Annotated in this window: 56 protein-coding genes (1 of these 56 cut by a window edge); 8 read left to right on the top strand and 48 right to left on the bottom strand. The window is 71.3% G+C overall.

The genetic code is table 11. From position 1 onward, the window contains the following. The 12 genes from QM626_RS08475 to QM626_RS08530 all read right to left on the bottom strand — a co-directional run. Positions 1-387, bottom strand: a 387-nt coding sequence (locus QM626_RS08475) for a DNA-3-methyladenine glycosylase (protein ID WP_415075967.1), incomplete at its 3' end; no start/stop codon positions are given. Continuing rightward, positions 384-1,808, bottom strand: coding sequence for a hypothetical protein (locus QM626_RS08480; protein WP_415075969.1), 1,425 nt, complete (start codon positions 1,806-1,808; stop codon positions 384-386). The genes QM626_RS08480 and QM626_RS08475, both read right to left, overlap by 4 nt. Next, entirely contained in the window at positions 1,798-2,628 is an 831-nt protein-coding gene (locus tag QM626_RS08485; protein WP_415075971.1) for a TIGR03943 family putative permease subunit, read from the bottom strand. The genes QM626_RS08480 and QM626_RS08485 overlap by 11 nt, the downstream gene beginning before the upstream one ends. Further along, positions 2,621-3,565: a permease gene (locus QM626_RS08490; protein WP_415076103.1), complete on the bottom strand. Its 945-nt coding sequence runs from the start codon at positions 3,563-3,565 to the stop codon at positions 2,621-2,623. Before QM626_RS08490 ends, QM626_RS08485 begins: the two co-directional genes overlap by 8 nt. Before the next feature lie 90 nt (positions 3,566-3,655). Continuing rightward, complete coding sequence (locus tag QM626_RS08495; RefSeq protein WP_415075973.1) at positions 3,656-4,051, bottom strand: Fur family transcriptional regulator; 396 nt, start codon at positions 4,049-4,051, stop codon at positions 3,656-3,658. 46 nt (positions 4,052-4,097) lie between these two features. Further along, the gene (locus QM626_RS08500; RefSeq protein ID WP_415075975.1) at positions 4,098-4,958 is read right to left on the bottom strand and encodes a metal ABC transporter permease; all 861 of its coding nucleotides are present in this window, start codon (positions 4,956-4,958) and stop codon (positions 4,098-4,100) included. Next, positions 4,955-5,782, bottom strand: a complete 828-nt coding sequence (locus QM626_RS08505; protein WP_415075977.1) for a metal ABC transporter ATP-binding protein — start codon at positions 5,780-5,782, stop codon at positions 4,955-4,957. Before QM626_RS08505 ends, QM626_RS08500 begins: the two co-directional genes overlap by 4 nt. Beyond that, positions 5,779-6,765, bottom strand: coding sequence for a metal ABC transporter solute-binding protein, Zn/Mn family (locus tag QM626_RS08510; RefSeq protein WP_415075979.1), 987 nt, complete (start codon positions 6,763-6,765; stop codon positions 5,779-5,781). Before QM626_RS08510 ends, QM626_RS08505 begins: the two co-directional genes overlap by 4 nt. Positions 6,766-6,841: 76 nt before the next feature. Next, entirely contained in the window at positions 6,842-8,230 is a 1,389-nt protein-coding gene (locus QM626_RS08515) for a dihydrolipoamide acetyltransferase family protein (RefSeq protein ID WP_415075981.1), read from the bottom strand. A gap of 114 nt (positions 8,231-8,344) precedes the next feature. Next, positions 8,345-9,328: an alpha-ketoacid dehydrogenase subunit beta gene (locus QM626_RS08520; protein ID WP_415075983.1), complete on the bottom strand. Its 984-nt coding sequence runs from the start codon at positions 9,326-9,328 to the stop codon at positions 8,345-8,347. Between the two features lie 97 nt (positions 9,329-9,425). Then, the gene (locus QM626_RS08525; protein WP_415076105.1) at positions 9,426-10,556 is read right to left on the bottom strand and encodes a thiamine pyrophosphate-dependent dehydrogenase E1 component subunit alpha; all 1,131 of its coding nucleotides are present in this window, start codon (positions 10,554-10,556) and stop codon (positions 9,426-9,428) included. A gap of 35 nt (positions 10,557-10,591) precedes the next feature. After that, positions 10,592-11,695 carry a histidinol-phosphate transaminase gene (locus QM626_RS08530; protein ID WP_415075985.1) on the bottom strand — a complete coding sequence of 368 codons (1,104 nt, stop codon included), beginning with the start codon at positions 11,693-11,695 and terminating at the stop codon, positions 10,592-10,594. Positions 11,696-11,776: 81 nt separating this feature from the next. On the opposite strand from QM626_RS08530, the gene QM626_RS08535 reads away from it, so the two are divergent. After that, a complete protein-coding gene (locus tag QM626_RS08535; RefSeq protein WP_415075987.1) occupies positions 11,777-12,178 on the top strand; it encodes a phage holin family protein in 402 nt (133 codons plus the stop codon). On the opposite strand, the gene QM626_RS08540 is transcribed toward QM626_RS08535, so the two are convergent. Both QM626_RS08540 and QM626_RS08545 read right to left on the bottom strand, forming a co-directional pair. Next, positions 12,141-13,514, bottom strand: coding sequence for a hypothetical protein (locus QM626_RS08540; RefSeq protein ID WP_415075989.1), 1,374 nt, complete (start codon positions 13,512-13,514; stop codon positions 12,141-12,143). The genes QM626_RS08535 and QM626_RS08540 overlap by 38 nt on opposite strands. After that, a complete protein-coding gene (locus QM626_RS08545) occupies positions 13,511-13,777 on the bottom strand; it encodes a hypothetical protein (RefSeq protein ID WP_415075991.1) in 267 nt (88 codons plus the stop codon). Before QM626_RS08545 ends, QM626_RS08540 begins: the two co-directional genes overlap by 4 nt. 176 nt (positions 13,778-13,953) lie before the next feature. Here QM626_RS08545 and QM626_RS08550 point away from each other — a divergent pair, with 176 nt between their 5' ends. Both QM626_RS08550 and purB read left to right on the top strand, forming a co-directional pair. Beyond that, entirely contained in the window at positions 13,954-14,394 is a 441-nt protein-coding gene (locus QM626_RS08550; RefSeq protein WP_415076107.1) for a low molecular weight protein-tyrosine-phosphatase, read from the top strand. A gap of 30 nt (positions 14,395-14,424) precedes the next feature. Further along, positions 14,425-15,804, top strand: a complete 1,380-nt coding sequence (purB, locus tag QM626_RS08555; RefSeq protein ID WP_415075993.1) for an adenylosuccinate lyase — start codon at positions 14,425-14,427, stop codon at positions 15,802-15,804. Positions 15,805-15,986: 182 nt separating this feature from the next. On the opposite strand, the gene QM626_RS08560 is transcribed toward purB, so the two are convergent. Next, a complete protein-coding gene (locus QM626_RS08560; RefSeq protein WP_415075995.1) occupies positions 15,987-16,391 on the bottom strand; it encodes an amino acid transporter in 405 nt (134 codons plus the stop codon). Continuing rightward, a complete protein-coding gene (locus tag QM626_RS08565) occupies positions 16,388-17,035 on the bottom strand; it encodes an acyl-CoA synthetase (protein WP_415075997.1) in 648 nt (215 codons plus the stop codon). The genes QM626_RS08560 and QM626_RS08565 overlap by 4 nt, the downstream gene beginning before the upstream one ends. Positions 17,036-17,141: 106 nt before the next feature. Between QM626_RS08565 and QM626_RS08570 the strand changes: the two genes are divergently transcribed. Then, entirely contained in the window at positions 17,142-17,471 is a 330-nt protein-coding gene (locus QM626_RS08570) for a heavy-metal-associated domain-containing protein (RefSeq protein ID WP_415075999.1), read from the top strand. 25 nt (positions 17,472-17,496) lie between these two features. Here QM626_RS08570 and QM626_RS08575 read toward each other — a convergent pair whose 3' ends face one another. The 4 genes from QM626_RS08575 to QM626_RS08590 form a co-directional block, all read right to left on the bottom strand. Beyond that, the gene (locus QM626_RS08575) at positions 17,497-17,892 is read right to left on the bottom strand and encodes an SRPBCC family protein (protein WP_415076001.1); all 396 of its coding nucleotides are present in this window, start codon (positions 17,890-17,892) and stop codon (positions 17,497-17,499) included. Positions 17,893-18,036: 144 nt separating this feature from the next. Continuing rightward, entirely contained in the window at positions 18,037-19,371 is a 1,335-nt protein-coding gene (locus QM626_RS08580) for a HupE/UreJ family protein (RefSeq protein ID WP_415076003.1), read from the bottom strand. Position 19,372: 1 nt separating this feature from the next. Further along, entirely contained in the window at positions 19,373-20,518 is a 1,146-nt protein-coding gene (locus QM626_RS08585; RefSeq protein ID WP_415076005.1) for a DUF3500 domain-containing protein, read from the bottom strand. A gap of 66 nt (positions 20,519-20,584) precedes the next feature. Beyond that, the gene (locus tag QM626_RS08590; RefSeq protein ID WP_415076007.1) at positions 20,585-21,652 is read right to left on the bottom strand and encodes a hypothetical protein; all 1,068 of its coding nucleotides are present in this window, start codon (positions 21,650-21,652) and stop codon (positions 20,585-20,587) included. 47 nt (positions 21,653-21,699) lie between these two features. Here QM626_RS08590 and QM626_RS08595 point away from each other — a divergent pair, with 47 nt between their 5' ends. Continuing rightward, the gene (locus tag QM626_RS08595) at positions 21,700-22,290 is read left to right on the top strand and encodes a TetR/AcrR family transcriptional regulator (RefSeq protein WP_415076009.1); all 591 of its coding nucleotides are present in this window, start codon (positions 21,700-21,702) and stop codon (positions 22,288-22,290) included. A 142-nt stretch (positions 22,291-22,432) separates the two neighbouring features. On the opposite strand, the gene QM626_RS08600 is transcribed toward QM626_RS08595, so the two are convergent. Next, positions 22,433-23,299, bottom strand: a complete 867-nt coding sequence (locus tag QM626_RS08600) for an endonuclease domain-containing protein (protein ID WP_415076011.1) — start codon at positions 23,297-23,299, stop codon at positions 22,433-22,435. Between the two features lie 269 nt (positions 23,300-23,568). Between QM626_RS08600 and QM626_RS08605 the strand changes: the two genes are divergently transcribed. Next, on the top strand, positions 23,569-23,841 hold the full coding sequence (locus QM626_RS08605) for a hypothetical protein (RefSeq protein ID WP_415076013.1): 273 nt from the start codon (positions 23,569-23,571) through the stop codon (positions 23,839-23,841). A 46-nt stretch (positions 23,842-23,887) separates the two neighbouring features. Here QM626_RS08605 and QM626_RS08610 read toward each other — a convergent pair whose 3' ends face one another. Beyond that, complete coding sequence (locus tag QM626_RS08610; RefSeq protein ID WP_415076015.1) at positions 23,888-25,105, bottom strand: amidohydrolase family protein; 1,218 nt, start codon at positions 25,103-25,105, stop codon at positions 23,888-23,890. Then, positions 25,102-25,752: a GntR family transcriptional regulator gene (locus tag QM626_RS08615; RefSeq protein ID WP_415076017.1), complete on the bottom strand. Its 651-nt coding sequence runs from the start codon at positions 25,750-25,752 to the stop codon at positions 25,102-25,104. The genes QM626_RS08610 and QM626_RS08615 overlap by 4 nt, the downstream gene beginning before the upstream one ends. Before the next feature lie 198 nt (positions 25,753-25,950). Here QM626_RS08615 and QM626_RS08620 point away from each other — a divergent pair, with 198 nt between their 5' ends. Then, positions 25,951-26,937: an isopenicillin N synthase family dioxygenase gene (locus QM626_RS08620; protein WP_415076019.1), complete on the top strand. Its 987-nt coding sequence runs from the start codon at positions 25,951-25,953 to the stop codon at positions 26,935-26,937. Here QM626_RS08620 and QM626_RS08625 read toward each other — a convergent pair. Further along, positions 26,934-27,239 (bottom strand): DUF2316 family protein, encoded by a 306-nt coding sequence (locus QM626_RS08625; protein WP_415076021.1) that lies wholly within the window; start codon positions 27,237-27,239, stop codon positions 26,934-26,936. The genes QM626_RS08620 and QM626_RS08625 overlap by 4 nt on opposite strands. Before the next feature lie 17 nt (positions 27,240-27,256). Then, entirely contained in the window at positions 27,257-27,661 is a 405-nt protein-coding gene (locus QM626_RS08630; RefSeq protein WP_415076023.1) for a VOC family protein, read from the bottom strand. Between the two features lie 108 nt (positions 27,662-27,769). On the opposite strand from QM626_RS08630, the gene QM626_RS08635 reads away from it, so the two are divergent. Further along, the gene (locus tag QM626_RS08635) at positions 27,770-28,075 is read left to right on the top strand and encodes a hypothetical protein (protein WP_415076025.1); all 306 of its coding nucleotides are present in this window, start codon (positions 27,770-27,772) and stop codon (positions 28,073-28,075) included. Between the two features lie 26 nt (positions 28,076-28,101). Here the strand turns inward: QM626_RS08635 and QM626_RS08640 are convergent, their stop codons facing one another. The 23 genes from QM626_RS08640 to proC form a co-directional block, all read right to left on the bottom strand. Next, on the bottom strand, positions 28,102-28,410 hold the full coding sequence (locus tag QM626_RS08640; protein ID WP_415076027.1) for a hypothetical protein: 309 nt from the start codon (positions 28,408-28,410) through the stop codon (positions 28,102-28,104). Positions 28,411-28,439: 29 nt separating this feature from the next. Next, positions 28,440-29,384 (bottom strand): aldo/keto reductase, encoded by a 945-nt coding sequence (locus tag QM626_RS08645; RefSeq protein WP_415076029.1) that lies wholly within the window; start codon positions 29,382-29,384, stop codon positions 28,440-28,442. A gap of 38 nt (positions 29,385-29,422) precedes the next feature. Further along, positions 29,423-30,571, bottom strand: coding sequence for an NAD(P)/FAD-dependent oxidoreductase (locus QM626_RS08650; RefSeq protein WP_415076031.1), 1,149 nt, complete (start codon positions 30,569-30,571; stop codon positions 29,423-29,425). Between the two features lie 119 nt (positions 30,572-30,690). Further along, positions 30,691-31,365 carry a GntR family transcriptional regulator gene (locus QM626_RS08655; RefSeq protein WP_415076033.1) on the bottom strand — a complete coding sequence of 225 codons (675 nt, stop codon included), beginning with the start codon at positions 31,363-31,365 and terminating at the stop codon, positions 30,691-30,693. Positions 31,366-31,480: 115 nt separating this feature from the next. After that, the gene (locus QM626_RS08660; RefSeq protein ID WP_415076035.1) at positions 31,481-32,362 is read right to left on the bottom strand and encodes an NAD(P)-dependent oxidoreductase; all 882 of its coding nucleotides are present in this window, start codon (positions 32,360-32,362) and stop codon (positions 31,481-31,483) included. A 13-nt stretch (positions 32,363-32,375) separates the two neighbouring features. Continuing rightward, entirely contained in the window at positions 32,376-33,830 is a 1,455-nt protein-coding gene (locus tag QM626_RS08665; RefSeq protein WP_415076037.1) for a four-carbon acid sugar kinase family protein, read from the bottom strand. Further along, the gene (locus QM626_RS08670; RefSeq protein ID WP_415076039.1) at positions 33,827-35,560 is read right to left on the bottom strand and encodes a PucR family transcriptional regulator; all 1,734 of its coding nucleotides are present in this window, start codon (positions 35,558-35,560) and stop codon (positions 33,827-33,829) included. The genes QM626_RS08665 and QM626_RS08670 overlap by 4 nt, the downstream gene beginning before the upstream one ends. Before the next feature lie 59 nt (positions 35,561-35,619). Beyond that, a complete protein-coding gene (locus tag QM626_RS08675; RefSeq protein WP_415076041.1) occupies positions 35,620-36,084 on the bottom strand; it encodes a flavin reductase family protein in 465 nt (154 codons plus the stop codon). Positions 36,085-36,134: 50 nt separating this feature from the next. Further along, on the bottom strand, positions 36,135-37,358 hold the full coding sequence (locus QM626_RS08680; RefSeq protein WP_415076043.1) for an acyl-CoA dehydrogenase family protein: 1,224 nt from the start codon (positions 37,356-37,358) through the stop codon (positions 36,135-36,137). 101 nt (positions 37,359-37,459) lie between these two features. Further along, positions 37,460-38,701, bottom strand: coding sequence for an MFS transporter (locus tag QM626_RS08685; protein WP_415076045.1), 1,242 nt, complete (start codon positions 38,699-38,701; stop codon positions 37,460-37,462). Between the two features lie 88 nt (positions 38,702-38,789). Next, the gene (locus tag QM626_RS08690) at positions 38,790-40,343 is read right to left on the bottom strand and encodes an ABC transporter substrate-binding protein (RefSeq protein WP_415076047.1); all 1,554 of its coding nucleotides are present in this window, start codon (positions 40,341-40,343) and stop codon (positions 38,790-38,792) included. Further along, positions 40,337-41,245: an ATP-binding cassette domain-containing protein gene (locus tag QM626_RS08695; protein ID WP_415076049.1), complete on the bottom strand. Its 909-nt coding sequence runs from the start codon at positions 41,243-41,245 to the stop codon at positions 40,337-40,339. The genes QM626_RS08690 and QM626_RS08695 overlap by 7 nt, the downstream gene beginning before the upstream one ends. Beyond that, positions 41,245-42,060: an ATP-binding cassette domain-containing protein gene (locus QM626_RS08700; protein WP_415076051.1), complete on the bottom strand. Its 816-nt coding sequence runs from the start codon at positions 42,058-42,060 to the stop codon at positions 41,245-41,247. The genes QM626_RS08695 and QM626_RS08700 overlap by 1 nt, the downstream gene beginning before the upstream one ends. 10 nt (positions 42,061-42,070) lie before the next feature. Next, positions 42,071-42,949, bottom strand: coding sequence for an ABC transporter permease (locus QM626_RS08705; RefSeq protein ID WP_415076053.1), 879 nt, complete (start codon positions 42,947-42,949; stop codon positions 42,071-42,073). Between the two features lie 13 nt (positions 42,950-42,962). Continuing rightward, positions 42,963-43,871, bottom strand: a complete 909-nt coding sequence (locus tag QM626_RS08710) for an ABC transporter permease (RefSeq protein ID WP_415076055.1) — start codon at positions 43,869-43,871, stop codon at positions 42,963-42,965. Positions 43,872-43,984: 113 nt separating this feature from the next. Next, the gene (locus QM626_RS08715) at positions 43,985-45,100 is read right to left on the bottom strand and encodes an NAD(P)/FAD-dependent oxidoreductase (protein WP_415076057.1); all 1,116 of its coding nucleotides are present in this window, start codon (positions 45,098-45,100) and stop codon (positions 43,985-43,987) included. Then, on the bottom strand, positions 45,093-47,084 hold the full coding sequence (locus tag QM626_RS08720; RefSeq protein ID WP_415076059.1) for a hydantoinase B/oxoprolinase family protein: 1,992 nt from the start codon (positions 47,082-47,084) through the stop codon (positions 45,093-45,095). Before QM626_RS08720 ends, QM626_RS08715 begins: the two co-directional genes overlap by 8 nt. Beyond that, positions 47,081-49,126: a hydantoinase/oxoprolinase family protein gene (locus tag QM626_RS08725; protein ID WP_415076061.1), complete on the bottom strand. Its 2,046-nt coding sequence runs from the start codon at positions 49,124-49,126 to the stop codon at positions 47,081-47,083. Before QM626_RS08725 ends, QM626_RS08720 begins: the two co-directional genes overlap by 4 nt. 36 nt (positions 49,127-49,162) lie before the next feature. Further along, positions 49,163-49,750, bottom strand: coding sequence for a hypothetical protein (locus QM626_RS08730; protein ID WP_415076063.1), 588 nt, complete (start codon positions 49,748-49,750; stop codon positions 49,163-49,165). Positions 49,751-49,825: 75 nt separating this feature from the next. Next, positions 49,826-51,589 (bottom strand): thiamine pyrophosphate-binding protein, encoded by a 1,764-nt coding sequence (locus QM626_RS08735; RefSeq protein WP_415076065.1) that lies wholly within the window; start codon positions 51,587-51,589, stop codon positions 49,826-49,828. A 141-nt stretch (positions 51,590-51,730) separates the two neighbouring features. Further along, on the bottom strand, positions 51,731-52,531 hold the full coding sequence (locus tag QM626_RS08740) for a sugar phosphate isomerase/epimerase family protein (protein WP_415076067.1): 801 nt from the start codon (positions 52,529-52,531) through the stop codon (positions 51,731-51,733). Positions 52,532-52,687: 156 nt separating this feature from the next. After that, on the bottom strand, positions 52,688-55,876 hold the full coding sequence (locus QM626_RS08745; protein WP_415076069.1) for an NAD-glutamate dehydrogenase domain-containing protein: 3,189 nt from the start codon (positions 55,874-55,876) through the stop codon (positions 52,688-52,690). Between the two features lie 49 nt (positions 55,877-55,925). Next, on the bottom strand, positions 55,926-56,482 hold the 3' portion of the coding sequence (gene proC / locus QM626_RS08750; RefSeq protein ID WP_415076071.1) for a pyrroline-5-carboxylate reductase. It continues 304 nt past the right edge of the window; the window shows 557 of its 861 coding nt (coding positions 305-861); its start codon lies off the right edge, out of view; the stop codon is at positions 55,926-55,928.

A 56,482-nucleotide genomic window follows, 5' to 3' on the forward strand; every position in this document is an offset into this window, starting at 1 on the left:
GACGCCCCGGCGCGCGCGGCGTCGCGCGGTCGCGGCGTCCACGCCCTCGACCACCTCCCCGGCGCGCAGCAGCACACCGCCGGCGACGCCGACCGGGCCGCACACGACGTTCACGCACGAGTGGATGCCGTGGCTGAGGTACACGTACAGGTGCCCGGGCTCGCCCCACATCGTGGCGTTGCGGGCGGTGGGCCCCATCCGCGCGTGCGATCCGGGGTCGGGCACCTCGCCGGTGCCCGCACCGTGATAGGCCTCGACCTCCGTGATCCGCAGCACGACCCGGTCTCCCGCGAGCTCGGTGATCAGGTGGCCGCCGAGCAGGCGGGGCGCGACCTCGAGGGGCAGCCCGGCGAGGTCGGCGCGCGTGGCGGGCACGAGCGCGATCATTGCAGCGGCACCTGACACCACGAGATCGCGAACGCGCCGAGCGCGGACACCTCGCTGCCGTCGTCGAGGTCGACGACATGGGTCTCGACCGTGGTCGGCACCGGCAGGTCGTACCCGGTCACGTAGGGGTTGCCGGCGGCATCCGGTTGCACGAGGAACGCGGCATACCGTCCCGACGGCGACACGCACGTCTGCAGCAGCGCGTCGGTGGCGGCCGTCTCGAAGACGTGCGTCGGGGTGCCGTCGGCGGCGACGAGGTACACGTCCGCGCCGCTCATGCCGTCGGCGGCGCTGATCTCGCGCAGCGTCGTGCCGCCCGGCAGCGGCAGGATGGCGCCGATGCTCCCCTCGACGCCGGTCGCGCCCACGAGCGGCGTGGTCGCGCCGTCGGAGAGGTCGACGGTGTAGTACCCGTCGGTGCGCAGCACGACGGCGGTCGCCGACCCGCGCGCGATGCCCTCGATCTGCGCCGCGTCGCCGAGGTCGACGACGTTCGAGCCGTCGGGCGGCGTCAGCAGCAGCCGTCCCCCGAAGCTCAGCACGAGGATGCTGTCGGTGTCGGGCACGAAGCGCCAATCCGCCGCCTCGACCGTCGCGCCCGCCGCCTGGATCGCGGTGGGCGCGGCGTCGGCGTCCGCCGGCTTCAGGGATGCGGTGAACAGCGCGCTGGTCAGCGCCCCCGCGGCGGCCGGGTCGGCGTCCGTGTAGGTGTAGCCGATGACGTCGCCGGTGTCGGCGCTGCCGAGCTCCTGCACGGTGCCGGTGCCGTCGCCCGGCAGCGGCAGCTCGCGGGCGTCCTGCCCGTCCAGGTCGGTCACGACCAGCGCGGGCCTGTCGTCGTCGGTGCGGATCGACATCACCAGGTACGACGTGGTCGCCCGGAAGTCCTCGATGTGGGAGGCCGTGTACACGGGCACCGCCGCGGCACCGTCGAGGCCGGTGCGATAGACGGTGTCCCCCTCGTCCGACCGCTGCAGCATGTAGACGGTCAGCGACGGCGTGGTGATCGTCTCCGTGATCGTCGAGACGGGACCGCCCCCCGTCCCGGTCACGCCGGCGATCGTCACGGTGTACGTCATCGCGTCGTACAGCGGCAGCGCGAATCGGATGCCGATCTGCCGTCCGCTGGTGGAGACGGTCATGTCCACGGCGGGAGTGATGGTGACCTGCGAGGGGTCGATCTCCTGCAGCGACTGGCTCGTCGTGAGGATGAGGCGGGAGCCGGATGCCGACACCGCCGCGTCGGCGTCGAACTGCACGTCGGTGACCCGCGGGCCCTGCAGCGTCCCGACCGCGCCGCCGGCGAGCCCGATCACGACGAGCAGCGCGACGATGCCCGCGAAGGCGCCGACATAGGCGCGCAGCCGCCGTCGGCGCGACCGGGCGCGGCGGCTGCCGGTCGCGGTGCCGTCAGTACTCATACGGGTCCGACGGCTCGTCGATCGGCGTGACGAGCGAGGCGAGGATCTCGAGCGTGCCGTCGTCGCCCGTACGCACGGTTCCCGAGATGGTCACCCATTGGCCGGCGCCGAGGCCCGCGGCGTCGGCGGCGACCGTGACGGTGGCGGGCTGCGCGTCGATCACGCAGTGCGTGATCACGAGCCGCGTGAGCGAGAAGTCGCCCGACCCGGCCTGGCTGACGAAGCCGGTGAGGGTCACCGCGTCCCCCTCGAACGCGTCCGGGTTGGTGGCCGTGGCGAACACGCTGGCCCAGTCGCCGACGCCGAACGACGCGGTGTCGCCGGTCGTCGCCAGCGTGATCGCGTCGGAGCCGGAGAACAGCGGCGCGGCGCCGGTGTCGCGGGACGCCGCGAGCTGCGCCGACAGCGACGCCGCGGGCAGCACGAGCATGCCAAGCACGATGCCCGAGGCGAGCACGCCGCCGGTGGCGACGGCCACGCGGGCGACGGCGCTCGGCGCGTGTCCGTCTCCGTGAAGATGCCCGGCATCATGCCCTGTTGCGACATCCTGACGGAGACGAACCTGTTCGTCGCGGTGCGGCGCGTGCGGCACCGGAGCGTGGTCGTGGCCGTGATCCGCCTCGGCGCCCAGCGGCAGCGCGAAGCTCAGCAGCGTGCCCACGAGCGCGACGACCGCCATCAGCACGGCGAACCATGCGGCATCCGGGTTGATGTACAGGCCGATCCGGCCGGTGACGGCGAGCGCGACCGTGACGGCGGCGAGGCAGGCGGCCAGGCCCACGCCCAGCCAGCGGGTGAGGAGGCTCTGCGATCTAGACAAGCAGGTTCACCGCCGTCCCGAGCGCGAACGAGAACAGCAGCACCACCACGACCATGCCGGCGATGGTGCGGGCGGTGAACGTGGTGCGCAGCAGGGCGATCATCTTGACGTCGACCAGGGGCCCCGTCACCAGGAACGCGGCGATCGACCCGGACGTGAACGTCGAGGCGAACGAGAGCGCGAAGAAGGCGTCGACGTTGGAGCAGATCGAGACGACCATCGCGAGCGCCATCATCGCGACGATCGACAGCACCGGGTTCGATCCGATGGCCAGCAGCGCATCGCGGGGCACGACCACCTGCACCGCTCCGGCCAGCGCCGCGCCGATCACGAGCGCCGGCATCACCGCCCGGAACTCGACGACGAGCTGGGCGAGGCTGCGCCGCCATCTGCCGCCGCGCTCCGGGGCGACCAGTTCGCAGGCGTCCCGGAACCGCTCGGTGAGCAGGCCGTCGGGGTCGGGATGCCGGCTGTACAGCCAGCCGAGCAGGTTGGCGACCGCGTAGCCGCCGAGCAGGCGCGCGACGAGGATGCCGTCGGAGAACCCGAACGCCTGATGGGTCGTGATGATGACGATCGGGTTCACGATCGGCGCGGCGATGAGGAACGTGAGCGTCTCGGGCACCGTGAAACCGCGCATCAGCAGGCCGCGGGCGAACGGCACGTTGCCGCATTCGCAGACGGGCACGATCATGCCGAGCAGGGACAGCACGGCCCGGCGGGCCCAGGCGCGGCGCGGCATCCATCGTTCGATCGTCCCGGCCGGCACCCACACCTGCACGACGATGGAGAGGACCACGCCGAGCACGACGAACGGCAGCGACTCGATCAGGACGCTGAGGGCGAGGGTGATGCCGTCCTGGAGCTGGTCGGGCAGCGAGCCCGGCACGAGCTGCGGGACGAGGGCTGCGACCCCGAGCAGCACGACGAGCGCCAGGACGCCGAGGCCGAGGCCGGCGGCGGCTCCCGCGCCCCGGACCGGCACCTTCGCGGTCTTGGGGACGTAGCGGGTCGGGGCGGACACGCCTCAGGCCTGCGCCTTCGCGCACGGCGTGCACAGCCCGAAGATGTCGACGACGTGCTCGGCCTGCGTGAAGCCGTGGCGTGTGGCGGTGCGCTGCGCCCACGCCTCGACCTCGGAGGCCTCGATCTCGACCGTGAGCCCGCAGTTGCGGCAGATCAGATGGTGATGGTGATGCGCGCTCTCGCATGCGCGGAAGAGGTTCTCCCCGTCGGGGCTCTGCAGCGAGTCGGCCGAGCCGTCCGTGGTGAGGGAGGACAGCGCGCGGTAGACGGTCGCGAGGCCGATGCCGGTGTCGGCCTCGCGCAGCCGGGCGTAGAGCGTCTGCGCGCTCACGAAGCCGCGAGCCGAGGCGAGCTCCTCGCGGACGCGCTCGCGCTGCCAGGTGTTGCGCTGAGCCATGGCCGGAAGTTTACCGGCGCGGCGCTGGGCGCGGCCCGGACGCCGGCTATGCGTCGCGGGCGGCGCGGTCGCGACGGGCGCCCACGAAACGGCACACGACGTAGATCAGGAACGAGATGGTCGTGATGTAGGGGCTCACCGGCAGGGTGCCGGCGACGGCGAGCAGGATGCCGCCGACCGCGGACACGACGCCGAACAGCGCCGCGAGCAGCGGCACGGCCAGCGGCCCGGTCGACACGCGCATCGCGGCGGCGGCGGGCGTCACCAGCAGCGCCATCACCAGCAGCGCGCCGATGATGTGCACGGCGACGGCGACGACGAGGCCGAGCAGCAGCATGAACGCGAACGAGACGGCGCGGGTCGGCACGCCGCGCGCGGCAGCCGACTGCGGGTCGAGGGAGTCGAACCGCAACGGCCGCCAGATGAGCAGCAGCCCCACGAGCACGAGCACGCCGATGACGATCAGCACGCCCAGCTGGCTGCTCTGCACCGACACGATCTGCCCCGTCAGCAGGCTGAAGCGGTTCGCGCTGCGACCGTTGTACAACGAGAGGAACAGGATGCCGAGGCCGAGCCCGAACGGCATGAGCACGCCGATGATCGAGTTCCGGTCACGGGCGCGGGCGCCCAGCCAGCCGATGAGGCCCGCCGCGATCAACGAGCCGACGAGCGAGCCGGTGACCACATCCACCCCGAACAGCAGCGCCGCGGCCGCGCCCGCGAAGGACATCTCGCTGATCCCGTGCACGGCGAACGCCATGTCCCGCTGCATGACGAACACGCCGATGAGGCCGCCGACGATGCCGAGAACGGCGCCGGCCCACACCGAGTTCTGCACGAGGGCCAGCACCGCCCCGTACTGCGAGGCCCCGCCGAAGAGCGCGTCGCCGATGTCCGACCAGTTCACAGCCGAGGCTCCCTCGGCGGCCGGTCGTGGTGGTGGTGGCTCTCCTCGGCATCCGGAGCGCCGACCACCACCAGGCGATCGCCCGCGCGCAGCACGAACACCGGCGCGCCGTACAGGTCGGTCAGGGTACGCGAGTCGAGCACCTCGTCGGGAGTGCCGAGGGTGAACCTGCCCCCCGCCAGGTACAGGATGCGGTCGACCGCCCCGAGGACCGGGTTGATGTCATGCGTCACCAGCAGCACGCCCGCCCCGCGCTCACGACGGTGACGATCGATGAGCCCGACGACGGCCTGCTGGTTGGCCAGGTCCAGGCTGGTCAGCGGCTCGTCGCACAGCAGCAGCCGGGGGTCGTCGGCGAGCGCCTGGCCGACGCGCAGCCGCTGCTGCTCGCCGCCGGAGAGCACGCCCACCGGCCGGTCGGCGAAGTCGCGCGCGCCGACCGCGTCGATCAGCGCGTCGACGCGGTCCCGCTCCCCCCGCCGCGGGAGCGGGAGGCCGAAGCGGTGCCCGTCGACGCCGAGCGTCACGAGGTCGCGGCCCCGCAGCGCGGCGTAGCGGGGCATCGGCCGCTGCTGCGGGATGTAGCCGATGCGACGGTTGCCGGCCCTGCGCACGGGCTCGCCGAGCGCCTCGATGCTGCCGGAGCTCAGCCGCTCCAGGCCCAGGATGGCCCGCAGCAGCGTGGTCTTGCCCGCGCCGCTGGGGCCGAGCACGGCGATCAGCTCGCCGGGCGCGACCTCCAGGTCCAGGCCGCTCCACAGCTCGTGCCCGTTGCGACGAAGCGCGGCGGACGTGATGCGCAGCGGCGGCCCGCCCGCGCTCACGAATCGAGCGCGGCGGCGAGCGCGGATACGTTCTGCTGCATCCACTCAATGTAGGTCAATCCGTCCGGAAGCGTCTCCGACACCTCCAGCACGGGCACACCGGCCGCGTCGGCCGTGTCGATGAGCTGCGTCGTCTCGGCGCCGCCGGTCTGCGAGTTCGCGAACAGCACGCTCACCTCGCCCGACTGCAGCAGGGTCGTCGCCTCCAGCAGCGTCGCCGCCGGCACGTCGTTGCCCTCCTCGACCGCCTCGCTGAAGTCCTCGGGCATGACGTTGACGAGACCCGCCGCTTCCACGAGGTAGCCGGGGACCGGCTCGGTGTACATGACCTCCTCGCCCTGGTGCGCGGCCGCGATCTCGTCCGTGCTCGCGGTCAGGGAGTCGAGCTGGGAGGTGAACGCGTCGAGGTTCGCCGAGAACGTCGACGCGTCGTCGGGCAGGAGGGCGCTCAGCTCGTCCGCGATGGCCTGCGCGACGCTGGCGATAGTGTCGAAGGAGTACCAGACGTGCTCGTTGAAGCCCTCGAGCTCGTCCTCGTCGTGGTCGAGCTCGGCGTGCGGATCGGACTGCAGCTCGGCGGTGGTGTCCTCGTCGGCCTGCTCGCCCTGCCACGCCGACGAGTACTCGGCGGCGACGATCACGGGGGCCTCGGATCCGCTCGCGTCGATGAGCGAGTCGATGAACGGGTCGTAGCCGCCGCCGTTCGCGACGATCAGGTCGGCGCTCTGCACGGTGAGCTGGTCGGCTGCGGTCGCCTCGAACTCGTGCGGGTCCTGCGACGCCGAGTCGATGATCGACGTCACGGTGACGTCGTCGCCGGCGATCTCCTGCGCGATCTGGCCGTAGACGTTCGTCGAGGTGACGAGCGTGAACGTGCCGTCGGAGGCGTCGTCGGAGGCGGAGGATGCGGCGCAGCCGGCGAGGGCGAGCACGGCAGCGGCGGACACGGCGGGCAGGGCGAGAGTCATCCGGATTCGGGGCATGCTCCTACCGTAACGCTATTGAGAATCGTTCTCAAACTGAGGACCGGTCGCTGCCACCGAGCCCCCTCACGCCGCCTCAGTCCAGCAGCAGCGCCGGCTCCTCCAGCACGGATGCGACGTCCGCCACGAACCGGCTCACGCCGTCGCCGTCGATCACGCGGTGGTCGAACGAGCCCGACACCGTCGTGACCCAGCGGGGCCGCACCTCGCCGTCGACCACCCACGGCTTCTGCCGGATCGCGCCCATCGCGATGATCCCGGACTCGCCGGGATTGATGATCGGGGTCCCGGCATCCATCCCGAACACGCCGATGTTGGTGATCGTGATGGTGCCGCCCTGCTGGTCGGCCGGCGAGGTCTTGCCGGCCCGCGCGGTGAGGGTGAGGTTCTCCAGCGCCCTGGCGAGCTCGCGCGTGTTGAGGCTCTGCGCCTCCTTGATGTTCGGCACGAGCAGGCCCCGCGGGGTGGCGGCCGCGATGCCGAGGTTCACGAAGTGGCGCACGCGGATCTCGGCACTGCCGTCCTCCTTGTCGACCCACGCCGAGTTGATCATCGGCGTGCGCCGCACCGCCCAGATCACGGCGCGGGCCATGATCAGCAGCGGCGAGACCTTGACGTCGGCGAAGTCCGGCGAGGCCTTCAGGCGCTTGACGAGCTCCATGGTGCGGGTGGCGTCGACATCCGTCCACACCGACACGTGCGGGGCGCTGTAGGCCGAGCCGACCATCGCGCTCGCGGTGGCCTTGCGCACGCCCTTGACCGGGATGGTCTCCTCCCGCTCGCCGGCGGGGGCCGGTGCCGCTCGCGGCGGCGTGGGCGCCTGCGCGGGTGGCGGAGCGACGGACGCCGCGACCGGGATGGTCTCCTCGCGCACCTCGGGCCACTCCGGCGTCTGCAGGTTGCGGAACACCTGCGCCTGAGACGCGTGGGTGACCACGTCCTCGCGGGTGACCTCGCCGTTCGCACCGGTGGGGGTGACCTCGGCCAGGTCGACGCCGAGGTCGCGGGCGAGCTTGCGGATCGGGGGCTTGGCGACCACGACCCCGGACGCCGCGGGCTTCGCCGGGGCGTGGGCGCCTCGGCCGGGCTTGCGGCGCGAGCTGACGTGGCCGGCGGCACCGTAGCCGACCAGCACCGAGCCGGAGCCCTCGTCCGCGGTCTCCTCGGGCACGGCGTGCTCGGCGGCCGGATGGTCGGCGGGAAGCGGGGCGTCGGCGGTGGCGCCGGCATCCGCGATCGTGACGATCGCCGCCCCTACGTCGACGGTCGTGCCCTCGGCGACGAGCAGCTCGCCGACGGTGCCGGCGAACGGGGACGGCAGCTCGACGAGGGACTTGGCGGTCTCGATCTCGACGATGACGTCGTTGACGGCGACCGTGTCGCCGGGCGCGACGCGCCACTGCACGATCTCGGCCTCGGTGAGGCCCTCGCCGACGTCCGGCAGGTGGAAGGTCTGGCTCGTCATGCGGGCTTCCTTTCAGCGGCGGACTGTCCACGACTCAGGCGATTCCGGCCTGCCACGCCGTCGACGGCGGCCATCGGACCGATTCTGCCTGAGTTATGCGCAGCCATGGCGGGTTCAGTAGGCCAGGGCCCGGTCGACGGCCTCGAGGATGCGGTCGGCATCCGGCAGGTAGAGGCCCTCGAGCTTCGCGGGCGGGAAGGGCACGTCGAAGCCGGAGACGCGGAGCACGGGCGCCTCGAGCGCGTAGAACGCCTGCTCGGCGACGGTCGCGGCGATCTCGGAGCCCAACGAGGTGAACCCCGGCGCCTCCTGCGCGTAGACCATGCGGCCGGTACGGCGCACCGACTCGAGGATCGGACCGTAGTCGACCGGCGAGAGCGAGCGCAGGTCGACGACCTCGGCCGAGACGCCCTCCCCCTCGGCGAGGGCGGCCGCCTGCAGCAGCGTCGCGACCATGGCGCCGTGACCGACGAGGGTCACGTCGGTGCCGCGACGCACGACCCGTGAGGCGTGCAGCGGCAGCGCCCGCTGGGCCAGGTCGACCTCGCCCTTGGGCCAGTAGCGGCTCTTCGGCTCGAAGAAGATCACCGGATCGTCGCTGGCGATCGCGTCCTGGATCATCCAGTACGCGTCGTTCGGCGTCGAGGGGCTGACCACGCGCAGCCCCGGCGTGTGGGTGAAGTACGCCTCCGGACTCTCCTGGTGGTGTTCGATCGCCCCGATGTGGCCGCCGTAGGGGATGCGGATGACGACCGGCATCCGCAGGGCGCCCTCGTGCCGGTTGGTGATCTTGGCCAGCTGCGAGGTGATCTGGTCGAATCCCGGGTAGACGAAGCCGTCGAACTGGATCTCGCACACCGGCCGGAAGCCGGCCATGGCGAGACCGATCGCGGTGCCGATGATGCCCGACTCCGCCAGGGGGGTGTCGATCACGCGGCGCGGGCCGAACTCGGCCTGCAGGTCCTCGGTGATGCGGAACACGCCGCCGAGCGGCCCGATGTCCTCGCCCATCAGCACGACGTGGTCGTCGTCGGTCATGGCCTGCCGCAGCCCGGCGTTCAGCGCCTTGCTCAGCGGCATCGTCTCGAGTTCGCTCATTCGGCGCCCCTCCCCCGAGCATGTCCCAGTTCGGCGCGGTATAGGAGGCTCATACCGCGCCGAACTGGGACATCAACCGCGCCGAACTGGGACATGGTCATGCCTGGTCCTCCTCGTACGAGGCCTCGTAGGCGGCGAGCCACTCGCGCTGGGCGTCCATCAGCGGATGCGGCTCGCTGTACACGTGCGCGAACATGCTGTCGGGCTCGATGCCGCCCAGCGCCACCGTGCGGATGCGGGTGTCCTCCGCGACCGCGTCGGCCTCGGCGGCCACGTCGGCGAAGAACGCCTCGCTCGCACCGCGGGAGAGGAGGTACGCCCTCATGCGCGCGATCGGGTCGCGGCGCGACCACGCCTCCTCCTCGTCGCCGGTGCGATACTTCGTGGGGTCGTCGCTGGTGGTGTGAGCGCCCATGCGGTAGGTTATCGCCTCGATCGCGCGGGGGCCGAGGCCCGCCCGCGCCTCGTCGAGCGCCCGCCGCGTGACAGCGTAGCTGGCCAGCACGTCGTTGCCGTCGACCTGCACGCTCGGCATCCCGTACCCCTCCCCCCGGCGGTAGAGCGGAGCGGGGGACTGGGTGCGCACCGGCACCGAGATGGCCCACTGGTTGTTCTGCAGGAAGAACACCTCGGGGGTCTGGAAGCTCGCGGCGAACACCATCGACTCGTGCACGTCGCCCTGGCTGGAGGCGCCGTCGCCGTAGTAGACGATGACGGCCTCGTCGCGCTGCGGGTCGCCCTGCCCGCTCTTGCCGTCGAAGGCGAGACCCATCGCGAACCCGGTGGCGTGCAGCGTCTGCGAGCCCAGCACGAGCGTGTAGATGTGCACGTTGCCGTTCTCGGGGTCGAAGGGGTTCCACCCGCCGTGGGTGAGGCCCTTCATCACCCGGATGATGTCGACCGGATCGACGCCGCGGATCGTGCAGACGACGTGCTCGCGATAGGACGGGAAGATGTGGTCCTGCGGGCGCGCCGCCCGGGCGGATCCGACCTGCGCCGCCTCCTGCCCGAGGCTCGGCGGCCAGAGCGCGAGCTGACCCTGGCGCTGCAGGTTGGTCGCCTGCCGGTCGAAGGCCCGGATGACGATCATGTCGCGGTAGAACGTCTCGAGGTCGGCGTCGCCGAGCGCCGCGATCGCCTCCAGATAGGGCTCGGCGGCCGGCGTCGGGGCGAACGTGCCGTCGGCGGCGAGCACCCTCGCCACGCTCGGATCGTCGGCGGGCACCAGGTCGCAGGGAACCGAGTCGTCGGTGGTCACGGGTTCTACCGTAGCCGCCGCCCCCGGTGCCCCTCTGGAAGGGTGTCGACAATGGATGCCGCGATCCGTAGGACCTCATCCACAGATTCCGCTTCGCCGACCGTGACGCGGATGCCGTCTCCCGCGAACGCGCGGACAATGACGTTCCCCGCCTCGAAGGCGGCCGCGGCCTCGAGCGTCTGCGCGCCCGTCGCCAGCCAGACGAAGTTGCCCTGGGCCTCCGGCACGTCCCATCCCGCCTCCCGCAGGCCGGCCGCGAGGCGGTCACGCCGGTCGGCGATCACGCGCACGCGCGCGCGCAGCTCGTCCTCGGCGTCCAGGCTCGCCAGCGCCGCTTCCTCCGCCTGCGCGGTCACCGACAGCGGGATGGCGGTGGCCCGGGCGGCGTCCAGCACGCGCCGATGCCCGATCGCATAGCCGACGCGGAGACCTGCGAGCCCGTACGCCTTCGAGAAGGTGCGCAGCGCCACGACGTTCGGGCGGACGATGCCGAGCTCGCGCAGCCCGTCCACCGCATCCGGAGCGGTGACGAACTCGGCGTAGGCCTCGTCCAGGATGATCAGGACGTCGCCGGGCACCGCCTGGACGAAGTCGTCGAACTCCCGCTGCGTGACCACCGGACCCGTCGGGTTGTTCGGGCTGCAGACGACGATCACCCGGGTGCGGTCGGTGACGGCGGCCGCCATCGCCGGCAGGTCGTGCCGGCCGTCCGCGGTCAGCGGCACCTCGACCCGCTCGGCGCCCGAGACCACCACCATGCTGGGGTAGGCCTCGAACGAGCGCCAGGCGTAGATCACCTCGTCGCCGGCACCGGCCGCCGCCTGCACCAGCTGATAGAGCAGGGCGACGCTGCCGGCACCGATGTGCACCTCGTCAGGCGCGACCCCGTAGCGCGCGGCGAGGCGATCGCGCAGCCTGGCAGCTGTCGCGTCCGGGTACCTGTTGACGTCGACGCGGGAGCGCAGCACCTCCGCGACGTGCGGCAGCGGGTCGAACGGGTTCTCGTTGCTCGACAGCTTGAAGGCGTCGGCCGCGGCCTGCTTCCCCTGCCGATACGGCGGGAGCCCCGCGATCTCGGGACGGATGCGGACGGGGGTCGGCTCGGTCACCCGACGAGTCTACGAGCAGGTCGTTCTCCCGGGCCGGCGGTCCCGAGTGACATCCGCGCCCAGACGCGAGAGAGTTGCCGCATGGGCTTCCTCATCCGTGTCGTGGTCAACGCGTTCGCCATCTGGGTCGTCACGCTCCTCCCGGCCCTCGGCGTCAGCGTGATCGCGTTCCCCCCGGGCGGCGATCTGCAGCTGGTGATCTCGCTGCTCGTGATCGCCGCGATCTTCGCGATCGTGAACACCATCGTCGGCACCGTGCTGAAGGTGCTGACCTTCCTGCTGTACGTCCTCACGCTGGGGCTGTTCTCGCTCGTGGTCAACGGGTTCCTGCTGTGGCTGACCGCGTGGATCACCGGGTTCTGGAGCTGGGGCCTGCGCGTCGAGGACTTCTGGTGGGGCGTGCTCGCGGCCCTGCTGATCACGATCATCAACTGGGTCTTCGGGCTCATCCTGCGCCCTCGTCGCGCGGATCGGGAACGCTGAGCAGCTCCGGCACGGGCGACGCCTGCGGCGACGGGGAGGGCGTCGGCACCGGGTCGGGCGCGAACTGGTAGACGGTCGCCGCCCCGGCCGCCTGCAGCGCCGCGAGCCGGGCGACCAGCGCGGCGGCACGCGGGTCGCCGGACCCGTCGACGAGGGATGCCGTGGCCAGGTACGCCTCGGCATGGTGCGCCTCGAGCGTGAGGTCGCCGAGACCGGGCAGTGTCGAGACCGTGCGCTCGGCGACGAAGCCGCCCTCCGCGCCGATCGGCTGCGCGAAGCCGCCGCCGGCGAGCGACGCGACCGGGTCGTCCCGGTGGCGCAGCTCGACGACGAACGTGCCCTCGCCGGGGTCGAACGAGGTGGGCGACCCGGCCGTGACGAGCACCTGGGTGTCGTACGTGCCGTCGGCGGCGAGCGCGTCGACGATCATCCCGCCCTGCGAGTAGCCGAACGCGTAGAGGTCGTCGCCGGGCTCGGCGCCGGCCGCCGCGAGCGCGGCACGCACGGCGTCGAGCGAGGCGGCGTCCTCACCGGTGAACAGGTGCGCGTTCGAGGTCATGTTCCAGGCCTCCGCCGGGTCCGTCAGCGACTTCGTGCCGGTCACGTACACCGCGAACGCCCGGCCGCCGCCGGGAAGGTCGTACCGTTCGACGCGCACCCTCGACGAGCCCTCCGACGGGATGCGTCCCAGGGCGTCGACGAGCGTCGAGGGCGCCGTCGCCGCCGCGGTCGGCGCCACCTGGCGCACCCTGACGGCGGTCGATGTCGTGGCCGCCGTCGCCGCGCTCGCCCAGCCGCGTCCGAGTCCGCTGCCGGCGAGCTGTGCGAGGCCGCCGCCCGCCGCGATCGCGAACGGCACGAGCAGCAGCGGGGAGACCGTCGCGAGCGCGAACAGTCTGGCCGGCACCAGCTCGTCCCTTCGGTCTCGGCCGGCCAGCGCCGTCGCCGCCGGCCCGCTCGCCTCGGGATGCCGCTGCCGCAGCCGCGCGATCTGCGCATCGATCGCGGCCGCGTCGACGCCGCCGGCGATCGCGGCGTCACGGGCGACCAGCAGCTCGACCAGGTCGTATGCCGCGGCAGCGGTGCGCAGACGCTGAGCCATCGCCTGTGCGTCGACCGCGAGCGCCTCGACATCGGCGGACAGGCGCGCCGCTCGCACGCCGGTCCCGAGCCCGACCGCGGCGAGGCACGCCAGTCCGGCACGGACGCGGTCGAGGTCGGAGCCGGCCTGCACGAAGCGGTGGCTCACCCGATCAAGTGCGGTCGCGACCTCGCGCAGGGCGTCGGCGTCCACCGCGATCGCGCCGCCGGACGAGATCGTGAACCCGTCGCTCATCCGGCCGGTCCGGTCGCCGCGCTGCGCGCCGCCGCGACCTCGGCGCGCAGCAGCGCGGCCTGCGCCCGGCACAGGTCCAGACGTGCATGCCACTCCGCGAGGGCCAGCCGGAACGCCGTGGCCGCAGGCGAGACCCACGCGGTCTGCTCATCCAGCTCCGTCGCGGCCACGCGGGCCAGGTCGAGGTGGGCGACGACGTCCCCCACGGCCGTCTCGGCCGGCGCCAGGGCGGCGAGCGCCGCCGCATCCGTCATCCACCGCATCCGCCGATCATGCGTGGACGGCGCGCTCCGCGCGGCGCGCCGCCCGCGTCGGTGCACAACGCGCTTCCCGATTGCGGCTGTGCAGAACCGGACGATGCGGACACAATGGGGGAGTGTCCGAGCTCGCACCGTTCCGTGTCGTGTTCGTGTGCACCGGCAACATCTGCCGCTCCCCGATGGCCGAGATCGTGTTCCGCCGTGTCGCCGAGTCGCGGCGGATGGGGGACCGCGTCGTCGCGACCAGCGCCGGCACCGGCGACTGGCATGTCGGCGAGCACGCCGACGCCCGCACCGTGAGCGCGCTCGCCGCGCACGGCTACGACGGGACCGCCCATCGCGCACGCCAGTTCGAGCAGAGCGAGTTCTCCCGCAGCGACCTCGTGGTCGCGCTCGACCGGTCGCACGAGCGGATCCTGCGGCAATGGGCGCCGACCGAGGCGGATGCCGACAAGGTCGTGCTGCTGCGCTCCTTCGACCCGGCCGCGGCCGATCAGCTCGATGTCCCCGACCCCTACTACGCCGGTCCCGAGATGTTCGACGAGGTGCTCGGTATGATCGAAGACGCGAGCCGGGCGCTCTTCCGGCAACTCGAACCCGCCATCCGCTCCGCGGTGTAGCAAGCGCTTGGCCGCATCCGACGGAGTACCGTGACGTCCTTCCCCGCGCAGCCGCTCAGCCCTCTCGACGGACGCTACCGCGCCGCGGTCGCCGGTCTCGGCGACTACCTCTCCGAGGCGGGCCTGAACCGCGCCCGCGTGGAGGTCGAGGTCGAGTGGCTCATCGCCCTCACCGATCGTCGCGTGTTCGGCGCCGAGGCGCTGACGGAAGCCGACAAGCAACGCCTGCGCGCGCTGTACCTCGACTTCGGCCAGGCCGAGATCGACTGGCTCGCCGAACGCGAGGCCGTCACCCGGCACGACGTGAAGGCCGTCGAGTACCTGGTGCGCGACCGCCTGTCGCAGCTCGGACTCGACACCGTCGCCGAGCTCACCCACTTCGCGTGCACGAGCGAGGACATCAACTCCACCGCGTACGCGCTGACCGTCAAGCGCGCGGTGCTCGACGTGTGGCTGCCGAAGCTGCTCGACGTCATCGCGAAGCTGCGCGGGCTCGCCGCCGAGCACAGCGACGCCCCGATGCTCGCCCGCACCCACGGGCAGCCCGCGACGCCCACGACCATGGGCAAGGAGATCGCCGTCTTCGCCTGGCGGCTGGAGCGCGTCGCGGCGCAGGTCGCGGCATCCGACTTCCTCGCGAAGTTCTCCGGCGCGACGGGCACCTGGTCGGCGCATCTGGCCGCCGACCCCGACCTGGACTGGATCGAGATCTCGCAGACGTTCATCGAAGGGCTGGGCCTGGGCTTCAACGAGCTGACCACCCAGATCGAGTCGCACGACTGGCAGGTCGAGCTCTACGACCGGGCACGGCACGCCGGCGGCATCCTGCACAACCTCGCCACCGACATCTGGACCTACATCTCGCTCGGCTACTTCTCGCAGATCCCCGTCGCGGGCGCGACCGGGTCGTCGACCATGCCGCACAAGATCAACCCGATCCGCTTCGAGAACGCCGAGGCCAACCTCGAGATCGCGGGCGGCCTGTTCACGACCCTGGCCTCGACGCTGGTCACCTCCCGCCTGCAGCGCGACCTCACCGACTCGACGACCCAGCGCAACATCGGCGTCGCGTTCGGGCACTCGCTGCTGGCGCTGGACAACCTGCTGCGGGGCCTGAGCGAGATCTCGCTGGCACGCGAGGTGCTGCTGGGCGACCTCGACCGCAACTGGGAGGTGCTCGCCGAGGCGATCCAGACGGTGGTGCGGGCCGAGGTCGTCGCGGGCCGATCGACGATCACCGATCCTTATGCCTTGCTGAAGGATCTCACCCGCGGGCGCCGCGTGGGAGCGCCCGAGCTCGCCGAGTTCGTCTCCGGGCTCGACATCGGGGATGCCGCGAAGCAGCGCCTGCTGGCGCTGACCCCCGCGACGTACACGGGCCTGGCCGAGGACCTGGTCGCCGAGGCCTGAGGCGCCCCGTCGGCGGCGCGCCTCGGCGCCCCGGTCCGGCGTGGATCCGCGGGCCGCGGCTCGTGCCCGGCGCGAAAGACAGGACGAGCGCCGCGACACGCCGCGAACGGGGCGAGTTCGGCGGTGATCGGTCGAGACGTCCTGAGTTCTGCGCCCCGGTGGGGCCGGTGGGGCAGCCGGTCTCAGGATGCCGCGGGGGCGTCGCCCTCGGCGGGGTCGTCACCGTCGGCAGGGTCGTCCCCCTCGGCGGGGTCGGGCGCCGCGGGGAGATCACCGGATGCCTCGGCCCCGGCGTCCGGTGCGGGCTTCGTCTCGGGGATCAGGACCGGGTGGTCGTGCCGCTCCACGACCTGAGCCGGATCGATCGCCAGCACGAGCAGGGCGATCACCACGACCACCACGATGAAGGTGATGCCCGCGATCACCAGCGCCATGGTCAGCGCCTGCTGGATCTCGTCGGCGGGGAGCCGCTCGAAACCGCCCATCGACAGGAAGGTCACGGCGCCGGCGAAGACCGCGGCGATGAAGGCGAGCCCGAGCAGCTGCGCCGGGCGCATCAGATCGCGCCGCGTCGGCTTGTCGGTCATGCCCGTCCGTCCTCGACGCCCGAGACGTCGGCGACCGGCTGGCGTCGCGGCGAGAACGCGGCGATCGCGAGGTACACGGCGACGATGGCCGCATAGCCGCCGAAGATGCCGACCGCGATCGCGATGCCGGTGAGCGTGAAGCTCTCGCCGGCCTCGGCGATGTAGTAGTTCAGGGCGTAGCCGCTCGGCACCGCGAGCGTGCCCAACGCGAGCAGCACGCCGAAGACGCCGACGGTGAGCGCGTCGCGGGCCTCGCTGCGAGCCGCCGACCGCGGCGCGGCGGCGACCATCGCGCGCCAGCCGGCGATGCCCTCGATCAGGCCGGTGAGCAGCGCCCAGGCGACCACGAGCACGAAGAACATCTCGGTCGACCGCAGTGTCGGCAGCCCCCCGATCATGCCGGCCACGATCGAGATCACGCCGAGCGCGATCGGCGCGGCGCGCGCCCCGGCCGGCGTGGCGAGCCAGGCGCCCAACGCCAGCACGAGTCCGGTCGCGATCGCGTAACCGCTGAACACGGCGAGTCCGAGCGACGCAGAGTGGTCCGAGGAGAACGTCACCATCGCCGCCGCGATGGCCGCGAACACCGCACGCGCCAACTGCACATGACGCACCTCGAAGGCGCGGGCGGGAGCGTGGGGCACGGCGGATTCCTGGCTGACGGACGGGATGCGTCCAGTCTAGAACTCCCGCACCTGCGGGTTCGCTGCGGGCGGGCCCCCGGATACCCCGGCGGGGTACGCTGAAGGCATGGCTCTGCAACGAATCGACCTCGGGCTGCGCGATGTCACCGCCGACGCCGGGTGCTGCGGCGGCGACGCATGCGGATGGCAGCCGACAACCGCCGCCTCGGCGGGCGACGCCCCCGTGACAACCGAGCTGCGGGTCGACGGCATGACGTGTGCGCACTGCGTCCGCGCCGTCGCCGACGAGCTCGCGCGGGTCGACGGCGTCGACGCGGTCGAGGTGGACCTCGTCCCGGAGGGGGTGTCCCGGGTGCACGTCCGCTCCGCCACGACGCTCGACGCCTCCGCCCTCGCCGCGGCGATCGCGGAGGCCGGCTACACGCTGCGCGCCTGATCGGGCGCGCCGACCACGGCGGGCCCTACGACTCCAGCACGGCGGCGAGTCGGTCCAGGTCGGCCCGCACGACGTCGGCATCCCCCGCGAACGCCTCGTCGCTCACGCCCGGCAGCCGGTAGAGCGTGAACACGACCTCGCTCCCGTCGCCGTTGCGCAGCACCCGCAGCGGGTTGTGCACGACCGTGCCGTCCGGCAGCATCACGTCGTGGTCGAGGATGCCGGCATCCACCGGCCCCGTGAAGGCGACCTGCACCTCGCCCATCGGGGAGTCCGTCACCCAGCGGTCGCCGACGCGGCGGATGCCCGTGCTCAGCCCCGCCGCCCACCGCGGCAGGTTCGCGGGGTCGCCCGCGAAGGCCGCCACCTCGACAGGCGGGCGGGCGATTGAGCGCGAGATGTGCAGCGCGGGCCAGGTCATGCCGGCACTCTACGCGCCGGGGCGTGTCATAACTCCGCCTGGTGGTCGCTTCGGCCGATGGACGCCCGCGTCTTCACGGCCGCCGGCCTCGCCGAGGCGGAGTTATGACACGCGCGCCGCCGGCTACGCGGTGGCCGCCCGGGCTCAGCCGCCCGAGCCGACGCGCGACGTTTCGGGCAGGTCCGCCGGCGCGGGCGGAGCGGCGGCGTCGCGCCTAGCGCCGCGGCGCGCCAGCACGGCCGCGCAGGCGATCCAGAGCGCGGCGACGAGCCACGGCGACGCCGCTCCGATCGAGTCGGCGGCGGTCCCGAGCGGGTTCGTCATCCCGAGCCGGTCGACGAGCCACCCGACCGCGGCGAGCCCCGTCACCACGGCGGCGGTGACGCGCAGCGGCGCATAGCCGCGGGTGCGCGCGAGCACGACCAGCGGCGGAAGCACGAGCAGCACGACGAACAGCTGCATCAGTTCGATGCCGATGTTGAACCCCAGCAGGCTGAGCACGAGCGGCCACCCGGACAGGTCGAGCGCGGCGAGCGTCGTCGAGAATGCCATGCCGTGCACCAGGCCGAACGCTCCCGCGACGATCGGCTCCCTGCCGGGGAAGAGGGGGCGGATCGCGTGCAGCGCGGCGACGAGGATGCTGACCGCGATCAGCGCCTCGACCGGCTGCTGCGGCACCGGCAGTCCGAGCGCGCCGAGCGCGAGGGTCAGCGAGTGTCCGGCGGTGAAGGCGATCGTGATCGCGGTGATCCGTCGCACGGCGCGCCGCGGTGGCGCGACGCCGCGCCACCGGCCACGGATCGCGAGCAGCGGCGCGGGCAGCAGCAGGGTCAGCAGGAACAGCTGGTGGTCCGTCCCCTCCGCGATGTGGGAGATGCCCAGCGTCACCATGCCGACGAATCCCTGCCACGGGCTGCCGTCGTCCAGGTCGATGTGCAGCGTCGGGATGGTGCCGGTGACCGTGTCCACCGTGATCGTGCCCAGGTCCCGCGCCGAGTCCGTCTCGCCGGCCGCCCAGTCGCTGTGCAGGGTGACGTAGATATCGGCGGTGATCACCCGGTGGATGATCGCGTCGTAGGCGAGCGTGAAGTCGCGGAGGTCGGACGCATCCGGCGGGGTCAGCGTGGCGGTGGCGGTCACGGCGGGGAACACCCCGGTGCCCCATTGCTCGGTGTCGGACGCCGCGACGTCGGCCACGACGACCTGCCACGCCCCCGCGGCGCCGGTCACGGCGACGTGCGCGGTCAGGTAGTCGGCCACGGCGGCCGCCGTCGCGGCATCCATCTGGCCCTCGACGAGCGTGATGCCGCTCGCGGTGCCGAGGTCGGCGGAGGGCAGCGTGAGCGTGGCGGTGATGTCCTTCTCGTGCACGTCGAGCTCGATCGTGGTGGCGGGCACGACATGCGCGGCGGCGGGCGCCGCGAGGCCGGCCGTGATCGCGGCCACCGCCGCGAGCACGGCCGGCAGCAGGCGTCTCATCTCAGCCGGTCAGCCCGCCGTAGTCGGTGTTCTTGTCGCGCCACACCGCGTGCGGGTGGGCGCCGGAGAGCACCACGCCGTTCTGCATCGAGAACTCGATCCACACCGACGGTCCGTCGATGCGGATGTAGTCGCCGGTCTCGCTCATCGCGGTCGTGCCCGAGTACGCCACGTACGTGTCGTCGAGCTCGCTCTCGTACTGGGCGAGGATGGTCGCGGCATCCGCGTCGTCGATGTCGTCCACGTAGGTGTTGATCGCCGCCAGCAGCAGCGCCTGCTGGTCGTCTGTCAGATCGGACCCCTCGACCCCTTCGGACGTCGTGGGGAACGCCCAGTCCTCGCCGGGACCGAGCAGGATGTCGTTGTACGAGGTCGAGAGCTCCGCCGACGCGAGCTGCGTGGCGTCGAGCGAGGTCAGCAGCGCGGCGAAGGCGGCCTGCTCCTGCTGCTCGGGCTGCACGGTCACCCCGTCCTGCTCCACGGTCGACATCGGCTCGATCCCGCGGAAGGAGGGCGTCGCACCGACGAGGGCGCCGTCGGTATAGGTGTTGGCGACGGCGAGGTGGTGGCCGCCGAACTGCAGCTCCCAGGTGCCGGAGTCGCTCGGAGTGCCCAGGTATGCGATGAAGAAGTTGCCGCGTCCGTAGTCGGACCCGCCGCCGTTCGCCTCGAGATAGTCGTCGGCCGCCCAGTGCTGCAGGATCTCGTCGAAGCCCTCGTTCGCTGCGGTGCCGGTGACACCGGCGAGCAGGTCCTCGAGCGCCGACCACTGGTCGTCGGAGAGCGAGTCCGTCTGCAGCCCGACCCGTCCCCCGCTGGTCGAGGAGTCGCCGCCGGGCCCCCCGCCCATCCCCGTCAGCAGCGCGTTCGGGAAGTTCGACCAGTCGGCCGCGTTCGCGAACGTGTAGTCCTGGGAGAGCGAGGACTTCTGGTCGTCGGACAGGGTCGCGGCGAAGGCTTCCGCCAGCGCGACGACGTCTCCGGAGGAGGACGAGGCGGACGCCGTTGAGGTGGCGGTGGCGGTGGCCGTCGCTGTCGCGGTCTCCTCCGTGGTGGCGGTGCTCGTGCAGCTCGCGAGCGCCGTGGTCAACGCGAGGGCTCCCGCGCCGGCGAGCCAGGCACGGGGTCGCAGGTTCTTGGTGTGCATGCCTCAAAGCGTAGGGGAACCCTGCCGGGACCGCGACGTCCGCGGTCCGTTCGAGCGTCCGCGGAGCTACGCGGTGGCCGCCTCCAGCGTCGCGGGCGGCACGTGCATGGTGGCGCGTGCGCGGAAGTGCCCGATCAGCGTCAGCACGACCCCCAGCGCGACCCAGCCGATCAGCGTCCACCACTGCTGCGAGTCGTCGGCGGCCGGGAAGTAGCTCAACGACCGGATGAGCCAGTTGGAGGCGCCGGGCACGAAGAACTGCCCGATCTGCCCCCACGGCTGCGCGAGGAACTGCCAGGGCGTCGAGGCGGCCGACAGCGGGTTCGCGAACAGCACGGTCACCACCGCGCCGATCCCGATGCCCGGCGAGCCCAGCAGCGACGCCCAGCCCACCACGAACGAGCTGGTCGCGAGCACGGAGAGGCCGATCGCCAGGGCGTTGAGCCAGAAGTCGCCCTGCAGATACTCGAACCAGCCCTGCATGACGAGGGTGATCAGCAGTCCCGCCGTCACCGCGAAGCCGGCCAGGGCCGCGAGGCGGCGGACGGCGCCGACGACCAGCAACGACACCAGGACGCCGCCCAGCATGCCGCCCAGCATCATCGGGAAGGATGCCGCCGCCAGTCCCGCGCCGGTGGAGTCGGTGTCCGACAGCGACACGACGGAGGTCACCGTCACCTGCGCGGTGCTCGCGTCGCCACCTGCCGCGGCGATCTGCTGCGCGAGCTGAGCCTGCAGCTGTGACGCGACGCTGGTCAGCAGCGATGCCGCCGTGCTGCTCGCCGCCGGGGCGGTGAGCACCTCCGGCATCCCGGTGTCGGAGAAGACGATCGCACCGTACGTCTCGCGCGTCTCGATCTGCGAGACCGCATCCTCTCGATCGTCCGCGGCCACGAAGTCGAAGGTCGTGACGCCCTGCTCGCCCAGCGCGTCCTCGAATGCGCTGACAGTCGCCTCCGGGCCGGCGATGCCGACCGGCAGGTCGTGCGCGGCGCTCGTCTTGGTAGGCCAGAGGAAGGCCAGGACGATCAGGACGACGACCAGGGAGCCGGCCGCGCCGAATGCGACGGCGACGCCCCACTTGGTGTGCGGACGAGACGGAGCGGCGAACACGCGGACCTCCAAAAAGAACATGTGATTTGTTTGCGTCGCCAGCGTAGCAGAACGCGTATTCTTTTTGTATGCCTCGACTCACGGATGCCCGGCGACGGAGCCGGCGCGACCAGATCGCGGACGCCGCGATCCGTTGCTTCGCCCGGCAGGGCTTCGCCCAGACCTCGATGGCGGACATCATCGACGAGTCGGGCCTGTCGGCGGGATCCATCTATTCGCATTTCGCCAGCAAGGCCGAGCTGGTGCGGTTCGCCTCCGCCGAGATGCTCGACTCCCGGCTGCAGGAGCTGGCGGAGCTCTTCGCCGCGCAGGCGCCCCTGACGCCCGGTCGACTCGTCGCGGTCACGCTCGACACGTTCCCCCCCGATCGCGAGCAGGCACAGCTGCTCCTGCAGATCTGGGCCGACCTGCCCCGTGACCCCGAGCTGGCCTCGATCGCCCGCACCAACATCGGGAAGGTGCGCGACCTGATGCGCACCGCCCTGCGGCCGTGGGCGCGCGACCAGGCAGCCGTGACGGATGCCTCCGCCACCACGATCGAGGCCGAGGTGGCGGAGGCGGTGATGGCGGCCGTGCAGGGCTACGTCGTGCGACTCGCGTTCGACCCGGATCCCGACCCCGCCGCCGTGCGCCGCGGTCTCGCCCGCGCCTTCGGCTGAGGCGGCGACCGCGCCATAACTCCGCCTGACGGGCCGACACCGCGCGCCGCATCCGCGAGATTCCGCGACGACCCCGGACCACGCGCCCCGCCCAGGCGGAGTTATGACACGCTCGGCCGCGAGCGCCGCCGCGTCCTGGAGGCTACCGGCCGACCCGGCAGCCGTCGTGCACCGCGCGCAGTCCGCGCAGCGCCTCGAGCACCTCGTCCGGCCGGTACATGATCTGCTCCGCTGTGGGGCGGAACGTCGCATACCCGAGCCGCGCCGCCAGGAGGTCCCGCTCGCGGTCCTTGCGCTGCTGCTCCCACGAGGCGTGGAATCCCTTGCTGTCGCACTCGACGATGAGCCAGCCGTCGAGGAGGAGGTCGACCCGGCCGACCCCGACGATCTCGACCTGCACGTCGACGTCGTACCCTAGCGCCCGCGCCATCAGCCGCGCGAGCGTCTCCGGGCCCGACTCGGCGCGCTCGTCGACCAGGGCACGCAGCACCGCGAAACGACGAGGCAACGCCGTGAAGACCTCGCCGAGCTCGAGGAAGGTCACCAGCCCCCGATGAAGCGCGCTGTCGATCGTCGCCACGGCGTGCCGCGGCTCCTGGCAGAGCACCGCGTGGATCAGCGCGTCGACGATGCCGACGCAGGCGTTCGTCCCGTCATGCGGCCGCACGAGCGGGATCCAATGGAGTCGCCCGCCGCGCGTCTTCCGCGGCGGCAGGGGGGTGAAGCGGTCATGCGCGGACCGCAGCCGCGACGCCCCGCGATCGATGTGGACGTGCAGGCCCGTGTCGACGAACACGAACACGCCGAGCAGGCGCAACAGGCTGAGGCAGGTGAGACGGCCGCCGACGCGCAGCGCCCTGATGATGTCGTCCGGCACGCCGGCCCAGACGTACCTGTCACGCCGCGCGCGGATCAGGCGCCCGGTCGCGACCGCTGCGACCAGCCCGCGGCGGGTCATCCCGGAGGAGAGGAGGTCGGCGCGGCTCAGGCTCTCGTAACTCGAGTACATGCCGACGACTGTCGCGACAACGGCACGGAGCCGACCACGCCGAAGCCGAAGAGGTGGACAACCCGGCGACGGCGACGGCCTGGGGAGAACCGGACGGCGCGTGTCATAACTCCGCCTCGGAGCTCGCGCCTGCCCGGCCGACACCCGGAATTCCGCACTCGGAGGAGACGTCGGCCGGAACGGAGGCGGAGTTATGACACAGCGCACGACCACGACCCGGACCGCACCCCCGCGCCGACGTACACTGACCGGGGCGGGAGGAGACCGGCATGCCCGACAACAGCGGCGACGTCGACGGCATGACCGCCGAAGAGGCGGAGCGCATCGTCCGCAACGCCGGCGCGGGCAGGCTCGACATGAGCGATCCCGAGATCCGCAAGCTCGTCGCCACCGCGCAGCGCAGCATCGCACGTCACACCCTCTGGGGGGACGTCAGCGGCACCCGGCATCGCCGATGGGTGATCGGCGGCATCCTGTTCCTGCTGCTCTGGCTGATCGGGCTGGCGGTGCCGTTCCTCTCCACCTTCGTCTGGAGCCGCTGACGTCCTCAGCCGTCGAGGTCGTCGAGGCCATCGGCGTGCTCGTGCGTCACGGCAGGGAGACGAGCTCCTCGTCGACGCGACGCACCGAGGCCAGTCGTCCCCGACGCACGACGCTGCGACTGCGCGCGCCGCCGGCCACCGCGGCGGCGAGCGTGGGCGCATCGAGCAGGACGAGATCGGCGACCGCGCCCATGACCGGCCCGGCTGGCGGCAGACCCAGCAGCCGGCGTCCCGCGTCGCTGACGGCCGCGTACGCCTCCTCGATCGTCAGATGCGCGGTCATGACCAGCAGTGCCGCAGTCGTCAGATGGTCGGCGTCGCCGAGGGGGTTGATCGTGTCGCGCACGTTGTCGCCGCCGCCGGCGACGACCACCCCGTGCTCGAGCAGCCCCCGCACCGCCGTCACCCCGCGCGGGGTGGCCACCGGGCGGTCCCGCCCTTGGAGGTAGAGGTTCGTCGCAGGGCACGCGACCACGCCGACCCCGCCGGCCCGCAGCGCTCCCGCCGCCTCGGTCAGAGCCGCGGCCTCGAGCAGCCCGAGGCTCACGCAGTGGCTCGCCGTCACCGTGCCCGCGAGCGGCTCGGCCGCCACGGCACGAGCGAGCCGCACTGCGGTGAGCGAGGCCGGGTCGAGCCGCTCGTCGGCGTGGATGTCCATGCCTACGCCGCGGGCCCGGGCGATCGCGATCAGCCGGTCGACCTCGGCCGCCGGATCGGCCGCGGTGTGCGGCGACCCGCCGACCAGGTCGGCGCCGGCATCCAGCGCCGCATGCACGACCTCGTCGGGGATGTCGTTCTTGGGCAGCACCGCGATCTGCAGATCGACCGCGTCGCGGACGAGCTGCCGCACCCGCACGAGGGCGCGCACGCTGCGCAGCGGATCGGCGCTGGGGAAGATCTCGGCATGCGTGCGCACGGCCGTCACGCCGTTGGCGAGGTATCGACGCACCAGCGCCAGCCCGCGACGCACGAAGTCGTCCTCGTCGAGCGTCGGCGCGTGCCGCTGCCAGGCGGCGATGCCCTGCAGCAGGCCGCCGTACACGGGCCCGATGTCGTCGACGACGAGCGCCTTGTCGAGGTGCGCGTGGGGCTCGACGCCGGGCGCGAGCACGAGCATGCCGGCCGCGTCGAGCTCACCGGCAGCCGGCGGGCGAGCGGATGCCGCGGCCACGTCGACCACGATGCCGTCCGCGATGCGCAAGTCGACGAGCGAGCCGTCCATGCCGCGGGCACCGCGCACGGCGGAGATCGGGTCGCCGGTCATTCCGGCCTCCTCAGCATTCGGCGCAGCACCCCGTCGACATGGGCGACGGCCGCCTCGCGCGCAGCCGTCGCATCGCCCCGGTCGAGGCCGTCGACGATCCGCGCGTGCTCGTCGTAGGCGTAGCGGCGGTTCGCCGCATCGTTCCACATGGCGCTGCGGTACAGGTGGGTGACGGTGTCGAGCCGTGCCAGCGTGCCGACCAGCGTCGGGTTGCCGGCGGCATCCCGGATCGCGGCGTGGAAGGCGATGTCGGCGAGACGGTCCTCGACCTCGTCGGCCGTTGCCGCCAGGCGCGCGCGCTGCATCTCGAGGCTCGTGTGCAGCACGGCGAGCGCGCCCGCGGAGATCCGGCCCGCCGCCAGCCCTGCGGCGAGCCCGTCGAGCTCGCGGCGCACCGCGAACGCGTCCGCGAGCTGCCCGTCGTCGATGCGCGCCACCCGGGCGCCGGCGTAGGGGGTGTGCGTCGCCACGCCCTCGGAGATCAGCTGCTGCACGGCGTCGCGCACCGGGCTGCGGCTCACGCCGAGGTCGCGGGCGAGAGCCGGCACGCTGAGGGCCTCGCCCGGCGCCAGCTGCCCGGTGAGGATGCGGCCGCGCAGGTCGAGCAGGACGTTCTCGGCCAGCAAGGGGGAAGCGGTGATGGACATTGCATGCAATCGTAGGATGCTCATCGGCGCCCGCCACGGTCCTCCGCGATCTGGTAACACGATGGTTACGTGCCGGCAAAACGGGCGGCATGCGCCGGGGTTGTACTGGTTGTGCGGGCAGATTACATGCAATCTGCCGGGCGGTTCGCCGTCGCCCGATCGCGTCCGGGATTCGACGCATCCGTTCGAAGGATCACCATGACCACCGCCGATGACATGCAGGAGCTGCAGAAGGAACGCCGGATGGGCGGGGAGGGCGTCGTGTCCACCCGCCGCGAGCTGCGCCGCATCGACCTCACCGACTTCGAGGACCGCTTCGACGAGATCGCCGACCAGCTGTGGCAGGCGGCGACCGAGGTGGGGTTCTTCCAGATCGTGGGCCACGGCATCCCGCAGCAGGACGTCGACCGCGCGTTCGCGATGTCGAAGGCGCTGTTCGACCTGCCCGCCGAGGTGAAGGAGCAGTACCCGCTGCGCAAGGCGGACAACGCCGGCTACGAGTACCGCTCGCAGGTGCGGCCCTCGATCGGGGTTCCCGACCAGAAGGAGAGCTACCAGATCACGCGGCCGTTCATGGCCGACCTGTGGCCCTCCGACGCCGAGCTCGCCGGCTTCCGCGACGCCATCCTCGGCTTCGAGCACGAGTGCTGGGCGCTCGCGATGCGGCTGCTGTCGTGCTTCGCGGTGAAGCTCGGCTTCGACCGCGACTTCTTCACCCGCGCCCACGACCCGGAGCAGGACACCTATCAGAGCACGCTGCGGCTGCTGCACTACTTCGCGGTGCCCGAGGAGGCGCGCGGCACGGACGCGCCGTGGCGCGCCGGCGCCCACACCGACTTCGACGTGCTCACGCTGCTGTTCCAGCGCGACGGTCAGGGCGGTCTGGAGGTGCTGCCCGGCAAGGAGATGGAGACCGAGGAGTGGACGGCCGTCGAGCCCACGAGCGACTCGATCACCTGCAACATCGGCGACATGCTGATGCGCTGGAGCGACGACGTGCTGCCGTCGAACTTCCACCGGGTGCGCGGGCCGCGCGCGGGCGAGAACCAGGACGCCCGCTACAGCATCGCCTACTTCGCACAGGCCAACCGGGACGTCGTGATGACGAGCCCCACCGACGCCTGGGAGCCCATCACCGCGCGCGACTACATCCTGCAGCGCATCGCGGCGAACTACGGCGGCTAGGGCGTGTCCCGGCGCGGCGCGCGGCGCAGGTCGAACCACGCGTCCGCCTGCGCCCGCGCCGCGTCGGTGAGCACCGTGAACACGACGGGTCCCCGGTCCAGGTCGGCAGCGGCCTGCACGAGATAGTCCCGCAGCAGCCACACGTCGGCCGGGTCGGCGTCGTCGACGGCGACCGTGCGCCGCAGGCGGTCGGGCGTGACGTCGAGATCGGCGGCGACGGCGTCCGCGTCGCGCCCGACGAGCTCGAACGCCCGTTGCAGCTCTGCGCGGGTCCGTTCCCGCTCCCGTGCGTTCAGCGACATGACACCGGCTTCGCGCGTCAGGCGCCGATGTTCACGAGCCAGCGGATGCCGAAGCGGTCGATGAAGTCGCCGTAGCTGGCGCCCCAGGGGGCCTTCGCCAGCGGGGTGGTGATCTCGCCGCCGGCGCTGAGGGCGTCCCACAGCTCGGTCAGCCTCGCCTCGTCCGGCCCCGAGAGCGAGAGCGTGATGTTGCCGTTCTTGCGGAACGCGTCGAATCGTTCGTCCGCCGGCAGGTCCGAGCCCATGAGCTCGATCTCGTCGGCGCCGAGGTAGGAGTGCATGATCGCGTCGGGGTCGGCGCCCGGCATCCCGCCGGAGCCGAAGGTCATGAACTGCGGCTCGCCGCCGAAGACGCTCGCGTAGAACGTCATCGCCTCGCGCGCGTCGCCGCTGAAGTGGAGGTAGGGGGTGAGCAGGGCCATCGGAGTTCCTCACGTCGCCGGACGACCGCACGGGAGGGCGATCGCGCTCAGCTTCGCGCTCGCGGGCCGGCACCACAAGCCCGCCGGCCGGATGCGCTCGGTCCGAGCATGCCGACTTCGATGAACCAGGAGCGCTCGCATGGCCGTCAGCACCTCCGGGCATCGGCGTACTTCGGCGTCGCGGTCGACGGCCCGGGTCGGCAGAGCGAGCTGTTCGAGAAGAACGTGCCCTTCCGACCGGACTGGGAGAACGTGCTCACGCCCGTGCTCGACGCCGTGCTCGGCCTCGACGGCGTGGACGCCGGCCGGGTCGCCGTCTACGGCATCAGCCAGGGCGGCTCCTGGGTCGCGCGCGGCATCTCGTTCGCTCGCATGCGGCGTCACGGCGCAGCGCATGTTCGACTGGCTCGATGAGACGCTGGGACGCTGACGCCCGATCGTCACGGATGCGTCGGGTCCGCACGCCGCCTCACGTCGACGACACCGGCGAGAGGAGCGGGGACCGCCACGATCCAGCTCCTCCCGGGGATGGAGGTGCCGGCGCGCGTCACGTACTCGTCGACGGTCAGGACGTACTCGTCCCCGACGCCGGACTCGTCCAGCGTCCCCGGCACGACGACGCCGTCGCGGAACAGGACGAGGAGGTCCCCCGTGGCGATGTCCTCGGTCCCCGTGCTCAGGCGCGCGCCGGGGTAGAGATGGCTGTGCGGTGTCGACCATGCCGGCACCTCGTCGTTCCCACCCGCCATGGCACCCACCTTAGAGGGCTCCACGGAGGTCATCTCCCGCTGGCGTCGTCGAGTCGACCGATGTCGTCCGCGGTCAGCTCCAGCCGGACGGCGTCGAAGATCACGCCGAGCTGATCCGGCACCCGCGCGCTGCTGACCGGCGCCGCCACGGTGGGCTTGGCCAGGAGCCATGCGAGGGACACCGCCCCCGGAGCCGTGTCGTGCGCGGCGGCGACCTCGTCGAGCGCGGCGAGCACGCGTCGGCCCCGATCGGTGGCGAGATAGGCGTAGCCCGTCTCCGCCCGCGGTCCGGTCACCGTCACCCCGTCCCGATATTTCCCGGTGAGGAAGCCGCGCGCCATGGCGTTGTACGGCAGCACGGCCAGCCCGTGCTCGGCGGCCAAGGTCTCATAGGTGTCTTCGAAGCCGCGCTCGACCAGGTTGTAGAGCGTCTGCAGCGCCACCGGCCGGTAGAGGCCTTCCTCGTCGGCCGCGCGTATCCAGGCGCGGATGCGGTCCGGAGCCATGTTCGAGACGGCGGGGTATCGGATCCTGCCTTCGTCGACCAGGGCGCTGAACGTCTCCGCGACGTCCTCGATGGGCACCAGCGGGTCATCGTCGTGCACGTAGTAGAGATCGACGTAGTCGGTCTGCAGCCGGCGGAGCGAGCCCTCGAGCGCCGCGCGCACGGTGGCGGGGGCCAGGCCCTTGTACCGCGGGTGGTTGCCCGCCTTCGTCGCGATGACGAGGTCCTCCCGGTTCCCGTGGGCCCTCAGCCAGGTGCCGATGACCGTCTCCGACTCGCCGCCGGCGTGCCCGTCGACCCATGCCGAGTAGGAGTCGGCGGTGTCGACGAAGTTGCCGCCGAGACCGACGTAGCGATCGAGGACCGCGTGGCTGGTGGCTTCGTCGGACGTCCAGCCGAAGGTGTTGCCGCCCAGGTTGACCGGGAAGACGCGGAGATCGCTGGCTCCCAGCGTGGATCGCTCAGCCACTGCCGTTCCTCACTTCTCCCTCTCGACGACCCCGGTCGTCAGCGCGCGGTGGACGCCAGCGGGCCGGCCGTGTCCCGGTTCGCGAAGCGGTCGGGCCGGAAGCCCTCGAGGTCCGCCGCCTGACCGCCGAGGTCGTCCGCGATCAGGCTCGCGAGCGCAGGCGCCAACGTCACGGCGTTGTGGGTGACGGCGAAGTAGATGCCCGGCGCCTGCGCGGACTCCCCCACCACGGGCAGTCCGCCCTGCGGGATCGCGCGAACCCCGGAACGGGTGCCCTCCACGGGGATGTCCGCCAGTGCCGGCACGATCGCACGCGCACGGCGCAGGGCCTCCGTGACCAGCGGGTCGTCGATGGCGAGGTGGCGCACCTGCTCCGACTGGGTGAGCTGGTCCGTGCCGATCATGAGGCGGCCGCCGCCGTCGGGTCGCAGCGAGACCCCCGGGGCGAGCACGACGCGGTCGAGCGAGACCGGCGCCGGCGCCGTGACCGTCTGGTTCCCCGGCACGCTCTCGATCGGGATGTCGAGCCCGACACCGCGCGCGAGCGCCTGCGCTCCGGAGCCGGCCGCGAGCACGACGCGGTCGGCGTCGATCCGGACGCCGTCCTCGAGCAGCACCGCGGGGCGATCGCCGGCGATGAGCCGCGCCACGCGGCCGCGCAGATATCTGGAGTCATGCCGGTTGGCCGCCCGATCGAGCAGGGCGTTGACGAGGGGGACGACGTAGGCGTGGCCGCCCTGCCGCACCACGAAGACGCTGTCCACGCGCTCGGTGTCGAGACGCAGGTCCGGTTCGATCGCGCGCAGACCGTCGACCGAGAGCTCGTCGACGGTCACGTCCCATCCGCGCAGCTCGGCGACCGCGCCTCGCAGGTCGGCGACGCGCGTGGCGTCGTCCCGGTCCGCCCAGTGGATGCTGCCGTGGAACGTCGCCCAGTCGCCGCCGGTCTCGCTCAGCAGCCGCTGATATTCGTCCATCGCCCGGACGTGGAGGTCGAAGACGGCCCGGGGTCCCTTGTCGAAGGCGTTGATCCAGCCGAACGCCGCCTTGCTGGTGCCGCCCGCGGGGTACGTCTCGTCCACGAGCGTGACGCGCGCGCCGCTCTCGGCGAGACGGAGCGCGACGCAGGTGCCCATGACTCCGGCCCCCACGACGACCACATGCGCGCCGGTCAGTTTTCGGGACATGGTGAACTCCGCTTCCGCCGGTGACAAGGGATGGCAGGTTTTAGGCTACCAACTTGTCGGCGAGATTGCATAGTTCTTTGTGTGCAAAGCAGTGCAGAGGCCTCATCCGGCGTCCGGATCTACCCTGCGGCGCGCCCCGGGGGGAACGCCCGCGCGATGATCGCCAGCGAGAACTCGACGTGCTCCCGCGCGCACTCGCCCGCCCGGTCGACGTCTCCCGCCAGGATCGCGTCCAGGGTCTCCGCGTGCTGCTCCGCGGACAGCTGGATGTCTGCCGGCGAGTAGAGCATCGCGACCCGGCTGTTGAAGTGGTAGACCTCGTTGTTGGCCAGGAGCTGCTCGATGCGGGGGTTGTTCGCCGCCCTCACGACGAGACGGTGGAACTGACTGTTCGCCTTCATCCGCGCATCGGCGGTCAGGTCCGTCGCGGTCGCGCTCTCACGGAAGGCCTCGAGCTCCGCCTTCTGCTCATCGGTGCCACGCGTGGCCGCGAGACGGGCGGCGTACGACTCGAGCGCCGCACGCACCTCGTAGACCTGCGTGATCTCGTCGTACGCATGCTCGTGCACGACCCATCGGCGGCGGCGGGACTCGATGAGGCCGTCGGCGGCCAGCCGCTGCAGGGACTCCCGCACCGGCGTCCGGCTCACCTGCAGCCGCTCGGCGATGTCGGCCTCGACGAGGGCCTCGTTCGGGCGCAACGCTCCGTTGAGGATGTTCTCGCGAAGCTGCCGGTAGACGAAGTCCGTCCGCTTCACGGCGCCCACGCGGCTGTCGACCGCATCCGTCGTCACGGTAACACCAACTCATGTTGCATGCTAACGAGAATACAGAATCACCCCCGACGCCCGTCGGTCGACGTCGAAGTCCGTCATGCGGGCGCGCCGGTGACGCTGCGAGCCGACGGGGTCACCCCCGCCGGCGAGCCCGGAGGACGTCGATCACTCGCGAGTCGTCCCTGCGGCCCAGACCGGCGTCGCTTCCCTCGCGGAACAGCGCACGCGCGGTCGACGCCAGCGGTGTAATCGACTCGGCGTCCTCGACGGCGCCGGTGACGAGCCCCAGGTCCTTGACGAAGATGTCGATCGCGCTGCGGACCTCGTCGCCCTCCGCGGCGACCATGCGGCGGCCGCGGTCGTCGAGCATGAACGAGGCGGCCGCGCCGTGTCGGATCACCTCGTACGTCGCCGCGGGATCCAGCCCGAGCGTCTCGGCATAGGCGAGCGCCTCCGCCGCGGCCGCGATGTGGACGCCGCAGAGGAGCTGGTTGACGAGCTTGACCTTCTGCCCCACGCCCGGGGCGTCCCCCACGATCGAGACCGTGCTCGCCATCGTGCTCAGCAACGGCTCGATCACGGCGAGCGCCTCCGGCGCCCCGCTGACCATGGCCAGCAGGTCCCCGCTGCCGGCGCGGGCGACGCCGCCGGACACCGGCGCGTCCACGACCGAGACCCCCGCCTGCTCGAGGCGCGAGGCGATGGCCTCCACGGCGGCGGGGCCCACCGTGGACATGATCATCACCGTGCTGCCCGGCGCGAGGGATCCGGCCGCGCCGTCCGGTCCGAACAGGACGGAATCCGCCTGATCCGGCGTCGCGACCATCACCACGAGCACGTCGGCGCCTTCCGCGACCGCCGCGCTGCCGGCCCCCGCGCCGACGCCCTGAGCCGCGACATCCGTCACGGACCGCGGGTTGACGTCGAACGCCGTCACCTCGAAGCCCGCGCGCACGAGGCGCACCGCCATCGGCGCACCCATGGCGCCCAACCCGATCCATCCGACCCTCGTCATTCGTTCCTCCTCGTCATGCGGACTGCTCGTTCAACGCGGTGACGACCTCGAGCAGGCTCGACTCGTCGCCGACGTTTCCCGGGAAGATGATGAACGGCACCCCGCGGGCGAGGTCGGCCGAGTCCGAGGGGATCATGACCGACACCCCGGGCCGCAGCTGGCCGAGCAGCGCCGCGCGCCGGATGCCGAGGCCCCGCACCGCGACGTCATGCGAGGTGATGCCGCCTTTGGCCACGACCCAGCCGGGGCGAGACGCCAGCACTCCCTGGACGACGGCGACCAGCGCCGTCGACACGGCCTGGGCGATCGCCAGGCTCTCCTCCGGCCCTGCGCCGTCGACGCGGCGACGGCTGGTGTACACCATGACGTCGGACGAGCGCAGCGCGTCCCGCACCCGCTCGACGGTGCGCCGCACGTGCGCGTCGCGCGTGCCCGGGTCCAGCAGCGGTGCGACGTCGAACTCGATGTCCGCCGCCCGGCCGGCCTGCCGCACCCGATCCAGCTGCCGGCCGGTCATGGCCACATGGGATCCGGCGATGATCAGGCCGGGCCGCCGCGGCCGGCCTGCCGGCCAGATCTCCGCCGCGGTGACCAGGGCTCGCGGCTCGCTGCCGATCAGTGCGGCGACGAAGGAGGGCCCGGTGCGCATGAGGAAGCGCCGGCCGCCCTCCTGCGCACGGAGGATCCCCAGCATCGCGACCTCGTAGTCCGCGTCCTCGATGCCGTCGAGGACGACGAACCTGCCGTCGGCGACGTCGGCGAGCATCCGGGCGACCCGGTCCGGACCGCCCTCGCGGATGTCCGTCAGGGTCACGGCCGAGATGTCGTCCCGCCGCACCGTTCCGCCGCTCTTCTCGACGATGAAGTCGCGCAGATCGGAGGACGCGTACCCGAAGGTCGCGTCGCGGGCGAACTCGGTGTCCGCGACCGGGACGTACTCCCCGGCCACCTTCGCCCAGTGCACCGACCCCGCGGTGACCCGCCCTGCGGCGAACAGCGCCGGCGCGACGATCACGCCGTCGTATCCGCGACCGAGGACCTCACGGCGGGCGTCGTCGAGCGCGCGCACCTCGTCGAGGATGTGCCCGCGCAACGTCGAGTCGCTGCGGCTCACCATGTCGAGCTCGAAGCCCTCGCGCTCCGATATCCGCAGCAGGTCCCGGGCGACCGTCGCCGTCAGCTCGACGGCGTCCGCGCGCTGCATGCCGCGCGTGTTCGTCAGGACGAAGGTCGCGCCGTCCGCCCGGCCGAGCGCGGAGGCGTACACGGCGGGGTCGAGGGCGGTCACGATCTCGACGTCGTGCACGGACTGCGATCCGGTGGGATCGTCGTCCAGCACGACCGTGCGGCCCCCGGACCGGCGACGTGCCCGGCGGATCGTCTCGCGTGCGCCCTCGACGCGCAGCGGCGGCGGGCACCCCTCCAGGCCCGGGACCGCGCCCGGGACCGCCGGCGTGGCGCTGCTCATGCGAGGCCGGAGCGGCGGCGCGATCCGTCGACGGTGGGAAGCAGGTCCAGCGCCATGGTCACCCTGGTCAGGTCGCGATAGGAGTGCAGGTCCAGTCCGGTGAGCTCGGCGATGCGCTCCAGGCGCTTGTGCAGCGTGTTGGCGTGGATGTTGAGGTCCTCCGACGTGGCGTTGATGTGGCCGTCGTGGTCGACGAAGGAGCGGAGCGTGCGGACCATGTCGGACTTGCGGCGCTCGTCGTAGTCGGCCACCGCCCCGAGGACGGACGTCACGAAGGCCTGCATCTGATCCGCGGACATCGAGCCGGTCACCTCGACGAACGATCCGAAGTCGGAGTAGAAGGCCAGCGGCGACGCACCGGTGGCCAACGCGGAGGCGAGGCGCGCCTCGCGGGCTCCGCGCACGACCTGGCCGAGCCCGTAGATCGAGGAGCTGACCGCGAGCTGCTCGGCGTCCGGGTGGGCGTTGAGCACCGCCGTCGCGGACTCCACCGGGACCGACCCGCCGCGCAGCAGGAGCAGCAGGTCCTGGCCGTCCGCGACCGCGCTCAGCACGTTCCAGCCGTATGCCGCGAAGCCGCGGGCACGCCGGCTCATCCTCACGGCCGACTCGGGGGTGGGGGTGCGCATGACGGCGACCGTCATCACGGACTCGTCGGCGACGCCGAGCAGCCCGGCGAACTCCTTGATCTGCGCGCGGTTGAGCGTGCCGTGCGCCAGTGCGAGCAGCATGGTCGGAAGCGCGAGCGTGGTCAGCGCGGAATCGGTGCGCGTGGCCTGCAGGTGACCGCCGATGACCAGGGCCGCCTGACGGGCGACCACGTGGTCGAACCGGCTCTCGTCGTCGAGCACGGGGGCGATCAGCACGTACCCCAGATGGGAGCCGCTGCCCGCGCCGTCGATCGGCACGACCGTGCATCGCCCGTCGCCGGCGGCATCCCCCCGACCGTCGGCCAGCGCCACCGACGTGTCCCGCAGCGCCGGCACCGAGGCCGGGTCGGCGTGGAGGGCCAGCTCGTTCCCCTCGGCGTCGATCACGAGCACCGACCGCTTCAGCACGCCGGAGGCGATCCGCGCGACCTGGGTCGGCGTCGTCGGCGACCCCTCGGACAGCAGCTGGATCATGTTCGACTGGGCGACGTACACGTTCTGCAGCTGGGAGTTGTCGGCCTGCAGCCGGCCTTGCACGTCCTCCAGTGCGCGGCGGAGCTCCTCGCCCTTCTCCGCCTGGACGGCCGTCGCCATGCCGATCGCGGCGAGACGGCACGTCAGCGACACCAGCTCCTCGTAGTCGCGCAGCTCGTCGTGCGGCGTGTGCCACGAGCAGGTCATCACGCCCACGACCGACGCGTCGCGGGTGATCGGGCTGTAGTAGACCGACTTCACGCCGGCCTTGCTGAGCAGCTTGTACGTCAGCGACCTGCGGTCGTACTCGTCGATGTCGAGGAAGATCGGCTTCCCGGTGGTGAACACCTCGACGGACGGGTCGAGTCTGCCGCGCACCTTGTTCGACAGGGTCGCGTCGCCGAGCTCCAGCTCCTCGGTGTGGGGATGCGGGCCGGCCTGCCCGGCCGGGACCAGCCGCGTGTCCCGGAGGACACGGATGTTGACCTCGTAGCAGTCCAGGTACTCCTTGACGTAGACGCAGATCTGCTCGAGCGTCGCGGTCAGCGAGCGGAAGCCGCTGACGTCGAGCGCCGACTCCGCGACGTGGAACAGGCCTTGGACCATCTCGAGACTCGACGATGACGTCGTCTTCACAGGCATGTGCGCTCTCCGCATCTTCCGAATCAGTACTGGGGGACCTGGAGCGGGTACATCGCCCGCTGGTAGTACGCGAGCGGGACCTCGTCGAACTCGTCCTGACCCGCCGCCACGACCTCGGCGAAGAACAGGCCGTGCGTGCCGCGCCGCTCCACGTCGACCACCCGGCAGTCCATCCACGCCGCCGCGCCCTGAATGATGGGGGAACCCGTCAGCCGTGGGCTGTGGTCGACGCGTTCGAACCGCTGCTGGTGCGACATCCCGGGGGTGGCGAACAGCTCGGCGATCCAGCGGTGCGAGCCGGCGAGGATGTTCGCCGCGTAGACGCCGCTGTCGAGCACCTCCTGGTACCCGCGGTTCTTCATGTTGAGGCAGATCAGCACCGTGGCCGGCGCGAACGTGATCGAGGTGAACGAGTTGATGGTCATGCCCACCGGACCCTCCGCGCCCTTCGTGGTGGCGACCACGACGCCCGTCACGAGTCGGGACATGGCCGCCCTGAGGTCGCCCGGCGGGACCTGCGACGACGCCGGCTGAGACATCAGCTCGCGAAGGTGATCGGAGGGGCCTCGCGGCGCATCGCCCAGGCGCCCGCCTGCTGCACCTTGACCTCCATCACGTCGGTGAGCGCGAAGGTGCGCGCATCGCGCCAGAACCGGTCGTACGCGTACTTCCGCGAGCTGGCCTGGCCGCCCAGGAACTTCGGCAGCTCGGCCGCGAACCCGGTCGTCGCCTCGTAGGCGGAGATCTTCGCCTGGATGCCGGCGATCGAGACGGCCCCGCGCTGGTCCGCCTGCGGGTCGCGCCGGAAGGCGAGCCCCTTCTGCATCGCGATCTCCAGCGCGGCCTCGGCGGCCGTCAGGCGCGCCTGGTGCAGACCGAGCTGATATTTGATGGACGTGTCCTCGAAGATCCCCGGGTAGGTCGGATTGGTCTGGAGATAGTCGCGGAGCGCGTCCATCGCACCCAGCCCGATGCCGAGCAGGACGGCGCTGGTGAAGTACTGGGAGAAGATGCCGGCGAGGTCGACGGGGTTCGGCGCGGCGGATGCGGCGGCGTTCGAGCCGGCCCAGTGGTATCCGTCGGGCACGAACACGTCGTTGAAGGTGATCGATCCGCTGCTCGTGGCGCGCTGCCCCATGTTGTCCCAATCGTGGTTGAGCTGGACGCCGTCCCAGGAGAGGTCGATGAGCACCTCATGGCCGCCGCCGGTCTTCACCGACTCGAAGCCCTCCATCAGACCGATCGTGCTGGCATAGGAGGCGCCGGCGGACCCGGTGGCGAAGTACTTCGTGCCGTTGATGACGACGCCGCCGTCCACCTTGCGGATCGGGACGCGATAGTCCCCGCGAGCGCCGCGCTCGGCCACCGGGCTGCAGATCAGGGCGCCCTCGTCCCGCACGCGCCTGATGACCTCCTGCCGGGCCTCGGCGCCGAGCTTGCTGTTCGCGCCGGTGAGCGTCACGGACTTGCGCCGCGTCAGCTCGTACACCTGGGCGGTCGAGCCGTCGCCGGCCGCGATGTTCTTCACGACGTGGAACATCGTGAGCGTGTCGTCGTACATGTCCTCCGAGGCCTGGCCGCCCGCGGACCTCGTGAGCGAGAGATCGTGCAACGGAGACCGGGCGATCAGGCGCATGTTCTCGTGCGGGAACGTGGCCTCGCGGTCGACCTCGGCGGCCGTCGTGGCGAACTTCTCACGGAGCTCGGCGGCGGCGTCGACGTACTCCTGGCGGAGGGCGGTATCGCTGGACGGGGTGGGCACGGGATCCTCCATTACGCGTCACCAGGGATGATGAACGACTTCGTATGCAACGCTACACACCAAGGCCGGGACGCGAAACAGTGGAAACACCACTTCTCGTCTCATCCGGGTGTGGCCGGTCCACACCGCTTGCGGCTTCGCAGCACGGCGGCGGCGATGGCGCACGTGACGACCAGCGGGATCCCGCCCGACAGCGCCATCCCCCACCGCGCGCCGAGCTGCTCCACGATCAGACCGAGGATCGGGCCGCCGAAGGCCTGCCCGCCGGAGGCGATCACGATGTAGAGCGACATCACGCGGCCCCGCATCGCCAGGCTCGACGACGTCTGCACCATCGTGTTGGAGGCCGTCCACATCAGGATGTTGCACGCCGCCGAGGCCGCGATCAGCGCGACGAACAGCCACTGCGAGGGAGCGAAGGCGGCCAGCAGCTTGAAGCCCATGAATCCCACGGTGGCGCTGTAGACCGTGCGCAGGCGCACCCCCTGCCGCGCCAGCGACAGCAGCGCCCCCACGAGCGCGCCCACGCCGAGGGCGGACGTGTACAGCCCGTAACCCGTGGCGCCGGTGTCGAAGACGCGTTCCGCGACGCTGGTCAGCAGCACCGGCCAGTTGATGCCGATCAGCGAGACGACGAACAGGACGGCGAAGGTGAGCCGGATGGACCGGTTGCGGATGCAGTAGACGAGCGCCTCACGGATCTGCCCCCGCCCCGCTCCCTCGCCGACGGGGATCCGGGGGGACGAGGTCCGCACGAGTGCGAGCGTGACGATGTCGACCGCCGCGAGCGCAGCGGCGGACAGGAACGCCCAGCGGTCGCCGATCACGAGCAGGACGCCGCCGACGGCGGGACCGATCATCTGCGCCAGCTGCGAGATCGTGGCGTTCAGGCTGATCGCGTTCGGAAGCACCGCCGGATGGGCGATCTCCGCCACCAGCACCTGGCGCGCGGGCAGGTCGACGAGCGCGAGCAGCCCGGTGACCGCGACGGCCGCGAAGATCGCCCCCGTGCTGAGGAGCCCGGCGAAGGCGAGCAACGCCAGCAGCGCGGCGACGGCAGCAGCCGTCGTCTGCGTGACCAGCAGGATCACTCGCGCGGAGTTGCGGTCGACGACCAGGCCGCCCCACATGCCGAGGAACAGGGCAGGGCCGAACTGGAAGAGCACGAGCGCGCCCACGACCGCTGCGTCGCCGGTGAGCTGCAGGACGGTCCAGTCCTGCGCGATGCGCTGGATCCAGATGGCCATGGCGGCGGCGAGCTGCCCCGCGATGAAGACCCGGTAGGTGGGGATGCGCAGCGCGCCGATCGGGTCTCGGCGCCGCGGGGAGTCAGAGGTCGTCACGGGGAATGCTCACGGTGGATCGGTGGTCGACGGACGCGGAGAGGCCGGGACCGGCGCGTCCACACGCTCCGGCCCCGGCCTCGACCTGCTAGTTCACGGTGATGTCGTCGAAATAGATCCGCTCATCCAGCACGGGCGTGAAGTTCACCCGGTCGGAGACCCCGTAGGCATCGGGCTGCTGGTACAGGAACACCGCCGGTCGATCCTCCGAGATGATCGACCAGATCTGCTCGTAGTCCGCCTGCCGCTGGGTGTCGTCCATCTCGGACGCCGCTGCCGTGATCAGCGCGTCGACCTCGGGATTCTCGTAGTCGAGCCGACCCACGTTCGCGCTGTTGCCGCCCTGGAACCACGGGACGTCGCTGCTCGAGTCCAGGATCGGGTCCCCGAGCGCGATCAGCAGACCCTCCTGATTGGTCTTGTTGCTGAACGCGTCCAGATACGCCGTCCCGCTGAGCGTGTCCAGCTGCACGTCGAACCCGACGGCGTCGAGCTCGCTCACGATCAGCTGGGCGACCTGGGTGTCCAGGAGGTAACGGTCCGAAGGCGCGGTGATGTGGATCGTGATCGGCTGGCCGCCGCCGACCTCCTGGACGAGCTCCTTGGCACGGTCCTGGTCGTACACCGAGGTGTTCAGGAGGTCCGGGTTGGCCCCGAAGACGCCCTCCACCGCGCGCTCACGCAGCGTGGTCGCCTCGCCCTTGAACAGGGTGCTCGTGATCAGGTCCTTGTCGATCGCGAGGTCGATCGCCTCCCGCACGCGCGAGTCCGCGGTGACCCAAGGGTCGTTCGTGCGCAGGGCGAGCAGCATCACGCGCGTGCTCGGGCCGAGCACGGTCTGCGCGGTGCCGTCGTCGTCGAGCCGATCCCAGTCGGTCGGATCGACGTCCGTGACGATGTCCGCGCCGCCCGTCAGCAGCTCGCTCACACGCGTCGAGGCCTCGGGGATGGTCCGCACCACCACCTGTGCCCACTTCGGCGTGTCACCGAAGTAGTTCGACGACGGGCTCAGCGTGATGTGATCGTCCCGCACCCACTCGTCGATCTTGTAGGGACCGGACCCGACGGGGCTCTGGAGGTAGGCGTCCATCCCCTCGTCCGCGATCAGCTGCTGCGGCAGGATGGAGCCGCCGACCGAGGCGAGCACGCGGAGCATCGTCGGCATCGCGGCCTTCGTCTTGATCTCGATCGTGTCGCCGTCCGCGGTCACGGACTCGATGCCGCTGAAGAACGAGTACTGCGTCAGGGTCTGGTCGGTCGCGACGCGCATCAGGGAGTAGACGACGTCGTCGCCCGTGAGCGCGCTGCCGTCGGAGAACTTCACGTCGTCTCGCAGCGTGAAGTCCCAGGTGAGGTCGTCCACCTGCTCCCAGTCGGTCGCCAGGTCGCCGACCGGGTCCAGGGTCTCCGGGTCCAAGGTCACGAGCCTGCTGTAGATGTTGCGGTCGATCCGCTCGCCGTTGATGCTGGGCACCGCGCCCGGGTCGAGCGTGGTCGTGTCAGCGCTCTGCGCGATGACGAGCTTGCTGTAGTCGCCGGTCTCCGTGCTCGAGCCCACGCCCGCGCAGCCTGCGAGGGCGAGGGCGGCGGCCACGCCCGCCGCGACGAGCGCGATGCCTCGCCGAGGATGCTTCTTTACCATTTCTTTCTTCTCCAGGTTCTTCTTGATGCAGGAACGACACGAACCGCCTCCGAGATGGCGGCGAGGACTTCGGTACGAGGGGGAACACCTCCTTCACCGGGGACGAGGGTGAAAGGCACGATGTCGCGACTGATCTCCACGAGCTTCTTCGTGTAGTCGGTCGCGGGGTTCTGGAGGACCACGCCGGCGGGACCGTGCTCGACGACCTTTCCGAGGTTCATGACGACCACGTCGTCGCTGATCCGCTCGACCGCGTTCAGCCCGTGGGCGATGAACACGATCGAGAGCCCGAGCCGCTCCTTCAGGTCGATGAGCAGCGCCAGGATCTGCGCCTGGATCGAGACGTCGAGCGCCGAGACCGCCTCGTCGCACACCAGCACCTTCGGGTTCATCGCCAGCGCGCGCGCGATCGCGATCCGCTGGCGCTGGCCGCCGGAGAACTGGTGCGGGTACTTCTCCAACGCCGAGGCGGGCAGCCCCACCATCTCGAGCAGCGAGACGCACCGCTGCACGAAGTCCTGGCTGCGGTCGAAGCGCTCGTGCCGCAGCGGCTCCCGGAGCAGCGCCTTCACCCTCATCCGCGGGTTCAGCGACGAATAGGGGTCCTGGAAGACCACCTGGATCGCGCGCAGCGCCCGCTGCGAGGACCGCTTGGCGTGCAGATCGACCGCCGCGCCGTCGAACAGCATCGTTCCCGCGTCGGGAGTCTCCAGTCCCATGATGATGTTGGCGAGCGTGGACTTCCCCGACCCGGACTCGCCGATGATCCCGAGCACCTTCCCCCGCCGCAGCACCACGTCGACGTCGTCGAGCGCACGCACCGGCACGCGCTGGAGCCGGTTCCGCACGTAGAAGGTCTTCACGATGCCCGTCATCTGCAGGATCGGCTGGCTCTCGTCCATCACCGGCCCTCCTCGTCCTCGAGCACCAGGGTCCGGGCCGTCGCGAGCGACGACGCCGCCAGCAGGCGTCGGGTGTATTCGTGCTGCGGGGCGCGCAGGACGGTGGCCGTCGACCCCTCCTCGACAACCTGCCCGCGGTACATGACGATCACCCGCTGGGCGAGCCGGGCGACGACGCCGAGGTCGTGGGTCACGAACAGCAGCGCCGTCCCCCGCCGGTGGGTGAGGTCGAACATCATCCGCAGCACCTGGTACTCGATGGTCACGTCCAGCGCCGTGGTCGGCTCGTCGGCGATGAGCAGGCGGGGCGACTTGACCATCGCCATCGCGATCATCGCGCGCTGGCGCATGCCGCCCGACAGCTCGTGCGGGATCGCGCGGGCGACCCGTTCCGGGTCGCGGATGCCGACCTCGTGGAGGATGTCGAGCACGTCGCGCTGGCTCACCGAGGTCCCGCCCTCGCGAATCTGCCGGCTGATCGGCATCAGCGGGTTCAGCGCGGTCAACGGCTCCTGGTAGACGATGGAGAGGTCGGTCCGCAGCACCCGGCGGCGCTTCTGCGCCGACATGCGGACCATGCTCACGCCGTCCCAGCGGATGTCGCCCCCGCTCACGCGCAGCCCCGGGTCGAGCAGGCCCAGGATGGAGAAGCAGGTCAGGCTCTTGCCCGAGCCCGACTCGCCGACGATGGCGACGCGGTCTCCGGCGTCCATGCTGAACGACACGTTCCGCACGATCGGCGTGTCCGGCGCATCGACGGTCGAGACGCAGAGGTCGTCCACGACCAGCAACGGTGATGTGGAATCGGTCGTCATCTGCGCCACCTCACAGCGTCGTCTTCAGTCGAGGGTCGAGCACCGCCCGCAGCCAGTCGCCGACGAACAGCACGCAGACGACGGTGAACGTGATGCACAGGCCGGGGAAGGTGCTCAGCCACCACGCGGTCGCCAGGTAGTCGCGTCCGTCAGACAGCATCAGGCCCCAGGAGATGTCCGGCGGCTGGATGCCGACACCGAGGAAGCTCAGCGACGACTCCGTCACGATCAGGGTCGCCACGCTCAGCGTCGAGAGCACGACGAAGGTCGGCACGACGTTGGGCAGGATGTGCCGGACCATGATGTACACGTGGCTCGACCCGAACGTCCGGGCCGCCTTGATGAACAGGCGCTCGCGGATCTCGAGCACCTCGTTCCTGATCTGCCGCGCATAGATCACCCAACTGGTCAGGCCGAGCACGATGATGAGGGTGAGCAGTCCGGGACTCAGGATCGCGAGCACGGCGAGGATCAGCAGGATCGCCGGGATCGAGAGGAGCGCGTCGACGATCCGCATGAGGATCGCGTCGACGGCTCCGCCGAAGTAGCCCGCGACGATCCCGACCACCAGGCCGATGGCTCCCGACACGACGACGCCGAGCGCGCCCACGACGATCGAGACCTGCGAGCCGACCATGAGACGAGAGAGGATGTCGCGCCCGAGCTCGTCCGTCCCGAGCAGGTGCCAGCTCGGGCTGGTCGTGAACGGCGGCAGCAGCGCCTGCACGGGGTCGACGGCCGTCGGGTCGTACGGCGCGATCACCCGGGCGAGCGCCGCGGTCGCGCAGACGATCAACAGGACGACGATGCTCACGCGTGCCGGCCATGTCATGGACGCGAGCAGCGTGCCCTTGCGCACCACAGGCGCCGAGATGTCCTGTGTGCTCATGACCGCGCCTCGCTCATCCCTTGACCCCGATCCGGCGGTCGGCGAGCCGGAACACGACGTCGCCGACGATGTTGACGAGGATGACCATCACCGCGATGACGAAGACACTCGCCTGCACCACCGGCAGGTCCCGGTTCGACACGGAGTTGACCAGGAGCAGGCCCATGCCCGGCCAGGCGAAGACGGTCTCGGTGACGATGACCCCGCCGAGCAGGCTCGTGAACAGCAGCAGGATGATGCTGACGACCGGGACGAAGGCGTTGCGCAGTGCGTGCCCGTACAGGATGACGGCCTCGGGCAGTCCCTTCCCGCGTGCCGTGCGGATGTAGTCCTTGTTCAGCTCTTCGATGACGCTGGAACGGACGAGCATCATGATCTCCGCGGCCAGGGCGATCGCGATCGACACCGAGGGCAGGATCAGGCTCTGCCAGCTGCCCGACCCGGAGACGGGGACCAGCCGCAGGGTGACCGCGAACAGGAGGATGAGCATGATCCCCAGCCAGAACGTCGGCATCGCCTTGCCGAAGACCGCGACCGAGGAGAGGACCGTGTCGATCTTCTTGCCGCGGTTGACCGCGAGATACACGCCCGAGGGCACGGACAGGACGATCGCGACGACGATTCCCCACACCGCGAGCGTGAGCGTGACCGGCAGGCGATCGAGGACGAGTCCCAGCGCCGGCTGGTTGTAGCGGTACGAGACACCGAAATCGCCCTGGATCGCGTGCCAGATGTAGTCGAGGTACTGCACGTACAGCGGCCGGTCCAGGCCGAGGGAGTGCCGCAGGGCCTCGACCTGCTCGGGCGTCGCATGATCGCCCAGCAGGCTCGCGACCGGGTCGCCGGCGACGTAAACCAGCAGGAAGACGAGCGTCACGATGATGAACAGCACCGGGACGGCCTCGAGGACCCGCCGGATCACGTATCTCAGCATCTGATGGTCACCCGCTCTCTCATCGCTTCAGCGTACCAGCTTGCATGCGAACTTGTCCGCAAAAATTTTTCTCAAGTTTCCCGGCCCGTCGGGGACGCGCGTCAGCCGAATCGAGCGGGGGCGAGCGCTGTGTCGTCCAGCATCTGATGGCGCCCGAGCATGCGCGCCACGAGGATCTCCGCCGCCGGCAGCGCGTGCATGAAGCCGTGATGACCGAGTCCGGTGGCCACGTACAGCCCGTCCGTGCCGGGGACGGCGCCGACGATGCCGATGTCGTCCGGGGATGCCGCGCGGTGACCCCATTCCGACACGAACACCTGGTCCGCGCGCAGCCCGGGCAGCCGGTGGGTCAACAGGCCGACGGTCCGCTCGGGCTCGGACGCGTCGAAGAACACCGCATCCTCGCGGTCGGCTCCGCCGATGATCAGCCCCCGCCGGCTCGACACGAAGTACCCGCGCGTGCCCATGTCGAAGACGAGCGGGAGGCGGACGGGCAGGCCGTGCTGCGGAGCGGTCAGGAAGATCTGCCCCCGCTGGTTCCGGATCGGCGGCACCCACCCGGCCGGCGACAGGGCCGGGATGCTGCCCATGCCGGCGGCGACCACGACGGCGTCCGCTGCGATGCCGCCCTCGGCGGCCGTGACTCCCCGCGCGCGTTCGTGGCGGACGTCGACGGCGACGTCGCGACCCTCCACGATGTCGACGCCATGGCGCTCGCACAGGTCGAGGAGCGACTGCAGGACGGCGGCGGGCGATGCCGTGCCGTCGTGGGCGGTGTACCAGCCGCCGCGGACCCCGTCCATGCGCATGCCCGGCACGACCGACTCCAGATCGGCACCCGTCAGCCGCTCGATGGAGCCGCCACCGCCGCGCACGACCTCGGCGATCGACGCCCGCAGCTCGTCGTGCGCCGGCTCGGTGCTCAGGTAGAGATAGCCGTTCGCCTGGAAGTCGCTTCGCACGTCGTCGCGATCCCGCCACTCGGCCATGATCTGCAGCATCCGCAGCGTGAGGGCGACGTTCACCGGCTGCGCGAACTGCGAGCGGATCCCGCCGCCGCCCAGCAGCGATACACCGCCGCCCGGCTGATACCGATCGACGACGCAGACCCGCTCGACGCCGGACTCGCGCAGCTGCACCGCCGTGGCCAGACCCATGACGCCGCCGCCGACGATCACGACGTCGTAGCCGCCTCGCGTGTCCGCGCGCTCAGTCATGGCTCATCCCGGAGAACGCGTGCTCCACCATCTGCACCGTGATGACGGTCTCGCCGGTGGCGGTCAGCACCGTGTTCAGCCGCTCCAGCACCCGCTGGTTGACGGTCTCGCGGACGACGTGCGGGTACGCCCGCAGCTCGGTGACGAGCCGGCGTTCCGCACCGGCGCCCCACCGCGCGTCGTGCGCCTCCCGCCCGGCGCCGTAGCTGAACCCCGGCTCTCCGTCGGCCGAGCCCGGTGTCGCGCGGCGGCCGCGCTCGGCGGCGGTCGCGTCGTCGTCCACGACGCCGGCGTCGTCGACGACGACGCCGTACTGCTCCCGGGCCTGCCTCGCGTCGAGCAGGCCCGCGTCGACGTCGGCCGCGACCAGGTGCGCAGGCCGGTCCTGCGGACGCCCGATGGCGCCGCCCGTCGGCGTGCGGAAGCTGATCGTGTCGCCGTAGCCGAGCGGCACCAGGTCCACCCGCCCGATTGCCTGTTCCCGCTCGGTGCCCGCGTTGAGGACGACGTCGCCGCGAGCGCCCGGGGCGCCGCCCGCCACTCCCCACGGCTGGAAGTGGAAGCGCTCGAGACCACGGGTCGCGACCTCCACGCCGTCCTGCAGCGAACGCATCCGGAACTCGACGCCGACGCCGCCGCGATGCTCGCCTGGCGCGGAGGAGCCCGGAAGCAGGCCGTACTCCTCGACGAGGATGGGCATCTCCGCCTCGAGCACCTCGTTCGGGACGTTCGCCAGGTGGCCCCCGCCGCCGAACGTGGATCCGTCGACGCCGTCCAGGTGGGGACGCGCCCCGGAGCCGCCGAGGAACGGCTGCGCCACCGCCACCTTCTGCGTGCCGGTGTGCTCGTCCATCGCGGCCACCAGCACGATCGCGGCGGAGCCGGGCCCCGCGGTGGGGAACAGGTCGGGCATGGCCTGGACGAGACAGCCGAGGATGCAGTCGTGGACGCGCATCGCGGTCGCGTAGCGCGCGCCGCACGCCGCCTCGGGCCCGGGGTGCAGGAGCGTGCCCTCGGGCGCCCGGAAGTGGATCGACCGCACCATTCCCGAGTTGTAGGGGATCGTCGGCTCCATCGTGCGCAGCCAGTTCCGGATCGGGACCGTGACCTGGTAGTGCACGGGGTGGCCGTAGGTCGGCAGGTTCAGCGCGGCGCGCACCTCGACGTCCGTGCCCTCGAAGTCCAGGTAGAGGTCGGAGCCGCGGGACTCGAGCGTGCACTCGATGCGGACCGGACGCGCGCCCGGGGCGTCGCGCTCCATGTAGTCGACGAAGCGATAGACGCCGTCGGGGATCCGCGAGAGCAGGTCCCTCGCGCGGTGCTCCGCGAGGTCCATCACGTCGCCGATCCCCTGCCGCACCGCCTCGGCGCCGTAGCGATCGACGACCTCCAGGATCCGCTGCTCGCCGCGGTTGAGACCGGCGATCTGGGCCTGGATGTCGCCCCAGAACGGCTCGGGGATGCGGGAGTTGAGCTTGATGATGTCCCTGACCGCCGTGTTGAGCACGCCGCCTTCGTACAGCCGCACGGGCGGGATCCGCAGGCCCTCGTGGTAGATGTCGCGGCTGGACATCGCGATGCTGCCCGGCACGACACCGCCGACGTCTGACGAGTGGATGAAGGACATCGCGTAGCCCACGACCTCGTCCTCGACGAAGATCGCCTTCCACAGGAAGACGTCGGGGAGGTGGGTGGCGAGCCCCCCGGTCGAGAACGGGTCGTTGGCGATGCCGACGTCGCCCGGCCGGTAGGGCGCGAGCGCCTCGATCGCCTTCATCGTCGGCAGTCCCACCATCGAGTTGTCGGCGCGGTCCGTGGCGGTGGCGAAGACCTCGCCGTCGGGCGCGACCAGTGCGCACCCGAAGTCCGCGGTCTCCTTGATGTAGACCGTGAACGCCGTCTGCAGGACGACCGCGGTCATCTCTTCGGCGATCGACTTGAACCGGTTCTTCAGGATCTCGGTCTGGACGGCCTTGGTGGTCACGCGTCATCCCTCGCTTTCGCGACAATGTTCAACTCGGAGTCGATCACGACCGAGAAGGTCGGCGGCACGAAGATCGTCGTGTCGTCGGATTCGATGACCGCCGGCCCGCAGAACGCGTCCTGCGGGGCGAGCAGCGATCGCTCGTAGATCGCGGCGACGACGATCTCGCCGTGATAGGCGACCGGACGCCGGGTCGGCTCGGCGCTGCGCTGCCCGTCGGCGTCCACGCGGCGGGAGACGACCGGCACGGCGTTCGGCGCCACGAGCGTCACCTGGGCGGCGACGATCTCCACCGCCGCGTCTTCGTCGGCGATGCCGTATGCCCTGCGGTAGTCGCGGTGGAAGGCCTCGACCACCTCCGACACCCGGGTGGTGCCGCCGCTCTCCAGCCGCGGCAGATCCACGTCCACCGTGAACGTCTGGCCGACGTAGCGCACCTCGGCTTTGCGGAGATAGTGGGCGTCCGCGTTCGGCGAGAGCCGGAACCACTCGCGAGCAGCCGCCTCGAGCTCGCCGAAGACCTCCTCGAGGGCGTCGTCGGAGACCGTGCGCGCCTCGACGTTGAGGCTGCGGACGACATCGTGCCGGAAGTCCGCCACCAACCCGCCCTGCGCGCACAGCGTGCCGGGCCGGTTGGGGATGATCACCTTGTCGAAGCCGATGACCTCGGCCACGAGCATGGCCATCGTCGGGCCCGCCCCGCCGTAGGCGAACAGGGCGTAGTCGGACGCCGACAGCCCGCGCAGCGCCAGCAGCGGCACGAGCTGGGCGTGCATGTTCGCGATGGCGATGTCGAGGATGGCGCTGGACACCGATGGCACGTCGAGATCGAGCTCGTCGCCGATCGTGGAGAGCGCCGACTCCGCCGCGGCCGGCGAGAGCTCGAGCCGGCCGTCGAGGAAGCGACGAGGATTCACGATGCCGGCGACGAGGAGGGCGTCGGTGACCGTCGCCTGGGTGCCGCCGCGCCGATAGCAGGCGGGACCGGGCGTCGATCCCGCGCTCGCCGGGCCGACCTGGAGGTTCCCGCCGGGCCCGACGGTCGCGATCGAACCGCCGCCGGCGCCGATCGCGGAGATGTCCACCGTCGGGAGGATGAGCGGAAGCGCCCCGATGCGGGCCTCCGTCGAGTACGGGATCTCGCCGTCGATGATCGACACGTCCGCGCTGGTGCCGCCGATGTCGAGCGTGACGATGCGCGACTCGCCGGCGAGCCTCGCGATGTGCGTCGCCGCCGTCACGCCGGCGGCGGGACCGGACAGCAGCATGTGGACGGGGTTGTCCTTCGCCGCCTCCACACCCATCAGCCCGCCGTTCGAGCGCGTCGTCAGGATCGGCGCCTGGATGCCCAGTTCCCGCATCCCCTCACGGAGAGCCGTGAAATACGTCCGCATCCGATCGCCGACGTACGCGTTCATCACCGTGATCAGGCCGCGTTCGTACTCGCGCTGCACGGGCCAGACGCTGCTGGAGACGCTGACGAACAGGTCCGGATACGTGCTCTCGATGATCTCGCGGACCGCGTCCTCGTGCCGCGGGTCGCGGTAGGAGTGCATCAGGCACACGGCGATCGCCTGGACGCCTGCGGCATGCAGCGACGCGACCTGCCGGAGCACCTCTTCCTCGTCGACCGGCCGCAGCTCGTCCCCGGAGGCGAGCAGGCGCGCGCTGATCTCCCGCACCAGACGGCGCGGCACGAGGAGGGGCTGCTTGACCGAGAACAGGTCCGACGGGTTCTCCAGTTTGAGCCGCGCCATCTCCAGCATGTCCGCGAAGCCGCTGCTGACGATCAGGCCCGTCGCCGCGCCGCCGCGCTCGATCAGCGTGTTGAGCGCCAGGGTCGTGCCGTGGGCGAAGTAGACGACCTCGGCGGCGTCCACGCCGTGGTCGCGCAGGAGGGTCCGCAGACCGTCGAGAACGCCCTCGGCGGGATCGTCGGGGGTGGTGAAGACCTTGAAGGCGATCACCTCGCCGGAGGCATCGTCGATCGCTGCGAGATCGGTGAACGTCCCACCGATGTCGACGCCGACACGTATGGGCATGCGAGGCCTTTCTGATAGCTGGAGGAGTGGTTCTCGTCAGACCGCCCAGGCGGCTGCCGCCTCGGGCTGGCAGCGAGGATCGCCGCCTTCGCCGCCGCGGTAGTCCGCGACCTGGCCGTCGATGACGTAGCCGGTGTCGGTGGTCATGCTCCGACACCACTCCGGCGAGACGCACGAGCGGGCTCCGTACGATTCGACGGCGGCCATGATGACGGGCAGGCCGGCTCGCACCTCGGCCGCGCTCCGCTCGGGGTCGGCGAGCCGGACGCCGGCGGTCTCGGCCATCGCGGTGATGTCCTCGAGCTGCCTCGCCGCCCAGCCGTGGGGATCGGCGTTCAGCGCGTCGTCGAAGTTCCCGTACTCCGGCTCCATCCCCGGGAACCGGGGGTGGAAGTGCGCCGACCTGCCGTTGCCCTTCGGCAGTCCGACGGTGTCGAAGAGGTCCGCGCGCCAGAAGATCCCGTCGATGAGGATCGGCTGGGCGACCGAGCGGCTCCCGCGCATCACGATCGGCGTGACGGTGCGCAGGTCGATGCGCGCCCCGTGCTCTTCATGACCGGTGCCGACCTCGTACCAGTGCCGGACCATGACGACGACCTCGGAGAAGTGGAACAGCGTTTGCATTTCTCGAACCTCCATTTCGGGCGCGTGCGTGCCCTGTGTTCTTCCTTGGGCGACGGCTGGCCTGATGGCGGGCCGTCAATAGACGGGTCGGACGACCTCGCCGGACTCGGGGACGTCCCATGCCGAGACGGGCGGGAGCTGGTCGATGACGTGAGGCACCCGGATGCTCAGGAATGTCGGCCCCTGCCGGTCGCGCGCCGCCCGGAGCTCGATCTCCAGCTCGTCGAGGGTGCGGACGTCCGCTCCCGGCACGCCGCATGCCTCCGCCACCTTCACGGCGTCGATCGCGCCGGGGGTCACCCCGAAATAGCGCTGGCCCATGTACAGGTGCTGGAGCATCTTTATCCAACCGTAGCTCGCGTTGTCGAACTCGATGAACAGCACCGGCAGCTGATACCGGGCCGCGGTCTCCAGCTCGCCGCAGGCCATCGCGAAACTGCCGTCGGCGGTGAAGCAGACCACGCGGCCTCCGGTGCCGATGGCGGCCCCCATGGCGGCCGGGATCGCATATCCCATCGCGCCGTGTCCTCGCGGCAGCACCACCGTGCGGCCCGGCTTGTCGAGCTCCCAGAACGAGGCGAGGTACGGCGTCGGCGTTCCCGGGTCGCCCACGGCGACGACCTCGGAGCCGAACACCGCCTGCACGCGCGTGACGACGTCGGCCGGCGAGAGCTTGCCGGCCTCGGTCGAGGTCGGGACGCCGGCCTCCTTCCAGGCGCGCCTCGCGGCGGCCACCTCCGCGACGACCGCGTCGCGGTCCACGGCGAGGTCTACGCCCTCGAGCGCGTCGAGGAGCTGGCGGAGCACGGTGCGGCTGTCTCCGACGACCGCCAGGGAGCCCGGATAGTTCCTCCCGGCGCGGGTGGCGTCGATGTCGATGTGGATCACGGTCACGTCCGGTTCCCGGCGCGGCGCCCGCCAGCTGTCGGTGTTGGTCGCGTTCGCGCGCGTTCCGACGAAGATCACGGTGTCCGCGGATGCGACGTAGTCGAACGCGTAGCGGCGGGCGCCGTTGTTGCCGACCACGCCGAGCGAGTAGGGATCGTCGTCGGCGATCACGCCTTTGCCGTGGATGCTCGTGGCCACCGGGGCGCCGACACGCTCGGCGAGGGCCCGCAGCTCGGCGGCGGCGGACGAGGTGTGCACGCCGGAGCCGGCGACGATCGCGGGTCGCTTCGCGCGGGCGATCGCCGCGACCGCGGCCTGCACGACATCGGTGGCCGCGGCGGGCCGCTCGGCGGGAAGGTCTTCGACCGAGGGAATGGCGGCGTCGGTCAGCTCGTCGCGGGCGATGGTGTGGTCGAGCACGTCCTCGGGGAAGATCAGCACCACCGGGGCGGGGCGACCCGTCGTCGCGGCGCGCAGCGCGTCGGCGACCGCCGCGGGGATGTCCGCCGGCCGTTCCACCACCCGCGAGAACTTGGTCACGGCGCTGAAGAGCTTCACCTGGTCGATCTCGGTGAGAGCCCCGGAGCCGCGGCTGGCCGTATGGATGTCCGAGGTGATGAGCAGGACGGGAATCCCCGCCGCGTACGACTCTCCCATCGAGCCGACCGCATAGCTGCACCCGCCACCGCTGGAGACCTCCGCGACGCCCACGCGACCCGTCGTGCGCGAATAGGCGTCGGCCATCGCGAGCGCGTGACGCTCGTCTCGGGTGAGCACGTGGACGATGTCGTCGCGGTGGTCGTTCAACGCGTCGTAGAACACGACCCCGGTGTCGCCGGGAAGGCCGAAGATCTCCTTGACCCCCGCCGAGACCAGCGTCTCCACGAGCAGATCGGCGCCTCGCACCTGTCCGTCGCTCTCGGTCGTGCGCCGCTCTGCCGGTGCCGTCACTGTCACATCCACGTCTCAGCGTCTCCTCGTCGGCCGGTGGTGCGTCCGATCGACGCGCTGTCCACGGTAACACATTGTAGACCACTTTGCATGCGAAGTTGTGCGCGGATCTGTGCCGCCGAGCATGGCGCGGCCCTGCGCTCAGACCGGCCCGTCGCCCGGCACGGTCCGGGCCGGCGGAGCGCCCCAGTACGCACGCACGAGATTGGCGTAGAGCGCGACGTAGTCCTCTTTCGAGGGCACGTCCACGAGCGTCTCCGGGCAGAGATAGCCGCTGTAGGAGTCCGCGCGCAGGAGTGCCATGAGCTCGTCGTAGGGGAAGTCGCTCGCGAGATCGTGCAGGTCGATGTGACGCAGATAGGGCCTGATCCGCTGATAGGTGGAGGCGATGCTGCCTCCCACGAGGTCGCGGTGGTCGCTGTTGTAGTGCAGTCCCAGATTCGGCCGATCGGCCAGGCGCAGGATCTCGAGGGCGAAGTGCCAATTGTTGATCTCGCCGTGCATCTCCAGCAGCAGCTCGATGCCCACCGAGGCCGCCTCGTCGGCGAGACGCTGGAGGCTCTGCGCGATGCCGGCCAGCGTGATGTCGCGGTCGACGCCCGGATGCAGGTCGTTCCCGCAGACCCGCACCATGGGCGATGCGATGTCGTGGGCCAGCTCGATGTGCCGGATGGCGTTGTCCTCGGCCTTCGTGCGCTGCGCCGGGTCGGGACTGTCGAACCGGGCGCCCGAGCGCACGCACGCCGCCTCGAGGTAGGCGTCCTGGATCTTGTCACGGATCGCACGGCGCTCCTGTGCGCTGCGCTCGATCTCCACGCCGTGGGCGTTTCCGTACTCGCATCGGAAGTCGAGGCCGGCGAACCCCCGCCGGCGCGCGATGTCGATCATCTCGTCGAGAGTCCAGCTCTTGCCCAGGCCGTAGGACAGCAGTGAGAGCCTCATGATTGCTCCTTCATTCGATGGGTCGAGGCATGCGCTGGCGGACGCGCTCGGCGCTGCCGGAGGTCGCATGCTCATTACTTGCATGCAAAAAAGCATACAGAAAGTGACGATCGGAGGTCGCGGAATGCCGGTCCGCCGCAGCGACCCGGCGTTCGATCAGCGCGCCGCGGGATGGGGAGAGTACGCCGCCGCGCTCGCCATGCCCCCGAACACGCGCACCGCGACATCGAGCGTCGTCCAGCCCGGCGGCGTCGCACGGGAGATCTCCCGCAGCGTCGTGCGGGCGCGTGACACCCGGGATCGGTGGGACTCCTCCCATCGCGCGATGAGCGCGTCGATGTCGTCGGTGTGGTCCGCTCCGAGCAGCACGTCGACGCAGACCGCTTTGACGGCCCGGTAGATGTCGCCTCGCAGCAGCAGCCTCGCCTGCGTGTCCCATCGCTCCCGCTGCGGGAGGGCGGACACGGCGGTGAGGAGATGGTCGACCTGGAGGTGGGCGTTGATCCGGTAGTAGAGGCGCGCGACCCGTTCGCGGTCGACGCCGGTCAGGGCGGCGACGTCGATCACGTCGAGCAGGCAGAACCGGTGCAGCAGCGTCATCACCTCGCGTGCCTGCGCCACGGTCGCGCCCTGGTCGACGACCTCCCGCATCCGCTGCTCGACGATCTCCGCGTCCGCACCGCCGAGCAGGTGCGGCACGAGCCGGCTCATCGACCGGATGCCGTCGCGGTACCGCTCGGTCTCCGCCGCCATGTCGACCGGTTGCGGTCGCTGCGCGAGAAGCCACCTCGTGGCGCGTTCGAGCAGACGCCGCACCTCGCGCGTGAACGCGTCGGAGACCCGCGTGTTCGCGGCGAACCGGATGCCTGCGAGCAGGCGCGGGACGTCGAACACGCTGTGCGCCGCGACGTAGGCCCGCACGATGTCAGGCGTCGAGGCCCCGCTGGCCTCGGCGATGCGGAAGACGAAGGCCACCCCGCCGGTGTCGACGAGCTCGTTGGTGAGCGCGGTCGCGAGGATCTCCCGCCGGAGTGGATGGCGAGCGAGCTCGACCGGGAAGCGACGTCGCAGCTCGGACGGGAAGTAGGCCTGCAGCCGGGGCAGGAGCTCGTCGGCATCGAGCACATCGGATGAGAGCAGGTCTGCTTTGAGGGACAGCTTGACGTGCGCCGCGAGGGCCGCCAGCTCCGGCGAGGTGAGGCCGGCACCCCGCTCGAGGCGCTGCTGGATGTCCTCGTCGTCCGGGAGGGCCTCGAGCGTCCGATTCAGGATGCCGCGCGCCTCGAGGTCGCCGATGAGGCGGCCGTGGGTGTCCATGAGCTCAGCGGCCTGAGCCCGCGTGGTGCCGAGCAGCTCGTTCTGCGCGCGGTTCTCCGCCAGCACGAGCTCGACCACGTCGGGCGTCATGTCGGCGAGCAGCCGATCGCGAGCCGGCGCATCGAGGCCTCCTCGCGCGACCGCCGAGTCCAGCAGGATCTTGATGTTGACCTCGTGATCGGAGCAGTCGACGCCGGCGGAGTTGTCCCACGCGTCGCTGTTGACCCCGTGCCCCGCCTGGGCGAGCTCGATCCGGGCGCGCGGGGTGATGCCGAGGTTCCCGCCCTCGACGACGACCCGCGCCCGCACCTCGCCGGCGTCGATCCTGAGGTCGTCGTTGGACTTGTCGTGGACGTCCAGGGACGTCTCGGCCTGCGCCTTCACGAACGTGCCGATGCCGCCGTTCCACAGCAGGTCGACGGGCGCGCGCAGGATCGCCCTGATCAGCTCGCGCGACGAGAGCGACGACGCCCCGGCCAGTCCGAGCGCCTCGGCCGCCTCGGCGGAGATCGGGATGGACTTCGCCGTCCTCGGCCAGACGCCGCCTCCCGCGCTGATCGAGGCGCGGTCGTAGTCGGCCCAGCTCGATCGCGGCAGGTGGAACAGGCGGACCCGCTCCGCGTGGGACCGCGCCGGATCCGGCGCCGGGTCGAGGAAGATGTGGCGGTGGTCGAACGCGGCGACCAGCCGGATCCGTGAGCTGAGCAGCATGCCGTTGCCGAAGACGTCGCCGCCCATGTCACCGATTCCGACGGCAGTGAGCGGATCCGTGTCGGCGTCCATGCCGCGTTCCCGGAAATGTCGCCGCGCGCTCTCCCATGCGCCTTTCGCCGTGATCCCGATGGCCTTGTGGTCGTAGCCGACCGACCCGCCGGAGGCGAAGGCGTCGCCGAGCCAGAAGCCCCGCGCCGCGGCCACGTCGTTCGCGACGTCGGAGAAGCCCGCCGTGCCGCGGTCTGCGGCGACGACCAGGTAGGAGTCGGACCCGTCGCGGCAGACCACGCGGGCAGGCGGGACCACGCTCGCCTGGGCCGAGTCGAGGTTGTCGGTCACGCCGAGCAGCGCCGAGACGAAGATGCGATAGCAGTCCGCGCCCTCACCGCGTTTGGCGATGAAGACGCCCTTCGCGCCGGCGGGCACGATGATCGCGTTCTTGACCATCTGGGTGCGCACCAGGCCCAGCACCTCGGTGCGATAGTCGTCGATCCGGTCGGACCATCGCAGGCCGCCGCGCGCCACCCGTGAGAAGCGCAGATGGGTGCCCTCCACATCGGGGCCGTAGACGAACGTCTCGAAGAGCGGACGCGGTTCGGGCAGCTCCGGGATGCCGCCGGAGTCGAGCTTGACCGTGATCACCGGCCCCGGCGAGCCGTCGTCGGCGACCCGGAAGAAGTCGGTGCGCACCGTGCTCAGCACGAGCGAGAGGAACGCGCGGAGGATCCGGTCGTCGTCGATCCCGGGGACGCCTTCGATGTCCGCCCTGATCCGGTCCTCGGTCTCGGCCGCCGCGACGGCGTCGATGCGATCCGGGTCGAGAAGGCTCCCGAAGAGGCGGACGAGCCGGCGCGTGACGCCGTCGTGGCGCTCCAGCACGCGCACGACCTGGGCGGAGGAGAACGGAAGCCCGGCCTGCTTGAGGAACCGCGCGTAGACGCGCAGCAGCGCCGCCTCCCGCCAGCGCAGCCCCAGCCTGGGCACGAGGACGTTGAACGGATCAGCCTCCGCGCGGCCCGACCACACGGCCCGGAACGCGTCGACGACGACGTCCTCCTGGTCCGCCCGCGGCGCCGCCTCGGTGCGGATGCGGAACTCGTACGACCATGCCGCGGCGCCGGCGGCGGTGAGGTGGGCGGTCGGCCGCTCGTCCAGCACGACGAAGCCGAGGCTGTGCAGCACCGGAAGCACGTCGCTCAAGGCGGCCGGCTCCCCGCACACGAGGAGGGTGAACACGCCGGCGGCGATGTCCAGCCGGGCGTCCATCTCGCCCGGTCGCAACGACTCCAGGCGTGACATCACGTGCGTGCCCATGCGTCGGCTCCCCTCATCGTGCACCGCGAACCCGGTGGGGATCACGCCGTCAGCTGCCGGCCAGCTCGTGCGCGCGTTCGACCGCGGCGACGGTCGCGGCGTCCACGATGTCGCCGAGCCCGCGGGTCGCGAACACGTCCAGCGCGGCCTGCGTCGTGCCGCCCGGGCTCGTGACCTGCTCGCGCAACGCGGCCGGGTCGCTGCCGGTCGTCTCCATCAGCGCGATCGCCCCGCGGAACGTGCCGACGACGAGGAGGCGCGCGGTGTCCGCGTCGAATCCTCGCTCCCGGGCTGCGGCGATCAACGCCTCGATGAAGAGGAAGACGTATGCCGGGCCCGAGCCGGAGATGCTGGTCAGCGGGTCCAGCATCTCCTCGGGCACGGCCACCGCGGTGCCGATCGTCGCGCACAGCGTCATCGCGACCCGGACGTGCGACGGGCGGGCACGCGAGCCCGCGGCGACGCCGGTGACGGCCTGCCCGACGCGTGCCGGCGAGTTGGGCATCACCCTCACGACGGCGACACGGTCGGGAAGGCGGGACTCGATGGCCGAGGTCGGCACGCCGGCGGCGATGCTGATCAGGACGGTGTCGGGCCCGAGCGAGG

Source organism: Microbacterium sp. (genome assembly GCF_047606385.1).
Classification (GTDB): Bacteria; Actinomycetota; Actinomycetes; order Actinomycetales; family Microbacteriaceae; genus Microbacterium.

Bases quoted from the DNA above. Each gene is read 5' to 3' on its own strand.
- QM626_RS08615 (WP_415076017.1), bottom strand. From the start codon at position 25,752: ATGTCCATCACCGCTTCCCCCTTGCTGGCCGAGAACGTCCTGCTCGAC.
- QM626_RS08590 (WP_415076007.1), bottom strand. From the start codon at position 21,652: ATGTTCTTTTTGGAGGTCCGCGTGTTCGCCGCTCCGTCTCGTCCGCAC.
- QM626_RS08560 (WP_415075995.1), bottom strand. From the start codon at position 16,391: ATGACCGACAAGCCGACGCGGCGCGATCTGATGCGCCCGGCGCAGCTG.
- QM626_RS08625 (WP_415076021.1), bottom strand. From the start codon at position 27,239: ATGTCGCTGAACGCACGGGAGCGGGAACGGACCCGCGCAGAGCTGCAA.
- QM626_RS08575 (WP_415076001.1), bottom strand. From the start codon at position 17,892: ATGACCTGGCCCGCGCTGCACATCTCGCGCTCAATCGCCCGCCCGCCT.
- QM626_RS08570 (WP_415075999.1), top strand. From the start codon at position 17,142: ATGGCTCTGCAACGAATCGACCTCGGGCTGCGCGATGTCACCGCCGAC.
- QM626_RS08670 (WP_415076039.1), bottom strand. From the start codon at position 35,560: ATGGTCCAAGGCCTGTTCCACGTCGCGGAGTCGGCGCTCGACGTCAGC.
- QM626_RS08700 (WP_415076051.1), bottom strand. From the start codon at position 42,060: ATGACGACCGATTCCACATCACCGTTGCTGGTCGTGGACGACCTCTGC.
- QM626_RS08540 (WP_415075989.1), bottom strand. From the start codon at position 13,514: ATGAGCGACGGGTTCACGATCTCGTCCGGCGGCGCGATCGCGGTGGAC.
- QM626_RS08695 (WP_415076049.1), bottom strand. From the start codon at position 41,245: ATGGACGAGAGCCAGCCGATCCTGCAGATGACGGGCATCGTGAAGACC.
- QM626_RS08640 (WP_415076027.1), bottom strand. From the start codon at position 28,410: ATGGCGGGTGGGAACGACGAGGTGCCGGCATGGTCGACACCGCACAGC.
- QM626_RS08605 (WP_415076013.1), top strand. From the start codon at position 23,569: ATGCCCGACAACAGCGGCGACGTCGACGGCATGACCGCCGAAGAGGCG.
- QM626_RS08480 (WP_415075969.1), bottom strand. From the start codon at position 1,808: ATGAGTACTGACGGCACCGCGACCGGCAGCCGCCGCGCCCGGTCGCGC.
- QM626_RS08650 (WP_415076031.1), bottom strand. From the start codon at position 30,571: ATGTCCCGAAAACTGACCGGCGCGCATGTGGTCGTCGTGGGGGCCGGA.
- QM626_RS08580 (WP_415076003.1), bottom strand. From the start codon at position 19,371: ATGAGACGCCTGCTGCCGGCCGTGCTCGCGGCGGTGGCCGCGATCACG.
- QM626_RS08745 (WP_415076069.1), bottom strand. From the start codon at position 55,876: ATGGGCACGCACGTGATGTCACGCCTGGAGTCGTTGCGACCGGGCGAG.
- QM626_RS08730 (WP_415076063.1), bottom strand. From the start codon at position 49,750: ATGCAAACGCTGTTCCACTTCTCCGAGGTCGTCGTCATGGTCCGGCAC.
- QM626_RS08660 (WP_415076035.1), bottom strand. From the start codon at position 32,362: ATGACGAGGGTCGGATGGATCGGGTTGGGCGCCATGGGTGCGCCGATG.
- QM626_RS08595 (WP_415076009.1), top strand. From the start codon at position 21,700: ATGCCTCGACTCACGGATGCCCGGCGACGGAGCCGGCGCGACCAGATC.
- QM626_RS08630 (WP_415076023.1), bottom strand. From the start codon at position 27,661: ATGGCCCTGCTCACCCCCTACCTCCACTTCAGCGGCGACGCGCGCGAG.
- QM626_RS08620 (WP_415076019.1), top strand. From the start codon at position 25,951: ATGACCACCGCCGATGACATGCAGGAGCTGCAGAAGGAACGCCGGATG.
- QM626_RS08705 (WP_415076053.1), bottom strand. From the start codon at position 42,949: ATGAGCACACAGGACATCTCGGCGCCTGTGGTGCGCAAGGGCACGCTG.
- QM626_RS08635 (WP_415076025.1), top strand. From the start codon at position 27,770: ATGCCGACTTCGATGAACCAGGAGCGCTCGCATGGCCGTCAGCACCTC.
- QM626_RS08510 (WP_415075979.1), bottom strand. From the start codon at position 6,765: ATGCCCCGAATCCGGATGACTCTCGCCCTGCCCGCCGTGTCCGCCGCT.
- QM626_RS08715 (WP_415076057.1), bottom strand. From the start codon at position 45,100: ATGACTGAGCGCGCGGACACGCGAGGCGGCTACGACGTCGTGATCGTC.
- QM626_RS08725 (WP_415076061.1), bottom strand. From the start codon at position 49,126: ATGCCCATACGTGTCGGCGTCGACATCGGTGGGACGTTCACCGATCTC.
- QM626_RS08495 (WP_415075973.1), bottom strand. From the start codon at position 4,051: ATGGCTCAGCGCAACACCTGGCAGCGCGAGCGCGTCCGCGAGGAGCTC.
- QM626_RS08665 (WP_415076037.1), bottom strand. From the start codon at position 33,830: ATGAGCAGCGCCACGCCGGCGGTCCCGGGCGCGGTCCCGGGCCTGGAG.
- QM626_RS08515 (WP_415075981.1), bottom strand. From the start codon at position 8,230: ATGACGAGCCAGACCTTCCACCTGCCGGACGTCGGCGAGGGCCTCACC.
- QM626_RS08675 (WP_415076041.1), bottom strand. From the start codon at position 36,084: ATGTCCCGACTCGTGACGGGCGTCGTGGTCGCCACCACGAAGGGCGCG.
- QM626_RS08600 (WP_415076011.1), bottom strand. From the start codon at position 23,299: ATGTACTCGAGTTACGAGAGCCTGAGCCGCGCCGACCTCCTCTCCTCC.
- QM626_RS08550 (WP_415076107.1), top strand. From the start codon at position 13,954: ATGGCCGAGATCGTGTTCCGCCGTGTCGCCGAGTCGCGGCGGATGGGG.
- QM626_RS08520 (WP_415075983.1), bottom strand. From the start codon at position 9,328: ATGAGCGAACTCGAGACGATGCCGCTGAGCAAGGCGCTGAACGCCGGG.
- QM626_RS08535 (WP_415075987.1), top strand. From the start codon at position 11,777: ATGGGCTTCCTCATCCGTGTCGTGGTCAACGCGTTCGCCATCTGGGTC.
- QM626_RS08690 (WP_415076047.1), bottom strand. From the start codon at position 40,343: ATGGTAAAGAAGCATCCTCGGCGAGGCATCGCGCTCGTCGCGGCGGGC.
- QM626_RS08585 (WP_415076005.1), bottom strand. From the start codon at position 20,518: ATGCACACCAAGAACCTGCGACCCCGTGCCTGGCTCGCCGGCGCGGGA.
- QM626_RS08610 (WP_415076015.1), bottom strand. From the start codon at position 25,105: ATGACCGGCGACCCGATCTCCGCCGTGCGCGGTGCCCGCGGCATGGAC.
- QM626_RS08740 (WP_415076067.1), bottom strand. From the start codon at position 52,531: ATGAGGCTCTCACTGCTGTCCTACGGCCTGGGCAAGAGCTGGACTCTC.
- QM626_RS08545 (WP_415075991.1), bottom strand. From the start codon at position 13,777: ATGCGGTGGATGACGGATGCGGCGGCGCTCGCCGCCCTGGCGCCGGCC.